At 68.0% G+C, this 57,671-nt stretch carries 44 protein-coding genes (1 of these 44 running past the window's edge); 21 read left to right on the forward strand and 23 right to left on the reverse strand.

The genetic code is table 11. The features are described 5' to 3' along the window. Nucleotides 1-222: 222 nt before the first annotated feature. The 3 genes from ACIRRA_RS00005 to ACIRRA_RS00015 all read left to right on the forward strand — a co-directional run bounded on the left by ACIRRA_RS00005 (nucleotide 223) and on the right by ACIRRA_RS00015 (nucleotide 2,428). Nucleotides 223-1,662 (forward strand): UbiD family decarboxylase, encoded by a 1,440-nt coding sequence (locus ACIRRA_RS00005; RefSeq protein ID WP_402760898.1) that lies wholly within the window; start codon nucleotides 223-225, stop codon nucleotides 1,660-1,662. Nucleotides 1,663-1,763: 101 nt separating this feature from the next. Next, entirely contained in the window at nucleotides 1,764-2,219 is a 456-nt protein-coding gene (locus tag ACIRRA_RS00010; protein WP_402760901.1) for a hypothetical protein, read from the forward strand. After that, nucleotides 2,216-2,428, forward strand: a complete 213-nt coding sequence (locus ACIRRA_RS00015; RefSeq protein ID WP_402760904.1) for a flavoprotein — start codon at nucleotides 2,216-2,218, stop codon at nucleotides 2,426-2,428. The genes ACIRRA_RS00010 and ACIRRA_RS00015 overlap by 4 nt, the downstream gene beginning before the upstream one ends. On the opposite strand, the gene eccCa (ACIRRA_RS00020) is transcribed toward ACIRRA_RS00015, so the two are convergent. After that, nucleotides 2,412-6,467, reverse strand: coding sequence for a type VII secretion protein EccCa (gene eccCa, locus ACIRRA_RS00020; RefSeq protein WP_402760906.1), 4,056 nt, complete (start codon nucleotides 6,465-6,467; stop codon nucleotides 2,412-2,414). The genes ACIRRA_RS00015 and eccCa (ACIRRA_RS00020) overlap by 17 nt on opposite strands. Before the next feature lie 80 nt (nucleotides 6,468-6,547). On the opposite strand from eccCa (ACIRRA_RS00020), the gene eccD (ACIRRA_RS00025) reads away from it, so the two are divergent. Next, nucleotides 6,548-8,008 carry a type VII secretion integral membrane protein EccD gene (gene eccD, locus ACIRRA_RS00025; RefSeq protein ID WP_402760909.1) on the forward strand — a complete coding sequence of 487 codons (1,461 nt, stop codon included), beginning with the start codon at nucleotides 6,548-6,550 and terminating at the stop codon, nucleotides 8,006-8,008. Nucleotides 8,009-8,020: 12 nt separating this feature from the next. Next, nucleotides 8,021-9,490 carry a type VII secretion-associated serine protease mycosin gene (gene mycP / locus ACIRRA_RS00030; protein ID WP_402760912.1) on the forward strand — a complete coding sequence of 490 codons (1,470 nt, stop codon included), beginning with the start codon at nucleotides 8,021-8,023 and terminating at the stop codon, nucleotides 9,488-9,490. A gap of 90 nt (nucleotides 9,491-9,580) precedes the next feature. On the opposite strand, the gene eccB is transcribed toward mycP (ACIRRA_RS00030), so the two are convergent. Further along, nucleotides 9,581-11,068 (reverse strand): type VII secretion protein EccB, encoded by a 1,488-nt coding sequence (gene eccB, locus ACIRRA_RS00035; RefSeq protein WP_402760915.1) that lies wholly within the window; start codon nucleotides 11,066-11,068, stop codon nucleotides 9,581-9,583. A 130-nt stretch (nucleotides 11,069-11,198) separates the two neighbouring features. Between eccB and eccE (ACIRRA_RS00040) the strand changes: the two genes are divergently transcribed. Next, entirely contained in the window at nucleotides 11,199-12,842 is a 1,644-nt protein-coding gene (gene eccE / locus ACIRRA_RS00040; protein WP_402760918.1) for a type VII secretion protein EccE, read from the forward strand. On the opposite strand, the gene ACIRRA_RS00045 is transcribed toward eccE (ACIRRA_RS00040), so the two are convergent. The 3 genes from ACIRRA_RS00045 to ACIRRA_RS00055 all read right to left on the reverse strand — a co-directional run bounded on the left by ACIRRA_RS00045 (nucleotide 12,839) and on the right by ACIRRA_RS00055 (nucleotide 15,664). Continuing rightward, complete coding sequence (locus ACIRRA_RS00045) at nucleotides 12,839-13,402, reverse strand: NADPH-dependent FMN reductase (protein WP_402760921.1); 564 nt, start codon at nucleotides 13,400-13,402, stop codon at nucleotides 12,839-12,841. The genes eccE (ACIRRA_RS00040) and ACIRRA_RS00045 overlap by 4 nt on opposite strands. A gap of 24 nt (nucleotides 13,403-13,426) precedes the next feature. Then, the gene (locus ACIRRA_RS00050; protein WP_402762212.1) at nucleotides 13,427-14,596 is read right to left on the reverse strand and encodes an NAD-dependent epimerase/dehydratase family protein; all 1,170 of its coding nucleotides are present in this window, start codon (nucleotides 14,594-14,596) and stop codon (nucleotides 13,427-13,429) included. 252 nt (nucleotides 14,597-14,848) lie between these two features. Beyond that, nucleotides 14,849-15,664 (reverse strand): S-methyl-5'-thioadenosine phosphorylase, encoded by an 816-nt coding sequence (locus ACIRRA_RS00055; protein ID WP_402760924.1) that lies wholly within the window; start codon nucleotides 15,662-15,664, stop codon nucleotides 14,849-14,851. 182 nt (nucleotides 15,665-15,846) lie between these two features. On the opposite strand from ACIRRA_RS00055, the gene ACIRRA_RS00060 reads away from it, so the two are divergent. Then, nucleotides 15,847-16,116 carry a metal-sensitive transcriptional regulator gene (locus tag ACIRRA_RS00060; protein ID WP_051028944.1) on the forward strand — a complete coding sequence of 90 codons (270 nt, stop codon included), beginning with the start codon at nucleotides 15,847-15,849 and terminating at the stop codon, nucleotides 16,114-16,116. Nucleotides 16,117-16,119: 3 nt separating this feature from the next. Here ACIRRA_RS00060 and ACIRRA_RS00065 read toward each other — a convergent pair whose 3' ends face one another. From ACIRRA_RS00065 to infA, 14 genes are all read right to left on the reverse strand, one after another. After that, nucleotides 16,120-17,115 (reverse strand): nitrilase-related carbon-nitrogen hydrolase, encoded by a 996-nt coding sequence (locus ACIRRA_RS00065; RefSeq protein ID WP_402760926.1) that lies wholly within the window; start codon nucleotides 17,113-17,115, stop codon nucleotides 16,120-16,122. A 79-nt stretch (nucleotides 17,116-17,194) separates the two neighbouring features. Continuing rightward, nucleotides 17,195-18,157, reverse strand: a complete 963-nt coding sequence (locus ACIRRA_RS00070) for a helix-turn-helix domain-containing protein (RefSeq protein ID WP_402760929.1) — start codon at nucleotides 18,155-18,157, stop codon at nucleotides 17,195-17,197. Nucleotides 18,158-18,268: 111 nt separating this feature from the next. Continuing rightward, complete coding sequence (locus ACIRRA_RS00075) at nucleotides 18,269-19,123, reverse strand: nitrilase-related carbon-nitrogen hydrolase (RefSeq protein ID WP_402760931.1); 855 nt, start codon at nucleotides 19,121-19,123, stop codon at nucleotides 18,269-18,271. Nucleotides 19,124-19,206: 83 nt separating this feature from the next. Beyond that, entirely contained in the window at nucleotides 19,207-20,187 is a 981-nt protein-coding gene (locus ACIRRA_RS00080) for an AraC family transcriptional regulator (protein WP_402760934.1), read from the reverse strand. A 249-nt stretch (nucleotides 20,188-20,436) separates the two neighbouring features. After that, entirely contained in the window at nucleotides 20,437-21,402 is a 966-nt protein-coding gene (locus ACIRRA_RS00085) for a helix-turn-helix domain-containing protein (protein WP_402760937.1), read from the reverse strand. Between the two features lie 220 nt (nucleotides 21,403-21,622). Beyond that, a complete protein-coding gene (locus ACIRRA_RS00090) occupies nucleotides 21,623-22,468 on the reverse strand; it encodes a hypothetical protein (RefSeq protein ID WP_402760940.1) in 846 nt (281 codons plus the stop codon). A gap of 295 nt (nucleotides 22,469-22,763) precedes the next feature. Continuing rightward, a complete protein-coding gene (gene truA, locus ACIRRA_RS00095; protein WP_402760943.1) occupies nucleotides 22,764-23,678 on the reverse strand; it encodes a tRNA pseudouridine(38-40) synthase TruA in 915 nt (304 codons plus the stop codon). A 19-nt stretch (nucleotides 23,679-23,697) separates the two neighbouring features. Continuing rightward, nucleotides 23,698-24,213 (reverse strand): 50S ribosomal protein L17, encoded by a 516-nt coding sequence (gene rplQ / locus ACIRRA_RS00100; protein WP_402760946.1) that lies wholly within the window; start codon nucleotides 24,211-24,213, stop codon nucleotides 23,698-23,700. Between the two features lie 53 nt (nucleotides 24,214-24,266). Next, a complete protein-coding gene (locus ACIRRA_RS00105; protein ID WP_040855475.1) occupies nucleotides 24,267-25,325 on the reverse strand; it encodes a DNA-directed RNA polymerase subunit alpha in 1,059 nt (352 codons plus the stop codon). Nucleotides 25,326-25,450: 125 nt separating this feature from the next. Next, on the reverse strand, nucleotides 25,451-26,056 hold the full coding sequence (gene rpsD / locus ACIRRA_RS00110; protein ID WP_402760949.1) for a 30S ribosomal protein S4: 606 nt from the start codon (nucleotides 26,054-26,056) through the stop codon (nucleotides 25,451-25,453). 22 nt (nucleotides 26,057-26,078) lie between these two features. Then, nucleotides 26,079-26,492, reverse strand: a complete 414-nt coding sequence (gene rpsK / locus ACIRRA_RS00115; protein WP_040855472.1) for a 30S ribosomal protein S11 — start codon at nucleotides 26,490-26,492, stop codon at nucleotides 26,079-26,081. A 9-nt stretch (nucleotides 26,493-26,501) separates the two neighbouring features. Beyond that, entirely contained in the window at nucleotides 26,502-26,873 is a 372-nt protein-coding gene (gene rpsM, locus ACIRRA_RS00120) for a 30S ribosomal protein S13 (RefSeq protein ID WP_040855471.1), read from the reverse strand. Nucleotides 26,874-27,108: 235 nt separating this feature from the next. Next, nucleotides 27,109-27,222 (reverse strand): 50S ribosomal protein L36, encoded by a 114-nt coding sequence (gene rpmJ / locus ACIRRA_RS00125; protein WP_033085975.1) that lies wholly within the window; start codon nucleotides 27,220-27,222, stop codon nucleotides 27,109-27,111. A 118-nt stretch (nucleotides 27,223-27,340) separates the two neighbouring features. After that, nucleotides 27,341-27,562 carry a translation initiation factor IF-1 gene (gene infA / locus ACIRRA_RS00130; RefSeq protein ID WP_040804562.1) on the reverse strand — a complete coding sequence of 74 codons (222 nt, stop codon included), beginning with the start codon at nucleotides 27,560-27,562 and terminating at the stop codon, nucleotides 27,341-27,343. A 2,499-nt stretch (nucleotides 27,563-30,061) separates the two neighbouring features. Here infA and ACIRRA_RS00135 point away from each other — a divergent pair. From ACIRRA_RS00135 to ACIRRA_RS00160, 6 genes are all read left to right on the forward strand, one after another. Next, nucleotides 30,062-31,420 (forward strand): MinD/ParA family protein, encoded by a 1,359-nt coding sequence (locus tag ACIRRA_RS00135; RefSeq protein ID WP_402760955.1) that lies wholly within the window; start codon nucleotides 30,062-30,064, stop codon nucleotides 31,418-31,420. 155 nt (nucleotides 31,421-31,575) lie between these two features. Further along, the gene (locus ACIRRA_RS00140; RefSeq protein WP_402760957.1) at nucleotides 31,576-32,757 is read left to right on the forward strand and encodes a hypothetical protein; all 1,182 of its coding nucleotides are present in this window, start codon (nucleotides 31,576-31,578) and stop codon (nucleotides 32,755-32,757) included. Next, nucleotides 32,754-34,637: a serine/threonine-protein kinase gene (locus tag ACIRRA_RS00145; RefSeq protein WP_402760960.1), complete on the forward strand. Its 1,884-nt coding sequence runs from the start codon at nucleotides 32,754-32,756 to the stop codon at nucleotides 34,635-34,637. The genes ACIRRA_RS00140 and ACIRRA_RS00145 overlap by 4 nt, the downstream gene beginning before the upstream one ends. Beyond that, on the forward strand, nucleotides 34,634-36,535 hold the full coding sequence (locus ACIRRA_RS00150; protein WP_402760962.1) for a protein kinase: 1,902 nt from the start codon (nucleotides 34,634-34,636) through the stop codon (nucleotides 36,533-36,535). Before ACIRRA_RS00145 ends, ACIRRA_RS00150 begins: the two co-directional genes overlap by 4 nt. A 157-nt stretch (nucleotides 36,536-36,692) precedes the next feature. Beyond that, a complete protein-coding gene (locus ACIRRA_RS00155) occupies nucleotides 36,693-37,868 on the forward strand; it encodes a hypothetical protein (protein ID WP_402760965.1) in 1,176 nt (391 codons plus the stop codon). Continuing rightward, complete coding sequence (locus tag ACIRRA_RS00160) at nucleotides 37,865-39,694, forward strand: serine/threonine protein kinase (protein WP_402760968.1); 1,830 nt, start codon at nucleotides 37,865-37,867, stop codon at nucleotides 39,692-39,694. The genes ACIRRA_RS00155 and ACIRRA_RS00160 overlap by 4 nt, the downstream gene beginning before the upstream one ends. A gap of 94 nt (nucleotides 39,695-39,788) precedes the next feature. On the opposite strand, the gene ACIRRA_RS00165 is transcribed toward ACIRRA_RS00160, so the two are convergent. After that, a complete protein-coding gene (locus ACIRRA_RS00165; protein WP_402760971.1) occupies nucleotides 39,789-40,280 on the reverse strand; it encodes a DUF4254 domain-containing protein in 492 nt (163 codons plus the stop codon). A 193-nt stretch (nucleotides 40,281-40,473) separates the two neighbouring features. Between ACIRRA_RS00165 and ACIRRA_RS00170 the strand changes: the two genes are divergently transcribed. Together ACIRRA_RS00170 and ACIRRA_RS00175 are read left to right on the forward strand one after the other, a co-directional pair. Further along, entirely contained in the window at nucleotides 40,474-41,313 is an 840-nt protein-coding gene (locus tag ACIRRA_RS00170; RefSeq protein ID WP_402760973.1) for a GntR family transcriptional regulator, read from the forward strand. After that, nucleotides 41,310-41,993, forward strand: coding sequence for a GNAT family N-acetyltransferase (locus tag ACIRRA_RS00175; protein ID WP_402760976.1), 684 nt, complete (start codon nucleotides 41,310-41,312; stop codon nucleotides 41,991-41,993). Before ACIRRA_RS00170 ends, ACIRRA_RS00175 begins: the two co-directional genes overlap by 4 nt. A 122-nt stretch (nucleotides 41,994-42,115) precedes the next feature. Here the strand turns inward: ACIRRA_RS00175 and eccCa (ACIRRA_RS00180) are convergent, their stop codons facing one another. The 3 genes from eccCa (ACIRRA_RS00180) to eccD (ACIRRA_RS00190) all read right to left on the reverse strand — a co-directional run bounded on the left by eccCa (ACIRRA_RS00180) (nucleotide 42,116) and on the right by eccD (ACIRRA_RS00190) (nucleotide 49,100). After that, nucleotides 42,116-46,138 (reverse strand): type VII secretion protein EccCa, encoded by a 4,023-nt coding sequence (eccCa, locus tag ACIRRA_RS00180; RefSeq protein WP_402760979.1) that lies wholly within the window; start codon nucleotides 46,136-46,138, stop codon nucleotides 42,116-42,118. A gap of 17 nt (nucleotides 46,139-46,155) precedes the next feature. Next, a complete protein-coding gene (mycP, locus tag ACIRRA_RS00185; RefSeq protein WP_402760982.1) occupies nucleotides 46,156-47,583 on the reverse strand; it encodes a type VII secretion-associated serine protease mycosin in 1,428 nt (475 codons plus the stop codon). 95 nt (nucleotides 47,584-47,678) lie between these two features. After that, the gene (eccD, locus tag ACIRRA_RS00190) at nucleotides 47,679-49,100 is read right to left on the reverse strand and encodes a type VII secretion integral membrane protein EccD (RefSeq protein ID WP_402760985.1); all 1,422 of its coding nucleotides are present in this window, start codon (nucleotides 49,098-49,100) and stop codon (nucleotides 47,679-47,681) included. 210 nt (nucleotides 49,101-49,310) lie between these two features. Here eccD (ACIRRA_RS00190) and eccA point away from each other — a divergent pair, with 210 nt between their 5' ends. The 6 genes from eccA to ACIRRA_RS00220 form a co-directional block, all read left to right on the forward strand. Beyond that, entirely contained in the window at nucleotides 49,311-51,146 is a 1,836-nt protein-coding gene (gene eccA / locus ACIRRA_RS00195; RefSeq protein ID WP_402760988.1) for a type VII secretion AAA-ATPase EccA, read from the forward strand. A 464-nt stretch (nucleotides 51,147-51,610) separates the two neighbouring features. Next, entirely contained in the window at nucleotides 51,611-53,290 is a 1,680-nt protein-coding gene (gene eccE / locus ACIRRA_RS00200; RefSeq protein ID WP_402762215.1) for a type VII secretion protein EccE, read from the forward strand. 24 nt (nucleotides 53,291-53,314) lie between these two features. Continuing rightward, nucleotides 53,315-54,568, forward strand: coding sequence for a hypothetical protein (locus tag ACIRRA_RS00205; RefSeq protein WP_402760991.1), 1,254 nt, complete (start codon nucleotides 53,315-53,317; stop codon nucleotides 54,566-54,568). Nucleotides 54,569-54,575: 7 nt separating this feature from the next. Beyond that, nucleotides 54,576-55,889, forward strand: coding sequence for a hypothetical protein (locus tag ACIRRA_RS00210; RefSeq protein ID WP_402760994.1), 1,314 nt, complete (start codon nucleotides 54,576-54,578; stop codon nucleotides 55,887-55,889). A 151-nt stretch (nucleotides 55,890-56,040) separates the two neighbouring features. Further along, entirely contained in the window at nucleotides 56,041-57,243 is a 1,203-nt protein-coding gene (locus ACIRRA_RS00215; RefSeq protein ID WP_402760997.1) for a hypothetical protein, read from the forward strand. Nucleotides 57,244-57,434: 191 nt separating this feature from the next. Next, nucleotides 57,435-57,671, forward strand: the 5' portion of a protein-coding gene (locus ACIRRA_RS00220; RefSeq protein WP_402761000.1) for a hypothetical protein. The gene runs 888 nt beyond the window's last position; only the first 237 of its 1,125 coding nucleotides appear in the window; it begins with the start codon at nucleotides 57,435-57,437; its stop codon lies off the right edge, out of view.

The raw sequence follows: 57,671 nt of genomic DNA on the forward strand, positions 1-57,671 counted from the left end.
GCGCGGCTTCGGCAAGGCCGCGATCGTAGTGAACGCACCGGAACGAACGTGACCGAAAAACCCAAGCAGCTGCGCGGTATCGCGGTGCGCGACAAGCTCGTCGGCATCGCGACCGAGGGTATCCACAGCTATCAGAACTATTCGTTGACAAAAAGTTGACGAAAATCGGCAGAAATTCCGTCACTGCTGGAGCACTGCAGTGACCAATCGCAGAGTTGGGACATGACCGCATTCCGTGATCTTCGGCAATACATCGAGCTTCTGACCGAGACCCTGGGCGAGGACGAGGTGCGCCGCGTCGAAGGTGCCGGCTGGGACCTGGAGATCGGTGGCATCACCGAGCTGCTGGCCGAGCGCGAAGGGCCAGCGCTGCTCTTCGACGACATCCCCGGCTACCCGACCGGATTCCGCGTCTTCACCAACTTCATGGGCACCGCGGCCCGCTGCGCCGTGGCACTGGGCCTGCCCGCCGACACTCCGAAGCTCGACATCGTGCGGACCTGGAAGGACATGAGTCGCAACCTGAAGCTCATCCCGCCGGTCGAGGTCGCCCACGGGCCGATCCTGGAGAACATCCTGGAAGGCGACGCCGCCGACCTGACGATCTTCCCAACACCGCGCTGGCATGACGGCGACGGCGGCCGCTACATCGGCACTGCCTGCATGGTCATCGCACGCGACCCCGACACCGGCTGGGTCAATGTGGGCACCTACCGAGCCTGCGTCCAGGGCAAGGACCGGCTGTCGCTGTGGATGCTCGGCAACCGGCACGCTCGAGCGATCGCCGCCAAATACTGGGACCGCGGCCAGGCATGTCCGATCGCCGTCGTCGTCGGGCAGGACCCGATCCTGTCGACGGCCGCCGCAATGGCCGCACCTGCCGGAGTATCGGAGTACGACCTGGCCGGCGGTCTGAAAGGCGAGGGCATCGCAGTGCTGCACGCGCCCGGAACCGACTTGCCCGTCCCCGCCGCCGCCGAGATCGTAATCGTGGGCGAGATGCCGCCGCTCGAAGAGGAGTCGGTCCTCGAGGGGCCCTTCGGCGAGTGGACCGGCTACTACACCCACCAAGGCCAGGAGACCGTGGTGCGAGTACGCCAGATCCTGCACCGTGACAACCCGATCATCCTCGGCGCGCCGCCCATGCTCCCGACCATCCCGTCAGGCGACCAAGCAGTACCGCTCTATTCCTCCACCGTCACCTGGGACCACCTGGAACAGGCCGGGGTCCAGAACGTCCATGGTGTGTGGGGCTATGCCCGACAGCTCATGATGGTCATCTCCATCAAGCAGACCGGCGCGGGCGATGCCATGCATGCGCTGCTCGCCGCCGCCGGGCGCAAGCGCAGCGGCGGCATGGAGCGCTACTTCGTCGTGGTCGACGAGGACATCGACATCACCGATATCAACCATGTGCTGTGGGCGGTGTTCACCCGCGTGGACCCGTCGGAATCGATCCATATCGTGCGCTCCCCCACGACCGCCATTGATCCCCGCCTGTCACCCGCCAAACTGGCAGCAGGAGACCTGTCGATGGGAATCGTGCTCATCGATGCCTGCAAGCCATTCGCCTGGAAAGACCAGTACCCGCGTGCCAATCGGGTCGACGAGACATACCGCGCCGAGCTCCGCGAACGCTGGAAGACCACCCTTCCCCTCTGATTCCCACCCGGAACACGTGGCGACCCCGAGTGATTCACTCGGGGTCGCCACCGACCGTCCCCGCACCAGCGGGAGCTCCGACCGATCAGGAGAACGACGTGATGAACGTGCCCGAAGACGTGGCCCGTCTGCTGGCAGGCGCACCGGCAGTCCACGCCGATGAGCAGGCATTCCCACTACTCACCATGGATGAAAACGGCTACCCGCACACGGCACTGCTATCCCGTGCCGAGCTCGACCCGGCCGCCGACCGAAGGGCGCTGTTCGCGGTCGTGGCGAGTCCCGGAACTCAGGCCAACCTGCGGCGGCACCCGCTCGCCGCCCTGCTGGCCGTCGACGGAACCATCTGCCATCACCTCGAGCTCTCAATGGTCAGGTCTCTGGCGGTCGGGGATCTCCTGGGCTGCGTGTTCACCGCGCGACACCACAAGCGTGACAGCCTGAACATCCCCCTCAGCCCACTCGGATTCCACACGACCAGGCACCTCACCGAGCTCGAGAATTGGCGACTCAGCGCCGACGTCCTCACCACGCTCCAGCAGGAAAGCTCGGAATGACCCGCATCATCGTCGCAATGTCCGGTGCTACCGGCGCCCCGTTGGGCGTGCGCCTGCTCGAGGCACTGCGCGACATCCCCCAGGTCGAGACCCACCTCATCCTCAGCGCCTGGGCCCGCCACCATCGCCTCATGCGGGCCGGCTCCAGCACAGCGCCGGGGCTCGCTCGCGTGAATGGGCTGTTGGATGGGATCAGCGTTCCGCCGTAGGCAGACAGGCGGTTTGGATCAGGTCCTCGCATGCGCGGGTGACGTAGGTGCCGCGACCCGGGGACATGAGGGCGGGGCGGGTATTGCCGAAGAGGGTGCCCTCGTCGCGGCTGCAGCTCATGATCAGGGAGGCGGAATTGAGTTCCTTGAGGCGGTTGAGGGTGGCCTCGTACATGGCCCGGCCGGCGCCACCGGAGCGGCGGGCCAGGATGAGGTGGAAGCCGAGGTCTCGGGCGTGGGCCAGGTGGTCGACGAGGGCGTGCAGCGGGTTGCCGCCGGCAGTGGCGACCAGGTCGTAGTCGTCGACGACGACATAGAGTTCCGGGCCGCGCCACCAGGACCGGTCCTCGAGTTGCTGCGGGGTCACCTCGGGGCCGGGCATGCGCTGGGTGACGTAGGCGGCCAGGTCGGCCATGTTCTGGGTGAACTGCGGGGCGGTGGTGCCGTAGCCGGCGAGATAGCCCTGCGGCACGGTGCCGAGCATGGTCCGGCGGTAGTCGCCCATGATGATGCGCGCCTGATCGGTGGTATTGGACTCGCAGATGGAATGCACCAGCGCGCGCAGCAGAGTGGTCTTGCCGCACTCGGAATCGCCGATGACGACGAAGTGCTGGCTCGCCGCCAGATCCAGGTACACCGGGGCCAGACCGGATTCATTGATGCCGAGCGGAAAGCGCAGGCACGACCGGGTGCTATCCACCTCGGCGGGCCAGTCCCCCGCCAGCCGCAGCAGCTCCGCGCGCAACAGCCGATCGGGCAGCATGCGCACCGCCGGTGCGGGACGCCCCGGGGTGAACTGGGCAATGACCGAAACAGCCTGCACCACGCCGGTTCCCAGCGTCGAAGGATCGGGGTCGCCGTCCACCCGCGGCAGTACGGTCAGCATGTGCAACCCGTCGGCGGTCATGCCGCGGCCCGGGCGGCCCATGGGCACCAGCGCCGCGAACTTGCGCCCCAGATCCGAGTCCATGGGGTCGCCGAGCCGCAGTTCGACGCGGGTGCCGATCTGGTCCTTGAGCGCGGGCCGTGCCTCGGCCCAGCGGTTCAGCGACATGACCACGTGCACGCCGTACGAAAGTCCCTGCACCGCAAGGTTCATGACGGTCTGATCCAGCGGTTCGAACTCCTGCCGGAACGCACCGTACCCGTCTATCACCAGGAACACGTCGCCGAACGGATCCTCGTGCACGCCCGCGGCGGTGAGACCGGTTCCCGGGCCGGTGGCGCGATCACCGACCGCCGGGTCGGCGCGCAGCCGCCGGAACTCGGTCATGGACTCCACGCCGAGCCGCCGGAAGGTGGCCTCGCGGCGGCGCACGATGCCCACCATCTCGGCCACGGTGCGCCGCACCGTGTCCGTCTCCATGCGGCTGGCGACCGCACCCACGTGCGGCAGCCCCTCCAGGCCGATCATGGTGCCGCCGCCGAAGTCCAGGAGATAGAACTGCACCTGTTCGGCGGTGTGCGTCAAGGACATCGCCATGACGAGCGCACGCAGCGCGGTCGATTTCCCCGACTGCGGACCGCCGACGACCGCCGCATTGCCGCGCGATCCGGACAGGTCCACCACCATGGGGTCGCGGCGCTGATCGTAGGGCCGATCGACAATGCCGATCGGGGCACGCAGGGCCGCAACGGGATTCCAGTCCCCGGTGAGGATCGAGCGCGGCAGCAGCTGATCGAGCGTAGATGCCGCACCGAGCGGCGGCAGCCAGATCTCGTGGGCCGGCCGACCGTGCCCGCGCACCCGCGACACCAGCATCTGCAGGTTGGAGATCTGATCCGCGTCGGCGGGGGCCGCCACCAATTCCGGCAGGTCGGGCAGCGGAATCCGGTCGGCGGCACGGAACTCCACGTGGCCGGCGATGAACGGGCGTGCGCTCACATCGATGTCGCCCGACCGGGTGGCCTCCGCGGCATCGCGTTGCGAGCCGCCGCCGACATAGGGACCGGAGACGTAGGCGGACTGGAACCGCTGGATATCCCCCGAATCGGATTTCAGGTAGCCGCCGCCGGGATTATTGGGCAGGTTATAGGCATCAGGCACGCCCAGCACCTGCCGGGATTCATTGGCGGAGAAGGTCTTCAGGCCAATGCGATAGGACAGGTGACTTTCCAGCCCTTTGAGCCGCCCCTCCTCGAGCCGCTGTGAGGCCAGCAGCAGATGCACATGCAGCGAGCGGCCCAGTCGGCCGATCATGGTGAACAGTTCCGCGAAATCCGGATGCTGCGAGAGCAATTCGGAGAACTCGTCGAGCACCACGAACAGCGCGGGCAGGGGATCCAGATGCGCGCCCGCCGCCCGCGCCTTCTCGTACTCGGAGACATTGGCGAAATTGCCCGCCGCGCGCAGCAGTTCCTGGCGGCGGTTCATCTCGCCGGCCAGCGCGTCGCGCATGCGGTCGACCAGGTCGGCCTCCTCCTCCAGATTGGTGATGATGGCCGCGACATGCGCCACCCCCTCCAGCCCGAGGAAGGTCGCGCCGCCCTTGAAATCCACCAGCACGAAGTTCAGCTGATCCGGCGAGTGCGTAGCGATGAGCGAAAACACCAGCGTCCGAAGGAATTCCGACTTACCCGAGCCGGTTGCGCCGATGCACAGCCCGTGCGGCCCCACGCCGCCCTCGGCCGCCTCCTTGATGTCGAGCACCACCGGCAGCCCGTCGGCCCCGACGCCGAAGGGCACCCGCAGCCGCTCCCGGCCGTAGCGCGGCTTCCACGCCGTCTCGGGGGTGAAGGTACCGATATCGCCCAGGCCCAGCAGCTGTGACCAGCTCGAGATGACCTCGCCCTCCTCGCCGGAGGCCTCGGCGGTGCGCGCGACGGCGGCCCGATACGGCGCGAGCCGCCGCGCGGCCTGCTCGGCCTCCCGGGCGGTGATGCGGTCGACGACGGCGAAGCGCTCCATCGCTCCGGAGGCTCCGCGCCCGGCGCACTCCCCGTTCTCGACCACCATCTGGATGCCCCGGGAGGCAGCCAGCCGCGGCGCGTACCCGCACAGGTCGATGACCGTCACGCCCTCGAAACCGTTCTCCCGCAGGGGATCTTCCTCGGCCTCGAGTAGTCCGCCGTCCACCACCAGCACGAGTTGGGTCAGGTTCGGATTGGGCGGCTGATTGCGAGAGTATCGAATCCGGTTGTTCAGCAGGGAATTCAGATCGTCGTGTGCCTCACGGACGGAGCCGTACACCATGCGCCCGCTGCCGACGCCGTCCTGAGAGTCGGGGTGCTGGGCGTGGGGCAGCCACTTGATCCACTCCCATTCGCGGATGGTGTCCGGTCCGCAGACCACGGCGATCAGCACCTGATCGGGGCCCTGAAACATGGCCAGCTGCAACAGCATGGCGCGGGACATGTCGCGAGCCTGGGCGCGGTCGCCGGTGAGCTGGACGGCGGCGAAGCCCTTGACGGCCAGGGCGGTGGGCAGATCGGGCACGGTGGAGTGGGTGCGCACGAAGCGCCGCAGTGAGACCGCGGCAATGGGTTCGAGCTCCTCGACGGGCCCAGTTTCCGGGGCGACCAGTCTCGTAGCAAGTCTTTGGCTACCAAGCCCGATGCGGGCGTGGCAGAAGTCCCTGTCCCCCGGTCGGCGCTCCCACATCCGCGTGGTCCCCGCGAGCATCCAGATCAGCCCGGGCTCCGGATGACTCCATTCCACGGCCGCCCGCTGCTGCCCGGCCGTCTCCTCCACATCCCGGCGAACCTGGTCCAGATAGCGCAGATAGTCCTTGCGATCCTCGTCGGCCTCGGCCGCCCGCTGCCCCTTGCCGCCCTGCCCCGCATACATCCCGACCAGAGAGAACACCATCATCATCGGGAACATCAGGCTCATCGGATTGGCGGCGAGACCATTCCCGGAGGTGATCATCAGCGCGACCATCCCGAGCATGCCCACGGCCATCACCACCGGCATGAGCTTGGTGAAGAGAGTGGTCGGAACCGTCCGCGGAATCTCCGGCGGCGGCTGCAGGCTCACCTCACCGCCGGGTGAGCGGGGCATCTCCCGGCGCGGCCGGCGCTGGAACCGTATGGTGCTCATCGCGGAAAATCCCCCACGGATTCGGGTCGACTTGCGGCTTCAGTGCACGAACGGCAACCATCATGCCGTACAGTGCGGGCGTGGCGCAGTCGCGGACCGATCACCTCGAGGAACTGCGCGGCACGGTCCGCGCGCCGGATCTGGCGCGAGTCACGATTCTGGCCAAGCACACTCAGGTCGACATGGCCATTCCCGTCGATGTGCCGGTGGCACTGGTCATCTCGAGCGTGGTCGACATGGTCGATCAGCACAATCGCGTCAACGACTTCGACCACGACGGGGAACAGTTCGAGCCGCACGAGTGGGTGCTGGCCCGTGTCGGGCAGCCGCCCTTCTCCAATTCCCTGAGCCTGGCCGAGCAGGGCGTGCGCGATGGGGAGCTGCTCATGCTGGAGAGCGCCGAGCACATAGCGCCCACACCGCTTTTCGACGACATCATGTACAACGTCGCCATCGCCGACGCCGACCACTTCCGCGGCTGGACGCCGCGTACGGCCCGGCTGACCGGATCGGCGCTGGCGGTGGCCATCATGTTGACCGGCTGCCTCGGCCTACTGGCCGCGCCCACCGCCATTCCCGGTTGGGTGAGCGCGACCGTGGCCGCCGTCGTCACCCTGCTGCTGGTCACCGCGAGCATGGTGCTCAGCCGCATGTACCGCGACCGCGCGAGCGCGCTGGTGCTGGGCGGTTGCGCACTGCCCACCGCCTTCAGCGCCGGAATGCTGTTCGTGCCGAACCACTTCGGCTGGGCCAACGCGTTACTGGGCACGGCCCTGGCCGGGGCCACCGCGATGCTGGTCCGGCGGGTGAGCGGAGTCGGGCTGAGCCTGTTCATCGGCGTGACCGCGCTGGCGGTCTTCGCCATCCCCGCGATACTGGTGGGCCTGCTGACGGATCTGCCCGTGCACGCCATCGGCGGCGGCACGGCGGCGCTGGGCCTGGCCGGATTGTCCCTGGCCCCACGGCTTTCCATGCTGCTGGCCGCGCTGCCGTTGCCGCCGGTCCCCGTACCAGGCACCCCCATCGACCCCACCGAGGACGACCCCGGCGACCATCGGGCCCTGCCCACCATGGAGGTGCTGCGCGCGAAATCCGCACGGGCGCGCGACTATCTGGCCGGATTGGTTGCGGCGACCACCGCGGTGGTCGTGGCCGGGGCGGTCGCCGCCGTGGATCCGACCGCTGCCACCCCATACTGGCCTGGCCTCGCCCTTGCGCTGGTGTGCGCCGTGGTGCTGATGTTCCGCAGCCGCACCTATGCGGGTGCGGAACAAGCCGTGGTCCTGATCGCCGGCGCCACCTCCGTGGTGCTGCTGGTGCTCATCGGTGCGGCTCTCACCCGGCGACAGCCACTCACGATTTTCGGTGTGGCCCTGGCGCTTTTCGCCGCGGCACTGGTCCTGGGCATCATCGTGCCCCGCCAGCAGGCCACCCCACCCGTGCGGCGGGCGGTGGAACTGCTGGAATACGCATTCGTGGCAGCCGTGGTGCCGCTGGCCTTCTGGGTGACCGACCTCTACGCCCTCGTACGCGGACTGTGATCGTCACCGGCCATGCTGGATAGCGCGCTGAGCGCCAACGGTTTCCACGACCGCGCCGCCGCTCCCAGCGTGCGTGGCTTGCGGGTCGCGGCGGCCTCGGTGGTCCTGGCGCTCGGTGCGGCAGTCGGAGTGGGGGCCGGGCCAGGTGTCGCGTTCGCGGACCGGCCGCCGCCCATCGATGCGGGCCTGCTGCCTCCCGGTGGTCCGGCCGTGCCGCCGACGGAGACCGAACACCCCGCGAACTCGCCGTGCGTCAGCACCCAGGTGGGCGGTGGCGGGCCGACCATTCCACCCACCCAGCGCACCCTGGATCTCCCCGATGCGTGGCAATTCTCGCGTGGCGCAGGGCAATTGGTGGCCGTTATCGACACCGGGGTGTCTCACCACCCGCGGCTGCCCGGCCTGATTCCCGGCGGCGACTATGTGGCCGCGGGTGGCGACGGCACCGAGGACTGCGACGCCCACGGCACCATTGTGGCGGGCCTGATCGCCGCTTCCGAGGTCGGCGGCCAGGGCTTCGCCGGGGTCGCGCCGGAGGCGCGGATCATGACCATCCGCCAGACCAGTGCGCTGTATCAGGCCAAGGGTGCGGGCCGGGAGAAGGGCCCCGACGATATGCCCGACGGCTACGGCAAGATTGCCGCTCTGGCGTCGGCGGTGCGCCGGGCCGCCGACGCAGGCGCGCGGGTCATCAATATCTCCCTGGTCGCCTGCCTCACCACCGAGCCCGCCAGCGCGGAGATGGGCGCGCTGGGCGCGGCGGTGCAGTATGCGGCCGTCGAGAAGGACGTGGTCATCGTGGCCTCGGCGGGCAATACCGATACCTGCAAGGCGAGCAATCCGGGCCCGGATCCCCTGCATCCCACCGACGATCCGTGGGAGCACGTCGCGTCGTATGTGGTGCCGGCCTGGTGGGACGCGTATGTGCTGTCGGTCGGTTCGGTCGACGCCTACGGCCGGCCGTCGAAGTTCACCGTCCCCGGGCCGTGGGTGGGGGTGGCCGCGCCGGGCGAGAACATCGTCTCGGTCGATCCCCGCAACACCGGGCTCACCACGGCCAAGGTGACCAATCAGGGGCAGATCGTCCCCTACAGCGGAACGAGTTTCGCCGCGCCGCAGGTCTCGGGCGTGGCCGCGCTGGTGCGGGCCCGCTATCCGGATATGCGCGCCGCCGGGGTCATCGAGCGCATCGAGGCCACCGCGCACGCGCCGGGTGAGGGCTGGAATCCGGCCATCGGTTACGGCACAGTCGATCCCGTGGCCGCGCTCACCGCCGAGGTGCGAGACAGCCTGCCGCCCAAGCGGCCCGCAGGACCGCGGGATCAGCAGCTCGCCCTGCCTGCGCCGCCGCCCGCACCCGATCACACACCACGCAATGTCGCCCTGATCGGCACCGGCGTCGTCGCGCTGCTGCTGGCGCTCGGCTTTCTGGCCTCGTTCCCGCTGCGCCGCAGGTTCGGCGTGCGGGACACCGACGCCTAATGGGCGCTGTCGGCGTAGCCGTCCTCAGCCCCGCGCATGACCGGAGCGAATGCGGAGGTACGCCTAACTCGGTGGGACCGATGCCTGAACTCAGTTCCCGTTCGGCGCTTTGGTTTTCACCGGCTCCCTGGCGGGATTCGGATCAGGCGCGACCCCGTCGTGGGCAACCATCGCGGCTTCCCGGCCGAGAGTCGGTCCGGGAGCGAGCAATCCGAGAATCGGCCACGGCGCCGGTTCCGGCCGCACCTGCTCCGGATCCATGCCCAGTGCCTTGGCGGAATCCAGATCCTCGATCCCGAACCGCACTCCGTAGTCGGAGACGAAGAACAGGCTGTCGTGGCGCTGGCTGTCCGGCTCGATACCGGTGGACTGCACGTACGCTCCCGCGCCCGGCTTCATATAGAAGCTGTCCACATTCGGGCCGCTGCCATCGGCCTGCGCCAGCGGAACCAGCCTGGCGCGGTCGGGAATCGGTACCGCGTGCCCGGTGAGCACGGCCAGCTCGGCGTGCTTGCTGCCGTCGGACGTATCGGCGGAACCGACCGGCTTCCAGGACAGGCAGTCGACGGGCTGATCCTTGCCGTCCACCAGGACCGGCGCCCGGCCCGGATATTTCGACACCTGCAGGGCCGAGGAGACCGGCGCGCCGGTGCGATCGGCCTGCGCGATGAAGTCGTCGGCGTCGCTGGCGCGGTAGGCATTCCGGATGATGTCGGCGGTCAGCGCCGAGACCGGCTGCAGGCCGTCGGGCAGCACCACGTAGTACTTGCTGTCGGTCCGAACCCGCACGACATCGCCGATCCGGTGGTCGCCGAGCGGGTAGTCCGGTGCGGCGCCGGCATTCTCGATGCGCGGCGGAACCAGCGGCGGCACTTCGGGAATCGCGTTCAACAGGCCGTCACTGATCGGGCGTGGGGTCTGGCCGCGCAGATCGAGGGCATCGACCACGGCCCGATCGTTCAGATCGATCCGGGCTCGCTGATCGTCGTAGATCAGGTAGGTGTGGACCCGGCCCTGCACCAGCAGCGCCTTACCGGACGTCAGGTGAGATGTCTTGTCCGCCTTGCCCGTATCGCCGGCCAGCACCGAGGTGGTGAGAGAGCGGCTGCCGTCATTGGACAGCGCGTCACACACCGTCCAGGTGCGGCCGTCACCGCCGGTGAAGTTCAAGGAGGTCGGCGCGCCCGGAATGCCGATCAGCTGCCCGCGCGGTTTCTCGGCCAGCTGGGACTCCTGCACGATCGCGGGCTTGGCCGCATCGCCGGCGGCCAGGCGCGCCGAGGCCAGGTTCAGCGCCGGATGCACCACATTGTCGAGCACCACGTAGACCGCGCCGGAGTCCTTGCCGATGAGGATCTTGTTGGACCCGATCCCGTCCTGCGGCCGCAGCAGAGCCAACACTCCGCAACCCGCCAGCGCGATACACGCGAGGATGAGTCCGGCCGCGTATGCCCGCGACTGTGAACGCATGGGATCGTGCAGCATTCGCACGTCCCGGCGAACCAGGGCGTGCTCCATGCGACGGACCAGGAAGCGATAGCCGCTCACCTGCCATCGGGTCGTGGGTTTCGAAGGCATCCAAGTCCCCGGCAAGTCGTTGCGTTCGCCGAACACAGTACAGTTACAAGGACATTCATACGCACTCGGCCGCTGCGCGAGCGCACCGGGGCAGCGCGCGGGGCCGATATCGGGGAGCCGGGGACCGACGATGACGCTCGAATCCGGGGAGACGGCGACGCGGCCATTGCTCGGCCGTATCTCCCTCGCGAACCTGATCTGGGCTCAGGTTGCCGGACTGGTCGTTCTGGTCCTCGGTGTGCGGTGCGGGCTGGCGTGCTGGGCCGCGCTCACTCTCGGCATAGTGGTCGGTCTGGTTCTTCTGCTACCACTGGGCAAACGTACCGTTTCCGACTGGATCGCCACCCGCGGCCGCTTCCGCACCCGGCGCGGCCACCCGCCCGCCGACCTCATCGATTTCCGCGCCCCCGACGGGCGCTCGCTCGGGCTCTACCGGGACGGCGGTCGCGTGGTGGCGGTCGTCGAGGTGCTCGCGCCCAAGGGTGGACTGACCCGGCTCGGGCGCTCCACCGTGCAGTCCACCCATCTGCTGCCACTGCCGGAGCTCGCGAAAAGCCTGAACCGGCACGACATTCTGCTGTCCGGCATCGATATCGTCTCGCACGGCTTCCGCAGTCGCTCCGGCACACCAGCGGGCGCGATCTACGACACTCTGCTCGGCCCGCTGCCCGCCACCGCGCACCGGACGGTATGGCTGGCCATCGCCTTCGACCCGATCACCTGCCCCGAAGCCGCGGCCCGGCGCGGCGGCGGGCTGACCGGCGCGTGCCGGGTGGTCACCATCGCCACCCAGCGCATCGTGCGCACCCTCGAGGACGCCGACTGCTCGGCCCGGCTGCTCACCGCGCCCGAGATCCGGCAGGCCGCCCTGCAGGTCACCGCGGGCGTCGACCCGGGCGAACTGACCCAGCGCTGGCGCTACGCCGAACTCGGCAACGGCGTGAACATCGGTGCGGCCGTGGATCCCCGGCAGCTGGCCTCCGATCTGCTCGCCCAGCTGTGGGTGCCCGCCTCACGCGGCACCACGGTGGCCGTGCGGCTGCGCCCGGGCCGCAACGCCGACACCGTGCGCATCGGCGCGGCCTGGCGGCTCACCGCCCGGGAACTGCCCGACGAACCGGTGCAGCAGCACATGATCTCCATGAACGGCCGCCACCGGGAAGGGCTGCTCGCGCATCTCCCCTTCGCCGTGCCGGGACTGGACGGCACGGTGCCCACCGAGATCCGCGACATCGCCGGGATCGAGGCCCTGCGGCTGCCCTCCGCCGGATGCGGCCAGCTGCTCGGCTCCGACGACGACGGCAATGGCGTCGCCATCCGCCTTGTCGGGCAGGGCATTTCGAGCGTCCACCTGGCCGGGGAGCTCTATCTCGCCCAGCAGATCGTCTTCCGCGCGCTGGCCGTCGGCGAACGCATCCTCATCCGCACCGACCGCCCCGCGGCCTGGCAGCGGCTGGTCACCACCATCGGGAATCCGGACCGCCTCAGCGTCGCCGTCGAAACCCACCAGTCCGACGCCGATTTCACCGCGACCCTGGTGGACGGCGTCCTGGCCCCGGCACCCCACGCCGGCGTCACCACCATCTACCTCACCGGAGACCCGCTCGGCTGGCCCGGCACCAGACCCGACCTGTCCATCCGCCAGCCCGCCGCCGCCGGCCACCGGATCATCCTGCGCACCGGCACCACCGAGGTGCCCCTGACCCTGGTCTCCATCCCCCGCGAGTCCACCTACATCGGACGGCCCCGCGCCGCCGTCGCGCTCGCGCGCTAGCTGCCCGGATACGGATCGGCGGCGCGGGCGGTGCGCAACGCCGCCGCCCACCAGGCGAGCTGACGCAGCATGCGATCGGCGGCGTCGATGGCCGCGCCGTCCCGGGTCTCGCCGCCGGCATCGAACTTGCGTTTGGCCTCATGGAAACTCACGGTCTCGCGGATGGAGACCATATGGATCTCGGCGACCACCTGCCGCAGCTGCTCGACCGCGCGCAGCCCGCCCGACAGACCGCCGTAGCTGACGAAACCGACGGGCTTGCCGCGCCATTCGCGCTTGACGCTGTCGAAGGCGGTCTTCAGCGAGGCCGGGTAGCCGTGGTTGTACTCGGAGGTGACGGCCACGAACGCGTCCGCGGCCGCGACCCGCTGCCGGAACGCCCGCACCTCGTCGGACTCCGTGAGGTCCAGCGGCAGCGGAGTGCCGAGGAGGTCGATGACGCCCACCTCGAAATCCGCGTCGGCGCGGGCGCGGCGCAGGAACCAGTCCGCGACGACCGGCGCGAACCGCTGGGGACGCACACTGGCAATGATGACCTCGAGCCGCAGCGGGGTATCCATGCCGGGAGCCTATCGGCTGGGCGGTCAGCGCCGCCCGATCCCGCGCGCCGCATAGTCCGACAGACCCTTGGCGGGCTGGGTACGCGCGGTGAATTCCAGTGCCTGCCGGGCTCTTTCCGGATGCGCCACGACATGGCGGATGTCGGTGACGCGGCATTGACCCGTCACCACCGGATTCGGCCCGTCCATCGCCCTGGCCAAGACAGAGGCCACCTCCCACAGCGTGAGCGGCCGCCCCGAGGCGATATTCAACGGCACGAAACCGGGCAGCCGGCGTTCCACGGCCGCAACGGTGGCCACCGCCGCGTCCCGCACATGCACGAAATCTCGCACCTGACCGCCGTCTTCGAACACCTGCGGCGGGCGCCCCGCCACCAGCTCGGCCCGAAAACGCGCCACCACACCGGATTCCGCCGACCGCACGCTGCGGCCATCCGCCACCGGCTCGCCGTAGAGCTGGTTATACCGCAGCACCGCGGCATCCCCGCCGGTATTGGCGGCCCATGCCAGTGCGTAGCGCTCCTGCGCGACTTTGCTTGCCGCATAGGCGCTCCGGGGCCGCAATGGCGCGTCCTCCCCTATCGGCTCCCAGGTGAGCACCTCCCCGGACCGCGGCGCGCGATGATCGAACAATCCCCGATCCAGGTCACCGCGCCGCCGCAGCCCCGGATAGAACGGCCCGCTGCGCACGCCCCGATACCGGCCCTCGCCGTACACGGCCACCGAGGACCCGAGCACCAGCCGCGGCACCCCCGCCCGCTCCATGGCGGCCAGCAGGACGGCTGTGCCCACGTCATTGTGCGCGGCGTAGAGCCCGGCCCAGCGCATGCCCTCCGCGCCCGCCCGCTCGCCGCCGCGCTGCCTGTCCACCGGGACGCAGCGCAGATGCGGAACATCCTGCGGGGCAGCGAGATTCGAGGAGTCGGTGGGCACCGGCTCGATCGCGCCCCGCAGCCGCGGCAGCGGTACGGCCGCCGCCAGGTGACAGACCACATCGATATCGGCGAGCAGGTGTTCCAGCGCGTCCTGGTCACGGACATCGATGCGGGAAACATCCTCGGGGCCAGCGGCATTCGCACCGTGCACGGTCTCGAGCAAGGCATCGATCGCGACGACCTCGTGACCGGCCGCCAGCAGAGCGCGGTGCACATGGGAGCCCAAGTAACCCGCCGCGCCGGTCAGCAACACGCGCACGGGGTCGGGACCGCGCGAATTCATGGTTCCAGCCTATTCGACCGGCTCCCCCACCTCCCCGCGCCTTCGGCGGACGGCTGAGAGCCGTCCGCCGTTGGCAACCCGTGCCGTCGGTTGGGTGCGAAACCGATTCTGGACGTCCCCGGCGAGTTACCCTGATCGGCGCGAAATCAGTTGTTGCGTCTGATTCGAAGAGACCTGAATGAGAATATGGTCGCGACGTTGTCGAGCTGCCCTGAGCGTCGGGGAAGCTCAGGGCAGCTCGAAGGGCAGCTGCACGCCGGTGCCCGTCAGCACGCGGCACTTGTCGCAGGTGTCCTCACCCTCGACGGCGGCGACGGCACGGCGCACCAGCGCCTTGAACGGCACCAGGTTGCGCTCGAACTCGGCGAAGACGGCCGCGGCGCTGACGCCCTCACCGGTCTCCAGGCCCGCGTCCAGGTCGGTCACGAGAGCGATTGCGGAGTAGCACATTTCGAGCTCGCGGGCGAGCACGGCCTCCGGGTGCCCGGTCATATTGACCAGCGCCCAGCCCTGTCCGGCGTACCAGCGGCTCTCGGCACGGGTGGAGAAGCGCGGGCCCTCCACCACGACCATGGTGCCGTGATCGTGCGCGGGCAGCTCGTCGCCCAGGGCACCGATCGCCGCCGAACGCAGCTCCTCGCAGTACGGGTCCGCGAAGGCCACGTGCACGCCGCCGGTGTCGTAGAAGGTCTGGGCGCGACCGGAGGTGCGGTCCACCAGCTGGTCCGGCACGGACACGGTGCCCGGGCCCCAGTCGGCACGCAGGCTGCCGACCGCGCACGGGCCGAAGATGCGGCGTACGCCCAGCGAACGCAGGGCCCAGATATTGGCGCGGTAGGGCACGGTGTGCGGCGAGAACTCGTGTTTGCGGCCGTGCCGCGGCACGAACGCCACCGATCGCCCCTCCACCTGACCGATGGTGATGGGCGCACTGGGCGCACCGTAGGGGGTCTCGACCTCGACCGTGGTCGCGTCATCGCCGAAGAAGTCGTAGAACCCGCTGCCTCCGATGATGGCGAGCGTTGCCCGTGGATCCTCACTCATGCCCACGATTCTCGCGCATGCGCGCGCGAGTGGTGGGACCAGGGCAAACCATGTACCCTAGGGGGGTATTAAGCCCGGGAGTGAGGACAGCGCAGGTGACCAACGACAAGACCGCGACCACAGACCCGGCTGCGCCCGCCGAAGCCGCCGAGTCCTGCCACGACCACGCCACCCACGGCTACATCACCGCCAAGGACGACTACCTCAAGCGTCTGCGCCGCATCGAAGGCCAGGCCCGTGGCCTGCAGCGCATGGTCGAGGAGGAGAAGTACTGCATCGACATCCTCACCCAGGTCTCGGCCATGACCAAGGCCCTGCAGGCCGTTGCCATGGGCCTGCTCGAGGATCACATCAGTCACTGCGTGGTCGACGCGGCCGTCGCTGGCGGCCCCGAGGCCGAGGCCAAGATCAAGGAAGCCACCGACGCCATCGCCCGCCTCGTGCGGAGCTAGCCCTCAGCAGGCGGCGATGCCGCCGGGATACGTGCCCAGGGACATGGGCAGCGCCCAGCGGTCCGGGTCGGACTGCCAGCCGGAGGCGACCCGACGGAACCCGCGGCGGGCGGGGACGGGGTCGCCGTCACTGCGGTCACGCGTGGCCCGGGCGGAGTCGTACTGCTGGGCGTCGGCGCTGTCGGCGTCCAGGTCCAGATCGGCGTAGAGGATGCCCCCCTCGCCCTCCTCGAGCGGGGTCACCACTTCGCTGCCGTCCGCGGCGTAGATGCGGGCGCGGCCGGTGGGGCCGCTGATCCGAGGGGCGCCGCCCATACCGTCGAACGCCGGCTCCCCCACCACCGCGGTGGGCGCGAGCACGAAGGCGCCGACCTCCAGCGCGCACATCCGGCTGACCGTGGTGCTCGAATCCGGCCCTGCCGCATCGGCGTACGGACTGCCCGGCCAGGCCGCCACGTGGATCTGCTCCTCGTCGGCGCGCAGCGCGCGGGTGAGCAGCGGCCGCTGGTTCTCCTGCCCGGACAGCGCGCCGTACTTGCCGATCGGAGTGTGGTGCACTGCAGGCAGATTCGGGGTTCCGGAGGCGAATATCTTGCGTTCCACGCTGTTCAACCCGGCCTTGCGGCGTACGGATAGCAACGCGCCGGAATCGTCGATCACGGCCTGCGACATATAGATTCGCCGATCCTGCCGTTCACCGAATCCGAGGACAACGTGAATGCCGTACGCGGCGGCGGCACCGGTGATCGCGCGCATTTCCACGCCATCCCGAGTCATCGAATTCTCGCGGCACCGAGTGGAGTATTCTACATTCCACTGATTGGTATCGATCCAGCGCCACCAGGGATATCCGGGGAGAAACGCCTCCGGGAATGCGATCAGCCGAGCGCCCTGCGTCGCCGCTGCTCGGATCAGTTCGACGACCTGTTCCACGCCGTCGGACAGCCGCAGCCAGCTGGGTTCGGCCTGGACGGCGGCGACTCGCACCGTAATCCTCATCGCTGTTCCCTCATGGAACGTGATGCTTGCCAAGAGTTTCCGGCAAAACAATGGCGACAAGTGCCGAATCACCGACTGATCATGCCAGGGTACGAAAAGCCCCCGGAGTCGTACCCATTTCCAAGCGGAAGCTGCGGTAGAAACTACGCTCGGTGAGGAATCCCGATGCTTTCGCAACGGCCGAAAGCGGCAACTGTGGCGCATTTCGTAGTAGCTCGCAGGCACGTTCGATTCGCATGCGGCGCAGCACCGTTCCCGGTCCACCCCCGAACTCGCCGAACACCCGGTAGAGAGTACGCCGCGACATACGGCAGCCCTCGGCGATTCGATCGACTCCGAGATCCGGATCCGCACAGTTGCTGCGCATGAAGGCCAGCACCCGCTGCCGGTTGAGGGCGTCCGCGGACTGGTCGTGTGGGGTGCGCCCGGACGCCGCGATCACCGCCGCCGCCAGCAGATCCATGCCCGGTTCGGCCAGCAGTGCCGCCCCGGCCGGATCGGTGCGCTGCAATCCCGCGACGCCCCGGAAGAATTGCGCCACGATTCCCGGCGCGGTTCCACTGGAAAACACAGTGGCCGTGGGGACTTCGGGATCGGAGACGCCGTAGTGATCGCGCAGCCGACTCAGCGGGACCTGCACCACGACCTGTTCCCACTCCTGCTGCAAGTTCCACTGGTAGGGACGAGTGGTGTCGTAGAACACGATCGAACCGGGACGGACATCCGCCACCCGGCCGTCCTGTTGCAGGCGTCCGTGACCCGAAAGCGGAATACTCGCGATCAGATACTCGTCATTCGCCTGCGCTATCAGCCGATCGGTGCGACGGATGAACTGAGTAGAGGATCCGACGACGGTCAGGTCGAGGTCGCCATATCGAGCACGCTCGATATGACCAACAAAACGATCGGTCGGTTTTGGTGAAACCGCCAATGGCACATAGGCATCGCTCACGTGCGCTTCCCAGCGCTCGAATGCCTCCGCCGCCGACTGCTCCGGTCCGGACCGCACCTCGATCCGATCGACCGCTTCTGACCGTTCCACTCCCCATCCCTCGATGACAATGGTCGGCCCATGTACGGCCGAATACTCGGGAGAGTGTGTCAGATCGGGGGAAATCGAGCCAATACATCGGAGCGGTACGCAGTGATACCACTAGGCCGCGGACTCGAAACTCAGGTCCAGTTCCAGATCGGCGTACAGCAAACCCTGTTCGTGCCCGGCCAGCGGCGACGCCAGTTCCTCGCCGCCCGGCGCGAAGATGCGCGCATGCCCGCCCGGCCCGCGCACCAGCTGCTTGGCCGGCTCCGAACCCCGGCGGCTCTCACCGCCCGCCACATCCATCACCGCACACGCCGCGACCACGTTCAGGTGCCCGACCACCGCGTACCAGAGCGTGGCCGCATTGTTCACGCGCACACCCCAATCCACGTCCCGCGCCACGATGAAGCCCGGCCAGGACACCACATGGATCTGTGCGCCGGTGCGCTCCAGCTCCCGCCGCGCAGGCAGACGCAACTGCTCGGAGCCGCCCTGCACCGCGATGCGGCCGATGCCGGTGCGGAAGACCTGCGACTCGCCGGGCTCGCCACTGCGGAAGATCTTGTGCTCCAGGGGCGTCAGCTCGGGCTTGCGACGGACTCCGAGCAGTACCCCGCGATCATCGATGAGGCACTGCGACATATAGAGCGCGTCGGCACTGCGTTCGCTGAAGCCGAGCAGCACGTGAATGCGATGCCGCCGCGCGGCGTCGGCGATGCGCCGGAACTCGGTGCGGCCCACCGTCATCGAATTCGTACGATACCGCGCGAAGAACCCCTGGCCCCAGCTCACCGATTCCAGCCACAACCACCACGGATACCCGGGCAGGAAGGTCTCCGGGAAGGCCACCAGCTGCGCGCCGTCAGCGGCGGCGTCCTCGATCAACTCGATGGTCTGCCGGACACCGGCACGCAGATCCAGCCATCGTGGCTCGGCCTGGACGGCTGCGACTCGTACCTTCGTCGGCACGTCGGCTCCTTCGGCGGGGATCGGATGATGTGCAATCACCCTTCGCCGAACGCGAGCCGGTCACAGCGACATACCGTGCCGCACTACCGACCGCGCGTGCCTGCGTCCAGTTGTGACCTAAATTGACCAGGCGTCACCCCGGTTTCCTGGCGAAATGCCCGGTAGAAATGGCGATCGGTGGCGAATCCGGAAGCTGCGGCAATCGCCGAGAGCGGCCGGGTCGGGTCGGCCCGCAACAGCCGCCGGGCATGTTCGACCCGCATGCGGCGCACCAGTGCGGCGGGGCCGCCGATGTCCTCGCACACCCGATAGAGCGTGCGGCGCGATACCAGGCAGGCGTGCGCCACCTCATCGACGGTCAGATCCGGATCGGTATAGCGCTGGCGCAGCACCGACAGCACCTGCTGACGCGTGTAGAGCGAATCGGCCGGCGCCGGCGAGTTCTGCCCGTTGGCCAGCAGCACCGCCGAGGAGAGCATGGCCGTGATCTGCGATTCGAGGGCATGTGCGGCACGTTCGGTTTCCTTGACCGGAAGGGCCGCCATGCCGCGGAAGAAGTCGACCACCACGCCCATCGCGCCGGTGGCGGGCAGCGCCTTGGCGATCGGTAGCTCGTCGCGCACCAGCCCGGCATGATCGAGCACCGCGGACATGGGCGCGCGCACGATCGTGGAAACCGCGTTCTCGGTGGTGCGGCTCTCGATCGGGCGGGCGCTGTCGTAGAAGGCGATGGTCCCGGCCCCGCCCTCGGTGATCCGGCCGTTCTGCTCGGTCCAGTTCGCGCCCTCCACAACAATGTTCACCAGCAGGAAGTCCGCGGCGGCCTGGTCGAGCTGGCGCTTGGTGCGCACCACTCGCTGTGCGCTCGAGGTCATCATGGTGAGACTGGAGTGATCGAACTGGGTGAAGCGCAGCTTGCCGTGCCACTGACCCTTGCCGAGCGGCTCACAGATCGACGGCAGTACCGCGTCGGCCACGATGGCCTCCCACTGCTCGAATGCCTGCCGCGCGGAAACCTCTGAGGTCGTACGGACTTCGGCGCTGGCAGTGGACGCAATACCCACACTGTGCATCATTCCACTACCGGCCGCCGGGAAACTGCTAATGAAGCCGACCGATCCGACAAAACGGACCAGTCGCCCGGATTGTCCTGGTAAACAAGCCGATCCGGATAGGCCGCCTGCCCGGTCGCCGGCGGCTCGAAGGCGGCGACCGGGCGGCGCCTCACCAGTATTCCAATCCGCCGCGCCGATGTGACTGCCCCGGCGTGCCAGATCACTGTCAATTGACGTCAGCCCCGATACACCTCCTGATCAGGGGTGACTCGACCGGAATTCGCCAGGGGTCATCCCCATTTCGCGTTTGAAGGCGCGATAGAACTGCCGCTCGGACATGAAGCCCGATGCCCGGGCCACGGACAGCAGCGGCCGAGTCGGATCGGTGCGGATCAGGGCCAGGGCACGCTCGACCCGCATGCGCCGGAGCATGGCCGCCACACCGTCCTCGCCGTGCTCGAACAACCGGTACAGGGTGCGGCGCGATACCGCGCAGGCGCCGGCCACCTGATCGATGGTGAGTTCCGGGTCGGCGTAATGGCGTTGGATGAACACCAGCGCCCGCTGTTTGGCCAGCGTCTGCGCGGGTTCGTCGTGCGGCAGGTCGCCCGCCGCCAGCTGCACCACCGATGCGAGCAGTCCCGTACCGTGTTTGGCCAGCACCGCCGCCTGGTCCGGTGCGGTGTGCTGCAATTGCGCCAGGCCGCAGAAGAAGCGGCCCACGATGCCGGCCGCCCCCTCGGGCGGGAAGCGCACTGCGGTCGGCAGCCGGTCCGCCGGCACCCCCGACGCCCCCACCACCTCCGCCAGCGGCACCTGCACCGCCACCACGCCCCAGGACTGCTCGAAATGCGCGCTGAAGGGCCGGGAACTGACGTGCAGGGTGAGCCCGCCGTCGGCCAGTTCCCCCACTCGCCCGTCCTGCTCCAGCCAGCCGTGCCCGTGTGTGGTCACGCTGGCGAACAGGATGGGCTCCTCGGGCTCGTGGATGAGCCGTGGTATCCGGCTGAGGTGCTGCTCGCTGGCCGTCACCATGGACACATCGATGCCGTCGAATCGCGATTGCACGATGCGCGCCCGGAACTCCCCCGACCGCACCGGTGTCACCACCAGCGGAACGTAGGCCGCTGCGACAACGGCCTCCCACTCCTCGAAAGTCTCCTGCTGCGAAACCTCCGGTGTGGACCGAACCTCCATCACCGCGGGCTCGACGCCGCCCCTCATCGCCCGATTCTCGCACCCCACGCCCGCCCCGATCCGCGAATTCCCTTAACAACATCCAACTTTCATCACATCGCCCGAATTTCCCCATTCCCCGCAACTCGCACCACGAATCTTCATCCCGGACTTGCACTTTCACGCACACCCCATCCGCAATCACATGTCGTCATTTCCACCCGGCATCGAATTCGCCGACCCGCCTGCCTGTGCGGGCCGAACCACATCAAACGTTCGATTCGATCGTCCGCAGCTGTGCGCGCAGCACCGTCGCCGTGAGCGCATACGGCGGCAGATCGGCCTCCGGGTCGCCGTCCGGGTCGTCGAACGCGTCGAGATCCGCCATCAGCGCCGCGCGCTCCCGACACGCCCGCCGATCCAGCGCCGCCTCCACCTGACGGCGAAACTCCCACGGCGACAACCGCTCCGTGACGCCGGGCAGGTCGGCGCCGGCCAACTGCCGCGCCACAGCCGTCCGATCGCCCGGGAGCAGGTCGATGACCTGCGCGGCCTCCCCACCGTCATGGAACATCCAGACCAGGAAGGTATGGATGCGGTCCGCACGTTCGAAACTGCCGACCAGCACCGAAGCGCCCCTGGCAGTCGAGCGGGTGCACGCGACCGCCCGCAGCGGTGCGGCCGAACGGGCCGACCAGCCCGGCACGTTCACCCCCTGCGCCTCGAGCCGATCCGCCGCGGCCCGTGCCGCACGCGACAACTCGGCGGTCGAGAGCCGGGCCAGGACGCGCAGCGTACCCAAGGCCTCCGAGGTCGCCCGCTCCTCGAGCACGAGCACCGCCCACGCGCCGAACAGCTTGGCGAACCCCAAATCCTCTTCGCCTCCGGCGAGCAGATCGGCGACCAGGAATTCGACCTGTAAGGGATCGGTGTCATCCCCCAACTCGGCAGCGTCCGCCAGCACCTGGTCGATCGGCTCCCGCAGATCGAAGCCCTGTCCGTCGAACCCGGCGAACTCATCCTCGTCCGGCACGAGCACCCGATCCGGCCGTCGCCCGCCGCCACGCCCGCCCTTGTGCTTTCGACCCCCGCGGCCACGCTTCGGTTTCCCCATACCGAGGACTATCCGCCCGCGCCCCGGCCGCCACACCGCGAAACGAAACTTCGCACCCCGAACCGAAAAGAAGGTCGCCCTTCACGTTTCGCGCCAACTCACGCCGCGGCCGAACGCGCCGCCGGCCGATGGTTGGACGATGCAGCCCACGCATGCGGTCCGGCCCAGGTGCGCGGGTGCTTCCGAAGGCCCGAAACGGCCGAGACCGCACGCGAGTTGGCGGGAACACGGTGTCGGCGCAGTCATGTGTCAGCGCTCGGCCGGCCGGTTGCGTGTACCACCGGTTCAGGACGAGTCAGTCGCCGCAGCAACCTTCGGGGTCGGGAACGGTGCGGACCTCGCGGGTCTGGGCATTGCGGGCGGCCAGGTCGGCGGCGTCCGGGTAGTCGACCGCGATCAGCGACAGGCCGTGGGCCGGGGCCACGGTGACAGAGCTCGAGCGCTCGCGCTCGTTCAGCAAACCGGCGATCCAGGCGGGAGTGCGACGGCCTTCCCCCACGGCAAGGACCCCGCCGACCAGGCTCCGGACCATGGACCAGCAGAACGCGTCGGCGCTGACATAGGCGGTCAGCAGATCGCCGTCCTGGACCCAGTCGAAGCGCTGCAGTTCGCGGATGGTCGTCGCGCCCTCACGGCGGCGGCAGAAGGCGGCGAAATCGTGCAGGCCCAACAGTTTTCGCGACGCCTCACGCATGGCGTCGACATCGGGGCCCGGACGGCAGGGGACGACACTGCGCGCCCGAAGCGGTTCCGCGCCGAAAGGAGCCGTGGTCAGACGGTAGGCGTAGTGGCGGCGGATGGCGGAGAAGCGGGCGTCGAACTCGGGCGGCGCGAGGCGGGCCGCCTTGACGCGCACATCCTTCGGCAGGAAGCGCGCCAGCCGGTGCACCAGCTTGGGGCCGTCCACCTCGGTGTGCGTATCGAAGTGCGCGACTTGACCTTCCGCGTGCACGCCCGCGTCGGTGCGCCCGGCCACCGTGAGCTGGATGGGCTCGCGCTGCACCTTGCTCAGCGCGTCCTCGAGCACACCCTGCACGGTGCGCAGGCCGGGCTGGCGCGCCCAGCCGGTGAAATCGGTGCCGTCGTAACTGATGTCCAGCCGTACCCGAATCGAAACCGGTTCGGGCGTCGGATCCTCCACGGTCACAGCGATCTCCTGGTTAACATGGAGAAAGCCCGCCGACCCGGAGGGGACGGCGGGCTCACTCATGAATCCGAAAGGTGCGGAACTACTCCGCGGCCTTGTCCTCGGCGGCAGCCTCTTCGGCCGGAGCCTCGGCGGCAGGAGCCTCGACGACAGCCTCTTCGGCCTTGGCCTCGGCCGGAGCCTCGGCAGCCTTCTGCGAAGCGGCGACACGACGGGCGCGGTCGGCCTCGTTGGTCACGGTCTTCTCGCGGACCAGCTCGATGATCGCCATCGGAGCATTGTCACCCTTGCGGGGGATGGTCTTGATGATGCGGGTGTAGCCACCCTCACGGCCCTCGAACGAGGGACCGATCTCCGCGAACAGGGCGTGCACGACGTCCTTGGAGCGGATCACCTTCATGACCTCGCGACGGTCGGCCAGCGTGCCGCCCTTCGCCTTGGTGACAAGCTTCTCGGCGTAGGGGCGCAGCGCCTTGGCCTTGGCCTCGGTGGTCGTGATGCGACCGTGCTCGAAGAGCGCCGTCGCCAGGTTGGCGAAGATCGCCTTCTGGTGCGACGCCGTCCCGCCGAAGCGGGCACCCTTCTTGGGCTTGGGCATTGTTTGAATCTCCTGTGTTGAAGGCCGATTCGGGGCGCTACACCCCGAATGACCTAAAGCTGTTCGGTCTCGGCGTAGTCCTGCTCGCCGTTGTCGGTGTCGCTGAACGAACCGCTGTCGCTCCAGGTGCCGCTGGCCGCGTCGTAGCCGACGACGGAGGACGGATCGAAGGAAGCCGGAGAATCCTTGAGGGACAGGCCGAGCGAGTGCAGCTTGACCTTGACCTCGTCGATGGACTTCTGACCGAAGTTGCGGATGTCCAGCAGGTCCGACTCGGTGCGGGCGACCAGCTCGCCGACGGTGTGCACGCCTTCACGCTTGAGGCAGTTGTACGACCGCACGGTGAGATCCAGGTCCTCGATCGGCAGACCGAACGAAGCGATGTGGTCCGCTTCGGCCGGCGAGGGGCCGATCTCGATGCCCTCGGCCTCGACGTTCAGCTCGCGCGCGAGACCGAACAGCTCGACCAGGGTCTTGCCCGCAGACGCCAGCGCATCCCGCGCGGAGATCGAGTTCTTGGTCTCGACATCCAGGATGAGCCGGTCGAAGTCGGTGCGCTGCTCGACACGGGTGGCCTCGACCTTGTAGGTCACCTTCAGAACCGGCGAGTAGATCGAGTCCACCGGAATCCGGCCGATTTCCGCACCCGACGCCTTGTTCTGCACGGCGGGGACGTAGCCGCGACCGCGCTCGACCACGAGCTCGATCTCCAGCTTGCCCTTGTCGTTCAGGGTGGCGATATGCATGTCCGGGTTGTGCACGGTCACGCCCGCCGGGGGGACGATGTCACCGGCGGTGACGGTGCCCGGGCCCTGCTTGCGCACGTACATGGTGACCGGCTCGTCCTCTTCGGACGACACGACCAGGCCCTTGAGGTTCAGGATGATGTCGGTGACATCCTCCTTCACGCCCGGGACGGTGGTGAACTCGTGCAGCACGCCGTCGATGCGAATGCTGGTGACAGCGGCACCAGGAATCGACGACAGCAGCGTGCGGCGCAGCGAGTTGCCGAGGGTGTAACCGAAGCCCGGCTCCAGCGGTTCGATGGTGAACCGCGACCGGTTCTCGGACACGACCTCTTCGGTCAGCGTCGGTCGCTGTGAAATCAGCATTTCTTCCTCCTTCGAGCGCCCACCATTTGACGCTCACGATTGGGAACTGTTGCGGCCCTGGCGGATTCGTTTCGATGAAACCCGCCCACCGGGGCCGCAACCAGCGGCACGCGTACGCGCACCTATTACTTCGAGTAGAACTCGACGATCAGCTGTTCCTGCAGCGGAACATCGATCTGCGCACGCTCGGGGAGCTGGTGCACCAGGATCCGCAGACGGCCGGGAACGACCTGCAGCCAGCCCGGGATCGGACGGTCGCCGATGGTCTCACGCGCGACCTGGAAAGGCAGCGTGGCCAGCGACTTCGGCTTGACATCGATGATGTCGTACTGCGAGACCTGGAAGCTGGGCACGTCCACCTTCACACCGTTGACGGTGAAGTGGCCGTGCGAGACCAGCTGACGGGCGCCACGACGGGTCCGGGCCAGGCCGGCGCGGTACACGACGTTGTCCAGCCGCGACTCGAGCAGACGCAGCAGGTTGTCGCCGGTCTTGCCCTTCTGGCGGTTGGCCTCTTCGTAGTAGCGGCGGAACTGCTTCTCCATGACGCCGTACGAGAAGCGAGCCTTCTGCTTCTCCTGCAGCTGCATGAGGTACTCGGACTCCTTGATCCGCGCGCGGCCGTGCTGGCCGGGCGGGTAAGGACGACGCTCGAACGCCTGGTCGCCTCCGACGAGGTCGACACGCAGACGACGCGACTTGCGGGTGATAGGGCCGGTATAACGAGCCATTGTTTTCTACTCTTCCTTCCCGCTAGACGCGACGCCGCTTGGGCGGACGGCAGCCGTTGTGCGGCTGCGGGGTGACATCGGAGATCGTGCCGACCTCGAGGCCGGCGGCCTGGAGGGAGCGGATCGCGGTCTCGCGGCCCGAACCCGGGCCCTTCACGAAGACGTCGACCTTCTTGACGCCGTTCTCCTGCGCCTTGCGGGCAGCGTTCTCGGCGGCCAGCTGCGCGGCGAACGGAGTCGACTTACGCGAGCCCTTGAAACCGACGTGGCCGGAGGACGCCCAGGAGATGACGTTGCCTTCGGGGTCGGTGATGGACACGATCGTGTTGTTGAACGTGCTCTTGATGTGCGCGTGGCCGTGCGGGATGTTCTTCTTATCCCGGCGACGCGACTTCTGAGTCTTCTTCGGGCCCGAGGCCCGGCTCTTCGGAGGCATGCGCTATCCCTACTTCTTCTTGCCGGCGACGGTCTTCTTCGGACCCTTGCGCGTGCGGGCGTTGGTCTTGGTCCGCTGGCCGCGCACGGGCAGGCCACGGCGGTGGCGGATGCCCTGGTAGCAGCCGATCTCGATCTTGCGACGGATGTCGGCCTGCACCTCGCGGCGCAGGTCACCCTCGACCTTGAAGTCCTGCGACTCGATGTAGTCGCGGAGCTTGGTCAGGTCGTCATCGCTGAGGTCCTTGGAACGCAGGTCCGGGCTGACGCCGGTAACGTCCAGGATCTCCTTGGCGCGGGTACGGCCGATGCCGAAGATGTAGGTCAGCGCGATCTCCATGCGCTTTTCGCGCGGGAGGTCGACGCCCATCAGACGTGCCATGGTTGGCGATTCCTTACTTTTGCGGAGGTCTGCTCCCTGTCCGTCCCCTCGTAAGTGGGGCCCCGGCCTCCGTACCGGGGGTGGGCCGCCATCCGTCCCCTACGGGACTCGGCGACGGCGACTGGTGCTGGGAGTTCTTCTTTGTTGCCAATCCGAACCGCGTTCGGTGCTTGGCGGTGAGCGACCGGGGGCGTGAAGAAACCACTGTCCCGGCGATCACGGCACGAGGCCGCAATCAGCCCTGACGCTGCTTGTGGCGCAGGTTCTCGCAGATCACCATGACCCGACCGTGACGGCGGATCACCTTGCACTTCTCGCAGATCGGCTTGACGGACGGCTGAACCTTCACGTCAGATCCAATCTGGGTCGGTGTTCACTGGCCGTGAACACAGTTTTTCCCCGGCCGGTTTGACCGGGGAAAACCCGGGACTCACGCCCCGGAAGTCTCTGGCACCCGTGGGGGTGACTCACTTGTAGCGGTAGACGATGCGGCCGCGGGTCAGGTCGTAGGGCGACAGCTCCACGACGACGCGGTCCTCGGGCAGGATGCGAATGTAGTGCTGCCGCATCTTGCCGCTGATGTGGGCCAGCACCTTGTGACCGTTCTCCAGCTCGATCCGGAACATCGCGTTGGGCAACGGCTCGATAACCCGGCCCTCGACCTCGATGGCCCCTTCCTTCTTCGCCATATCCTCCGCGATCCCGGTTAGGCTGAACCTGGTTGGTTCAAGCTCATTACGGCAGGTCGGCCCCGAAGTTGGTGGTGCATTGCGGCCAACCCGGTGACATACTCACTGGAGGCGGCACTAGGACATGCCACAACCACTATGTAAGTCACCAGCGACCTAGCTTACCCGTTTCCCCAGACCCGGCCAAATACGGGTGCCGTGATGTGCCCCGCTGTGCACGACCGATGCCACCGGTTCCGCACAGCGCGCCACCGGGCGGACGAGATACGCCGGGCGCGCACCCGTCGGAGATCGCTAAGCTACGCCCGGTCCTGCACGATCGATCGAGCACCGGGGGTAGATGTGAGTCGCGAGAACGACGGACTCCCAATGCTTCCTCCCTGGCTCTCCGAGAGCGACGTCGCCGCAACCGGTTACGAGGCTCCCGTCGAGAACCTCCCCCAGGACGACGTCATCCCCGAACAGAAGGGCGGCCGCGGTCTCTTCGGCCGGCGCAAACCTCGCAAGGACGCGCCGTCCGGGCCCGCCGCCCAGCCGCCCGCCGCGAATCCCGCCCCCACCTCCGGTGGCGCCGAGCCGAATCCGTGGGCCTCGCAGCCGGCCGCCCCGATGCCGACCCGCGACCCCGGCACCCACTTCAACCTCCCGCACCGCGGCGACCAGTCGGGCAGCGCGAACCAGCAGTCCAACGGCCACAACCCGCAACCGCCACAGCCCGATGGCCACGGCCCGGCGCAGTCGCCGAATGGCCGAACCCCGACCCAGCTCCCGCAGAACAGCCAGCGCCCTGCACCCGGGCCGCACAACGGACAAGGCTCGACGCCGCCGCCCAACGGTCAGGGCTTCGGCGGTTCACCGCACCCTGGCCAGGCGCCCAACCTTCCGCAGGGGCCTCGCTTCGACGTCCCTCCGGCCAATGTCGGGCAGCCCGTACACCCGACCGCGCCGGAACCGCCTCGCCCGGCCCCACATTCGGGCCCGCTCGGACCGACACCTGGTCCGCAATTCTCGCCTCCGCCGATGCCCCCGGTTGATCCGACGCAGCGCATATCCGGGGCCGAACCGGCTCGGCTGGGCACACATTCGGGTCCGCTGGGGCCGGTGCAGGGTCCGCAATTCTCGATGCCGCCGACGCCCCCCGCCGAGCCCGCGAATCCGGCCGATCTGTCCGCTCCGGCACAACCGCAGTACGCCAGACCCGACTTCACCGCGCCCCCACTGCCGTCTTCGCCGAACTCGCCACAGGGCCCGAGTTCAGCTGAGTGGCACTCGCGGGGCGCGTCCCTCGCCGGCCCGGCCGCGGGTACTCCCGGCCCGGCCGACCTCGCGCGTCCCCCAGCGGATCCGACCACCCGGATGCCGCTCCCGCCCTCCCCGGGCGAAGCCGACTCGGCCGCAAACGATCCGGCGCTCCGCGCCGCGCGCCCGCCACTGCCCCCGGCCCCCGGCGAAGCCGATACCGCAGCCGATCCGGCCGACGCCACAACCAAGATGTCGCACCCGCCCCTGCCCCCGGCTCCGGGCGACCTGGACGCGACCGGCTCCGGCATCATCGCCCCGGCAGCCCCGACCACGCGCACACCGATCCCCCCGGCGCCCGAAACCGGCCCCGGCGCAGGTCAACCGGACTCCCGTCAGCCCGATGACACCGGCCACGCGGACCCCGACCAGGCCACCGCAGCGGGTCGGCAAGATACGAACGATGCCTCCGGCGAGCGCCCCGCCGCCGACCCCACCACACGTATTCCCAGCCCGCCCGGCGGCAATGATGCTGCGCCCGTACCGAACACGACGGCCGCCGCACACGAACTGCTGGAGACCCAGCCGGCCGGTCCGACCGGCACGCCCACCGACGGCGAACGAACCGACCCGAACACCGCTTTCGACCAGTCGATGCCCCCGGGACGTCACCGCGCCGCAGAAGACCCACTCCCGCAGCCCTCGGACCCCCGCCCCGGCGACCCGGTACCCCCTGCACCGCAAGGGAATTCCACATCGCCCATCCCCGGCCAACCCGACAGCCGCCCGCCCCTCCCCCCGATGCCCGGCACCCGACCGCAGAGCACCGGACCGATCCCACAGGTTCCAGCAACCGGTCCGCAGGGATCAGGTCCACTGGCACAGGGCACCGGATCCGGTTCGCTGCCTCAGATTCCGGGGCCAGGCGCGCAGATGTCCGGTAATGGCGGCCAGTGGATGCCGCCCGCGCCGCCGGTTCCGGGACCGTTCCCGGGCACACAGGGGATGCCGCCGGCAGCTGATTCCGGGCTTCCACCGATGCAGCCGACTCCGGGGTTCCCGGCGGGTCCTGTCCCGCCACAGCCGAATCCGTGGGGGCAGGCACCGGGGCCGAATTTCAACCATCCTGACAGTTCGTCCGGCAACCCCGATGGGGATGCGAACCCCTGGGCGAACGCTCCGATGTCCGAGGCAGCAGCCGCGGGTCTGAATGGGCCGCAGGCGAATGGTCCGGGTCGACCCGGTCCGGGGATGCCGCCGATGCAGCAGACCCCGGGATTCCCAGCGGGTGCTGTTCCGCCGCAGTTGAATCCCTGGGCGCAGGGGCCGGATGGGCCGATGCCGGGTGGCGGGGATGCCATCAACTCGGATGCGAATCCGTGGGCGAATGCGCCCATGTCCGAGGCGGCAGCCGCCGGGTTGACCGAGCCGCACGCCGGTGGTCCGGGACAGCAGGGGTTCGGTGGCCCGGGGAGCCTCGGTGCGCCAGGCCAGCCGGAAGCAGCGGGTCCCGGGCACTACGGCATGGCCCCGGGACAGGCCGGTGCTCCAGGCCAGCACGGCGTCTCGGCTCCCGGGCAGGCCGAAGCTCCGGGCCAGTACGGTGTGCCGGCTTCCGGGCAGCCGGGGGTCGGTGGGCCGGGGGCGGGCGCCTGGGGTGCGGCAGGACCGCGCGGGTTTGCCGGTGGTGCCGTGCCTTCGCTGGATGATGTGCCGATGCGGCGGGCCAAGAAGGCTCCGGAGTCGGGGTGGCGGCGGGCCGTGCACCACATGTCCGGTGGCGCCATCAATCCCGGGATGTCGGCGGAGGAGCGCCGGCTGCAGGAGTTGGTCGCGCGGATCCGGCAGCCCGTGCGCGGGGATTATCGGATCGCGGTGCTGTCGCTGAAGGGCGGTGTCGGGAAGACGACGACCACCATGGGGTTGGGCTCGATCTTCTCATCGATTCGCGGGGACCGGGTGATCGCGGTCGACGCGAACCCGGACTTCGGGACGTTGTCACAGCGGGTGCCGTTGCAGACTCGGTCGACGGTGCGGGACCTGTTGCTGGACGAGTACATTCAGCGGTATTCGGATGTGCGCCGCCACACCTCGCAGGGCAGCAGCCGCCTGGAGGTACTGGCCAGTGAGCGGGATCCGGCGGCGTCGGAGGCGTTCAGCGAGGAGGAGTATCGCGCGGTCGCACGCATCCTGCAGCGCTTCTACAACATCATCCTCACCGACTGCGGTACCGGCCTGATGCATTCGGCCATGGCGGGTGTGCTGGATCTGGCGCACTCCCTGGTGCTGATCTCGTCCTCGGCCATCGACGGCGCGCGCAGTGCCGCCGCCACCCTGGACTGGCTGTCGCTGCACGGCCACGATCATCTGGTCCGGAATGCGGTGGTGGTGATCAACCTGCCGCGCCCGGGCGCCCCGAATGTCGGCATCAATCAGCTGCGCGACTATTTCCTGTCGCGTTGCCGCGCAGTGCACATCATCCCCTACGACGCGCATCTGGGTGAGGGCGCGGAGATCGATCTGCACCGTCTCAGCAAGCCCACCAAACGCGCGTACGTCGAGCTGGCGGCCACCGTCGCCGACGATTTCGGGGCCGACCACCGGCGTTACCGAGGCTGACGCGAATCCGTTCGGCGACTGCATATTCGGCCCCTCAATTGGGCATGACACAGTACCGAACCGGTGCTAATTTGTGACTCGATCGCGCCGGTCCGCTCGGCGCGGTGCGGGTTCGGGCGGTTGGACGGCCCGCACTAACGTGGGTGGGGGAACGCATGCGTTTGGGGTTCCGGCGATTCGGTGTGGCCGGGATGGGGGTCTTCTTGCTGATGCTGTCCGCGGCGTGCGGCGGGATCAGCAGTTCCGCACCGGATTACGGTCCATATCCCGTCGGCCCCGGGGACGATGACTTCGATCGGCAGCCGAATATCGTGCGCGGCGTCTTCGCGGAGTCGTTGCGGCTGGGTGATCACATCATCTTCGCGACCGATATCGATCCGGACCTGACGGCAGTGCGGGACAATGGTGTGACCACGACCGATCGGGGCCTGGGCGACACGACGATATCCACGGAGCAGCGGGTGACAGCGGTCCGCTATGGCGTGGTCGGTGGGTTCAGCGCCGCGGCGGCGAACCGTCCCGATACCGGTGATGGTCAGCCGCGCAAGTACCTGTCCGTCTCACTCACGGCTTTCCATGACGAGCAGGCTGCCGCCGCGGCGGCGGCCGCCATGGAGCGCGTCGATCTCGAAGCGAACACCGATAACCTTCCCGTCGCCCTCGCCGCGTTCCCGGCTGCGATGAGCCACTGGCGGCCGGGCGTCCCGTCCCTGGGCAGCGTGATGGCCTGGAAGACGCTGGTGATCCACGTGTACGCCGAATTGCCCGATCCGGATCTCGGCCGATTGGCCGACACGGTGACCACGGTGTACCGCAAGCAGCTCACCGAACTCGACTCGTTCGACGCGAGCGCGGTGCCCGATACGGCGACGGTCCCGCTGGATCCGGATCGATTGCTGGCCCGGCTGGTCCGGACCGGTGAGCCGCTGGCCGACCAGGAGAATTTCGCGGCGTTCGGGGTCCGCGCGTATTCCTCCCTGTCGGCCACTCCCGCAACCGAGTTCATGTTGTACACCGGTCACGGCGTGACGGCCCTCGCGGTCTCCTACAACAAATTCCTGTATAGACTGCGCGATGCCGCCGCAGCCACGGAGTACGGCCGCTATCTGGCAGATAGCCGCGATGAATCGGAGTACACCTCGATGAGCGCCATCCGCGGCGTTCCCGCAGCCGCCTGCTCGCAGGCCACTCGTCCGGATCTGAAATCCCTGCAGGCTCGCAGATACCGCTGTGTCGTGGTCCGCGACAGCTATGTGGCCGTCGTGTACAGCGCTGTGGATACCGATGTCCGTCAGCTGGCGGCCGCTCAGTACTCGGCGATGGCGAATCCGCGATGAAGGCGCTGCTGCCGGAGGACCCGCGCTGGATCGGCCCGCACCGGATGATCGCCGTGATCGGCAGGGGAGGGATGGGCCGTGTGCTGCTGGGCCGCACACCGACCGGAAGATTGGTGGCGATCAAGCAGATTCACCCGGGCCGCGCCGATGATTTCGAGTTCCGGGTCCGGTTCCATCAGGAGGTGGCGTCGACCCGACGGCTGACCGGCGCGTACACCGCGGCCGTGGTGGACAGCGAGGTGGATGCCGAGAACCCCTGGCTGGCAACCGAATACATCGCGGCACCGGATCTGCAGTCGGTGGTCGAGAAGTGCGGCCCGCTGCCGCTGGCGGGGCTGCGGTTGCTGGCGACCGGCCTCGCGTCCGCGCTCATCGAGGTTCACCGAGCGGCCCTGGTGCACCGAGACCTCAAGCCCGGCAACGTCTTGCTGACTCCGGAGGGTCCACGGCTCATCGATTTCGGCATCGCCCGAGCACAGGACGCCGATACCGGTCCCACCATGTCGGGCGCGGCGCTCGGTTCACCCGCCTATATGGCCCCGGAGCAGGCCGAGGGCAAACCGGTCACCGCGGCGGCCGATATCTTCGCGGTCGGCGCGCTGCTGACGATGGCCGCCACCGGATCCAGTCCTTTCCCCGGTGACTCCACTCCCCAGATCGTTTATGGCGTCGTGCACGGCACCCCGGACCTCCGGGCGGTGCCTCACTCCCTGCGCGACCTGGTCGAATCCTGCCTGGCGAAGGATCCGGTGCACCGCCCTTCGGCGCGGCAACTGCTGGATCAGGCGGAGCGGATTCCGGCCGATTCGGTGTGGCCGCACCGGGTTCAGGACTTCATCGCAGCGCATCGGGCCGATGCCGAATGGTGGGCGTCGACCGGAGAGCGGGAAGCCCGGTATCGGGATGAACTGGCGCGCATAGCGATGCGGCGACGGGCGACGCTGCGCTGGGCGACGGCGGCCGTCGTCACCGTGCTGGTTTTCGCCGGGGCCGTGATGGGTGTACATCGCTGGGCGGCCACGGGTGGGCATGCACAGCCGATGACCGATCCGTCGTTGGCGTTGACCGCGGCCGAGCTGCGAATGCTGGACCCCTGCAAGGTGATCGACCGGGCGATCGCGGGCAAGCTCGGCACCCGCATCGGTGATCCGGAGTGGCTGCTCAGCGGCGGCTGCGGCATCACGGTCGTGGACGCCGCCAAGCAAAGGGTTTCTTACGGCCTGGATGTCGATGGGAACTTCCTGGGAGTGGAGGGTATGACCCCGACCGGGCGAGCAGCGGGCTGGACTCCCATCTTCATCGGCAAACCGGTGGACAGCCTTTGCGACAGCGAGCTGGTTACGCAGACCGGCGGCCAGGTGACGCTGAAGGTGTATGCCGAGATGCTGGACTCCATGACGGAGAGCGCAGCGGCGTGCGCGGCGGCCGAGGAGGCAATGATCGCCGTGGTCGGGCAGCTCACCGTCAATGTGCCGCTGCGCAACCTGCCGTCGAGTTCGGTGTTGCGCGTCGATCCGTGCGGCGTCCTGGATTCCGCGCTGGCGCGGGGAATCACCGGTGCCCTCGGAAGTCGCCGGACTACGCCGCATGCCTGCTCGTTGACCGGTCACAACGGCTCGATCACTACCGGGTTGATCGAATCCATGCGTCCGGACCAGGTATACGGGACCAAGCCCACGGCGCAGGTGGGCAAGTACACGGCGATCATCACGTCGCAAAGCGACCAGGAATGCGATCTCACGTACATGGTGCACCCCACCACCGACAACCAGGCAGAGCAGGTCCAGCTGTCGGTGACCGATTTCGCGAAACCGTCGGATCCCTGTACCAAGACCGAGCAACTGCTGGCCGACATCATTGCGCGGCTGCCGAAGTCATGACGATCCGTCCACTTGCGCCGGGCGATCCGCGGACCATCGGCCGCTATCGCGTACTGGGTCTGCTCGGATCCGGTGGGATGGGCCGTGTCCTGCTCGGGATCGGACCGGACGGCCGATTGGTGGCCATCAAGCAGGTGCACACGCACCTGCTGGGCGACTACGAGTATCGGGCCCGGTTCCGCCGCGAGGTGACCACAGGCATGCGGGTGTCCGGGGCCTTCACCGCCGCCGTGGTCGATTTCGATGTCGATACCCAGAATCCTTGGCTGGCTTCTGTTTTCATAGTAGGTATTCCGCTCGACAAGGCGGTGTCCGAGATCGGACCGCTACCGGTGCCCGCGCTCGCGACCCTGGCCACCGATCTGTCGGCGGCGCTCCAGGACATCCATCGCGCCGGGCTCGTGCATCGGGATCTCAAGCCCGCCAATGTCATGCTCACCGCCGAGGGCGCGCGGGTGATCGACTTCGGCATCGCGCACATGGCCGGCAATCCGAGCGGGCTGACCGAAACCGGTACGGCGCTGGGTTCTCCTGCCTACATGTCGCCGGAACAAGCCTCGGGCGAGCCGATCACGGCCGCCAGTGATGTCTTCTCCCTCGGTTCGCTATTGGTGATGGCCGCGACCGGATCGAGTCCTTTCGCCGCATCCTCGCTGGCATACACCCTGTTCCAAATCGTGCACACCGAACCAGATCTCGGGAAGGTTCCGCCCGAGGCCAGAGAATTGATCGCGGCCTGCCTGCACAAGGATCCGCGCTCCCGCCCGACGGCCGCGCAGCTGCTGCAGCGCCTGGGTGGTCTGCCGGGCGGGACGGCGCCCTGGCCGGCCAAGCTGCATGTCGGCCTGCGCCGTCAGGCCCAGGACCTGGCGCTGCTCACTTCCGATCCCGAGAGCACCCTCGTCGTCGGCGGGCGCACGGCAACGACACTCGCGCCCGGCACACGACCGCGGGGAAAGGCGACCGCCCTGCGAACGCGGCTCCGCCGCATCGCCTTTGCCACCATCCTGGTACTGATGGCCGTCGTGACGGGCATCAGCTGGGCGCGTCATCCGTCGACCACGACCCCGCGTCCAGTGGCGATCGAGCCGATGCTGTCCAGGCTCCGGAATGCCGACGCCTGTGCGTGGCTGAAGCAAGCGCTCACCGGAGCCGTTCCCGCCGATTCCGGCTGGCCCGCCGATGTGTCGATGTGGCAGTGGAGTCCCAGTTTCGATTGGGGCTGCCAGGCTCGGTCCGCCGATCGAAGCCTGACCGTCAGACCGGGGGGCTCGGCGGCGTTCGGACCGATCGGCGAAACCGTCGACGGTCTTCCCGTGCTCGGTCACGAGGACGCCAATAGTCCGGCCTGCGCGCGCGGCGTCGGCCTGGATGGCACCGGCCGAGGCTGGGGCATCATCGTCGAGTCGAAAGGGATGCAGGCGTGCGGCCTCGCTCAGCGAGCCCTCGAACGCCTGGTGGCGACGCGCGCCGCCCCGCCCCGGCGCACCGAAACGGCGACGCTGGCCGGGCTGGACGCATGCACCCTGGTGCCCCGGGAACTCGTCGACACATTGGTGGGCCCGATCCCCGACCAGCCGAAGCCCATCGATGCCCACGGTTGCCGATGGGACGGCGTGGCCACCGTCTACGTAATGCTCCACCTGCTCGGAAGCACGGACCAACCCATCCCCACCGACGATCCGATCGATGTGGGCGACGGCTTACGAGCCTTCCGTCGCGATATCGGGGCGTCGACGGGAAGCTGTCAGCTCCTGTACCCCTACCATGACGTCGGTGACTTCCGCGAAGCGGTCGAAGTCTATGTGCAGGGTGTCGAAGTACAACGCGAAAAGCACTGCGCCACAGCCACCTCCACCATGCATTCATTGATCGGCAAATTGCCGCCGCTCAATTGACGGCGATTTGCGGCGGCAGGGAGTTCGGTCCCCTCGCCCGCACATGACACGGCACCGAAGCGGTGCTAATTTGTGGCTCGATCGCGCCGGTGAGTTCGCGCGATGCGGGTTCGAACGGTTCGGCGGCCCGCTGCTGACCAGTGATGAGGGTTAACGCATGCGTCTGAGGTTCCGGCGATGGTCCGTGGCCGGAATGGGTGTCGCAGTGCTGGTTCTGTCGACGGCGTGTGGGAGTGATGGGGGCGCACCGGATTATGGACCGTATTCGACTGCGCCCGGCGACAATGACTTCGATCGGCAGCCGAGCCGGATCCGCGGGATCTTCGCCGAGTCGGTGCGACTGGCGGATCACATCGTCTTCGCGACCGATATCGATCCCGACCTGACGACCGTGCGCGGCGGCGGGATCTCGGCCGACGATCGCGGCTTCCACGAGACCGCGCTCTCGCCGCAGCAGCGGGCGGCGGCGCGCCCCTTCGGGGTCGCCGGTTCCTTCGGCATCGCGGCCGCGAACCGGCCCGCCGGTGACGGTCCGCCGCAGAAGTATCTGGCGGTGTCGCTCACGGCATTTCGCGACGAGCGGTCGGCGACGGCGGCCGCGGCGGAGATGGCCCGGGTCGATTTCGAGGCGAGTCCCGACAACGCGCCGGTCGGGGTGGACGCCTTCCCGGCCGCGCTGAGTCATTGGCGGCCGGGTGTGCCGTCGCTGGGCAGTCTCATGGCGTGGAAGAACGTGGTGATCCGGGTGTACGCCGAGCTGCCGGATCCCGACCTGGGTCGGCTGGTCGACAGGGTCACCACCACCTATCGCAAGCAGGTGGCAGGGCTGGCCGGCTTCGACACCTCCCCCGTGCCGGATCCGGCCACGGTGCCGCTCGATCCGGACGGCCTGTTGACCCGGCTGGTGCGCACCGGTGATCCGCTGGCCGACCCGAAGACGTTCGCCGCCTTCGGGGTCCGCGCCTTCTCGGCGCTCTCACCGGAGCCACCGCACACTTTCGGCAAATATTCCGGCAGCGGCGTGACGGCGCTGGCGGTGTCCCACAACAAATACCTGTATCGGATGCGGGATTCGAAGGCCGCCGCACAGTATGGCCGAGACCTCGCCGCCGACCCCGAGAACTCGGAGTACACCTGGATGCGTAATGTCCGCGGCCTGACCGCCGCAACCTGTTCGCAGGCGACCCGCCCGGACCCGAAATCCGTGCAGGCCCGCCGATATCGCTGTGTGGTGGTGCGCGACGGGTATGTGGGCGTGGTCTACAGCAATACCGAGACCGATGTCCGGCAGCTGGCGGCGGCGCAGTACGCGATCATGGGGGATCCGCGATGAAGGCACTGCTGCCCGACGATCCGCGCTGGATCGGCCCGCACCATATGATCGCCGTCATCGGCACCGGTGATATGGGCCGGGTGCTGCTGGGCCGTACGCCCACCGGAAAGCTGGTGGCGGTCAAGCGGATTCACCGCTCGCAGGCCGTGGATATGGAGTTCCGGGCGCGCTTCCAGCGGGAGCTGGAGACCACCAGGCAGCTGACCGGAACCTATACGGCGGCCGTGGTGGACAGTGACTCGAATGCCGAGCGACCCTGGCTTGCCACGGAATACCTGCCGGCGCCGGATCTCGCGACGGTCGTGGCGGCCTGCGGTCCGCTGCCGCTGCCGGGGCTGCGCCTGCTGACGATCGGTCTGGCCACCGCCCTGATCGAGGTGCACCGAGCGGTGCTGGTGCACCGGAATCTCAAACCCGGCAATGTGCTGCTGATGCCCGAGGGCCCGCGCATCATCGATTTCGGTATCACCCGGGCACGCGATGCCGAGAGCGCTTCGGACGCCGCCGCCGACGCGCCGCCCTATATGGCCCCCGAGCAGGCCGAGGGCGAGCCGGTGACCTCCGCCGTCGACATCTACGCCGTCGGCATGCTGCTGGTCCTGGCCGCCACCGGATCCATGTCCGCCACACCGGATCTGCAGGCGGTCCCGCATGCGCTGCGCAAACTGGTGGAGTCCTGCCTGGCGCCCGATCACGCGCATCGCCCGTCGGCGCGTCAGCTGCTGGAGCAGGCGGAGCGCATTCCGGCGGAATCGGCGTGGCCGCAACCGGTTCTGGACTTCCTCGAGACGCATCGGGCCGATGCCGAATGGTGGGCGTCCAGCGGTGAGCAGGAGACCCGCTATCGGGATCAGCTGGCGCGCTTGGCCGGTCGGCGGCGGCGCACGATCGGCTGGGCGGCGGCGGCCGTCACCGGCCTGGTGGTGGTGAGCGGCACGCTGGCGGGGCTGAGCCGGTCCTCGCAGACCGACGGCCGCGCCCAGCCGCACACGGATCCATCACTGGACTTGACGGCCATGGAATTGCGGCTGCTGGACTTCTGCGCGGTCATCGACAAGGCGGTGCCCGGCAAGCTCGGCACCCGCACCGGTGATCCGGAAGCCTCGCCCGAGGGCGGCTGTGGCACCACCGTGGTCGATTCGGCGCAGCGCAAGGTCCATTACAACCTGGACATTCCCGACCACGCCATCGGTGTGGACCAGTTGACGCCGACGGGCCGGACCGCCGGCTGGGGCCCGATCCTCAGCGCCGGAGCCGCGGACAACAAATGCGACACCGTGCTGGTGACCCAGTCCGGCGGGAATGTGCCGCTGCGGATGTCAGCCGAGGAACTGGACCCCGCGGCCCAGCCGGGAACCGCCTGCACCGCGGCGGAGGACGCGCTGACAGCGGTTGCGCAGCAGCTCACCTCGTACGTGCCGCAGCGGACGGTCCCGTCGAATTCGATATTGCGGGTGGACCCGTGTTCGGTGGTGCAGGACAGCACGATTCGCGAGACCGTCGGCGATATCGCCGACCATCAGCGCGCCCCGCACGCCTGTGCGACCATCGGCCGCGACGGCTGGGTCCGCGTCGACCTGGTCGACCAGAGCCGCCCCGATCAGGGCGAGTGGACCTACGAATCCCTGCAGGCCGGAGAATTCACCGCGTATGTCACCGGCGCGCGCTCCAGCAACGACTGCTATCTCAGCTACCTGGTGCGGCCCACGGATAAAGACAATGCCGAGCAACTGAAGCTCACGGTGTCCGATCTGTCGAATTCACCGGATGCGTGCGGTAAGGCCGTGAAACTGCTCGACGAGGCCATCCGGCGACTGCCGAAGTAACCATCTCCGCGCGCTGCGATTGCAAATGATCCTTCGCGCAGAACATGGCGGTCCGGGCCGCCCTGAGGCCCGGACCGCGCAGTTGTTTCGCTATTTACCAGGCGGGCAGCCGACGCCGACCGGCGAGCACATCACGAACGAGATCGTCGTAAGCGTCCGACAATTCGGCTAAATGGTGCCAAGCGGCGTGTAGCATTTCATCATTCGCGTCAAGGGTCATCAACGCGTGATGAGCCCGAACCGAAGCCTCTGCGAGGCGGTCGATGACCGAACCGACCGTTTCGGTGTGCAGGGTCGCACCCAGCCGATGCTGGGGAACCGAGCGCACGATCCAGTCGTCGATGGCCATGACCAATTCGATTCGGCGGCGCTTTGTTTCGATGATCGAGGTGGGATCGGTTTCCGGACCGATACCGCCGCGTCCGACCAGCCGCCGCTCGTGCAGCACCGCGAGATCGTGGGCGAACCACAGCAGGGGTCCGCCGATCACCCGGTGACCGCGACAAGCGCGCAGTAGTAGGTCGGAGGTCGGCAATAGGCCGGGCGCCAAGGGCTGCGCCTCCATATCCGCATACGAAGCGGACACGTCGGGCAATGCCACAACGACCGTGTTTGATGTCTCCGAACCTGCCACGTTGCCTCGCGTTCTTCGACGTATAACAACACCGCATTCAGGACGTTCATTACAATAAACCTCAGAATGCTGGTGTCAAGCCTTACACGGCAGTAGTACTAGCGGAGTAGACTTCTGAGCCTTGAAGCAACAACCGAGGAGTGAGATGGCGGACGGTCCGAGATATCAACGGATCGCAGACCTCCTCCGCGAGGAGATCCGCGCCGGCAAGTGGGAACCGGGCGATCGACTGCCGAGTCACCACGAGCTGGCCGACCAGATGCAGGTCTCGATTACCACGGCTCGCAACGCAATTCAACTCCTCGTTGCCGAAAACCTGGTTTACACAGCCACTTCCCGAGGCACCATCGTGCGCAGTCAGGAAGTGCTGGAATCCGTTGTCACCAACCATATTCGGCCGGACCGGCCGAAGGCGGCGCACGACATCTTCTCCGAGATCGCGCGCGCCGCGGGCCGGGAGCCGTCCAAACAGTTCAGTGCCAGAATGGAACCGGCCAGTTCAGAGGTGGCGCACTGGCTGGGTGTCGCGCGCGACGAATGGGTCGTGTCGCGCACCATCATGCAGTATCTCGACAACGAGCCGTGGTCGTGGGAGGTGAGCTTCTATCCGCGAGATCTGGCCGAGGCCACCGGAATCGACGCACCGCACGATATCCCGGAGGGCACCACGCGGCGGCTCGCCGAACGCGGATTCGCCGAGACCGCCCATCGCGACACGGTCGTCGCACGCCCCGCCACGGCCGAGGAGGCGGCGCTGCTGGGCGTGGGCCCGGGCACGCTGCTGCTCGACCATCTCCGCATCGGAGCCAACCACGAGCGCATTACCCGAGTGACCCGCCATCGTTCCACAGCGGCCCGCAACCGATTGGCATACGAATTGGGCGACGATGAGGGAACGGACATTATTCGTAAAACTCTGGGCGCTCCCTTTCCATCCGGAAATTCCCATTCCTTCGGTAATTCCCTGCTACCCGGTTCGCCATGAAACCGCACCTCCGCCGAGCCCGCATCGCCGATCTGGGGACCATCACCCGGTTCCGGCTGCAACGTACGAGCTGGCTGGCGGCGCGCGGCAGTGACCAGTGGACCCGGGCCGGGCGAGGACTCCCCATCGAGACCTTCGTCCGGTTCGTGGCCCACGCGGTCCGCCAGGGCGAGACCTGGGTCGCCGAGGTGGGCGGCGAAGCGGCCGGCACCATCACTGTCAACGATCGCGCCGACGAAAACCTCTGGTCTCCCGGCGAACTCGCCGACGCCGTGATCATCCACTACATGATCGTCGACCTCCGCTTCGCCGGAACACGCGTCGGCGAAGCCCTCCTGGCCCACGCCGCCCACCTGGCCCGCGAACAACACCGCACCTGGGTCCGCCTCGACGCCTGGACCACCAACACCGACCTCCACGCCTACTACCGCCGCGCCGGCTTCCACCTCGCCCGCATAGCCGGCCCCGAAGCCACCGGCCCCTCCCGAGCCCTCTTCGAACGCCCCACAGCAGCCTGGCCCCAACCCCTCCCGACGCGCCCAACCCTCACCCTGGCAGCAGGCGAAACCACACGCTTCACCCTGAACCCGGACCCCACCACCACGTGGTCCCTCACCCACAATCCACTCCTGCGCACCCTCCCCGGCGTGATCGCCGAGCCGGGCCCGGCCACCACGTGATCCCTGTCGCTACTGCATCTCAGCGGCGCAGTTTCGGATCGTCACTGGTATAGACGCTTTCGGCGAGGTCGCGCCTCCACCGGGCCGATGGTCATGCGGCGGTCTCGTTCTCCCGCACCGGGTTACAGCGCGGGGAGGTCGGCGATTTGGATCATTTCGTCGCCGCGGGAGCGGGACCAGAGGATGCCGCGGCCGGGTGGCAGGCGCATGGGGCGGATGTCTCCGATGAGTTTGCCTTCGTCCCGGGAGCCGCTCATGAGCAGGGCGGGGACCGACAGGTTCTTCATCGCTCCGAGGACCTGGTCGTAGAGGGCTCGCGAGATGCCGCCCATATTGCGGGAGATGATGACGTGCAGGCCGATGTCGCGGGCCTGCGGAAGGAGCTCCACCAAGGCTCCCAAGGGGTTTCCGCCCGCGACGACCATGTCGTAGTCGTCGACGACGACGTAGATCTCCGGGCCGGTCCACCAGTCGCGATCGCGCAGCTGCTGGGGCGTGATGTCGGAGCCGGGGATGCGCTTGGAGAGGTAGTTGACGACCTCCTTGATCATGCCGCCGCAGGTTTGGGAGGACGTCGAATACCCGGCCAGCTGGTCGCCTTCCAGCACACCCAGCAGGGTGCGGCGGTAGTCGATGAGGATGACGCGGGCCGTGTCGGCGTTGGAGCTCTCGGCCAGGCCGCGAATGATGTTGCGCAGTACCGTGGTCTTGCCCGATTCGACTTCGGAGAAGACCATGAAGTGCGGGTCCGAGCTGAAATCCAGGACGATCGGCTGCAGTTCGGATTCGCCGATGCCGATGACCACCTTGGTGGGGCTCTGCTGAATACCGTGGCGGTGGGCCAGTTCCAGCGCCTGTTCGCGGGGCACGCTACCGGGCAGCGTGCGGACGGCGGGTGCGCGGCGTTCGCCCCAGATGGCCTGCATCTCGGTGCGCGCGGCGGCCACGCCCTCGGCCAGGTTCTGGACGTTGGTGTCGGAGTCCAGGCGCGGCATGGCGATGAGCATGTGCAGCTGGTCCGGGGTGAGACCGCGGCCGGGCCGGTTGAGCGGGACGTTGACCGCGACCCGGCGGCCCATCTCGGAGTCGGAGGGGTCACCCAGGCGCAGCTCGATGCGAGTACCGATCATGTCCTTCACGGAGGCGCGGATCTCGCCCCAGCGGTTCGCGCCCAGGATCACGTGGATGCCGTACGAAAGACCCTGGGCGGCAAGCTGTCCGACCAGTGGCTCCAGGCTGTCGAATTCCTCACGGACGACCTGCCAGTTGTCGATCACCAGGAACACGTCGCCGAACCGGTCGGCCAGCACCGGGTCGTCGGCCCGGTCCGAGGCCAGCGCGGCGTGCTTGCGCCGCCGGAATTCGGCCATGGATTCGATGCCCTGGGCGGCAAAGCGCTCTTCGCGTTCGCGCAGCAGGGTAACGAGTTCGGCAACCGTCCGCCGCACCTTGTCGGAGTCGAGCTTGCCCGCGACCGAGCCCACGTGCGGCAGGCCGACCAGACCCGCCATGGAGCCACCACCGAAGTCGAGGCAGTAGAACTGCGCCTGTTCGGGCGTGTGCGTGGCCGCCGCGGACATGATGATGGTGCGCAGCGTGGTGGACTTGCCGGACTGCGGGCCGCCGACTACGGCGACATTGCCCTGCGCCCCAGCGAGATTGATGGTGAGCACGTCGCGGCGCTGCTCATAGGGCTTGTCGATGATGCCGATCGGCATCCACAGCTGCCCGTGCCGGTTGACCGGCGAACGCCAGTCCGGATCCGGCAGCAGCATGTCCACGGTCGGCGACTCGTCCAGCGGCGGCAGCCAGACCTCGTGGGCCGGGCGGCCGTGACCGGTCAGGCGTTTCACGACCGTTTGGAGCAGGCTGTCGGGCAGGCCCTCGTCACCCGTCGGCGGCGGGGGCGGCAGCAGGTCGAGCGGATCGAGCGGGTTCTGCGGTTCGGGCTGCTCGAGGATTTCGACCATCGAGGCGGTGAATTCACGCGGCGGCGCTTCGACGACGGTGGTGCCGTCCGCGGCCTGCCGGGCTGCCCGGGGCGCGACATAGGGACCCGATACATAAGTCGCGTTGAACCGCAACGGATCCGAGGCGTCGCTCTTGAGGTAGCCGGAACCCGGGATACCGGGCAGGTGATAGGCGTCGGTGATACCCAGCACCGCGCGGGATTCGTTGGCCGAGAACGTACGCAGACCGATTCGATAGGACAGATGCGAGTCGAGGCCGCGCATCTTGTTCTCCTCCAACCGCTGCGAGGCGAGCAGCAGGTGGACGTGGAGCGAGCGGCCCAGTCGGCCGATCATGACGAACAGATCCGCGAAATCAGGCTTCTGCGAGAGCAATTCGGAGAACTCGTCGATGACCACGAACAGCGCGGGCAGCGGGTCGAGCGGCACGCCGGCCGCGCGGGCCTTCTCGTACTCGTTGACATTGGCGAAGTTGCCCGCGGAGCGCAGTAGTTCCTGCCGCCGGTTCATCTCACCGGCCAGCGCGTCACGCATACGGTCGACGAGCGAGAGCTCTTCTTCGAGGTTGGTGATGACCGCCGCCACGTGCGGCAGCGGGTCCATGCCGAGGAAGGTCGCGCCGCCCTTGAAGTCGACCAGGATCAGGTTGAGCTGATCCGGCGAGTGCGTGGTGACCATCGAAAGAATCAGTGTGCGAAGGAATTCCGACTTACCGGAGCCGGTCGCGCCGATGCAGAGGCCGTGCGGACCCATACCGTTCTCGGCGGATTCCTTGATGTCGATCTCGACGGGCGTCCCGTCGGGGGTGATGCCGATGGGCACACGTAGTCGTTCGCGCCCGGCGCGTGGCCGCCACACCTTGGCCGGGTCGATCTGGGACGCGTCCGGAATCTTGAGCAGGTTCATCAGACCCGGGTCGGCGGCGGAGGTGTTGTCGCCGAGGCTGACGATCTGCGCCGCGGTGGCGATGCGGAAGCGAGCCAGGCTGCGGGAGAACGCCTCCGCCTCGGCGAGGGTCACGCTGTCGGCATTGGCGAACTTCTCGGTGCCCGCCGCGCTCTTGGCGAACACCTCTCCCCCGGCCGCGACGAGTTGCAGCCCGCGCCGCGCGGCCAGGCTGTTCTCGGCGGCGCTCAGGTCGATGACGGTGACCGCGTCCAGACCCGACTCGCTGATCAAACGCTCACCGCCGCTGACATATCCGTCGTCGATGATCACGACCAGGTGCATGCGCCCCTGCGTCGGTTGCGGATTGCGCATGAACCGCCCGCGCTCGAGCAGATCGTCGGCCAGCGCCGTCTCCAGCTCACCGAGCGAGCCGTAGATCATGCGGGCCGCGCCCATGCCATCGCGCTGGCTCGAATGCTGCACGTGCGGTATCCATTTCGCCCACGACCAGGCCTCGCAGTCGGGTTCGGCCGTGACGATGGCGACGCCGACGTGGTCGGGTCCGTGAAACGCGGTGAGCTCCATGAGCATCGACCACACCAGCCCGCGCACATCCTCGGCCGGTCCCTCGACATTGATGGCGGGGAAGGCACGCAGCGACACCGCGGTCGGCAGGTGATGCACCACGGAATGCGTTCGCACGAAACGACGCAATGCCACCGTGGAGACCGGTTCCAGATCCTCCAGCGGACCGGTTTCCGGCCGCGCCAGCTTGGCCGCGAGCCGGTGGGTGCCGATGCCGACGCGCACGTGCCCGAAGTCGGGATCGTTGGGCCGCCGCTCCCACATGCGCCGGGTGCCCACGATGGACGGCAGGTCCGCCGGTTCCGGATGACTCCAGATCAGCGTCTCCAACTGCTTCTGCCCGGTGCGCCGGACCTCGCGGCGGGTCTGGTCGAGGTACCGGAAGTAGTCCTTGCGTTCCTCGTTCAGTTCCGAGGAGCTCTTGCTGCTGCCGCGCTGACCCATGAGCATGCCGGCCATCGACATGATCATCATCATCGGCATCATCATCATGTACGGGTTGGACAGCATCGACCGGCCCATCAGGCTCATCATGGCCAGCATGCCGATCATGGCGACCACCATGACGACCGGCATGAGCTTGCTCATGAGCGGCGCGGGTACCGGACGCGGGATCTCCGGCGGCGCGGTCAGCGCCATCTCACCGCCCGGGGCGCGGGGTGGGGCGATGCGGGGCCGGCGCACGAAACCATCGGTAGCCATGGGTATTTCTCCGGTCGTTAGGAATCGAGGTCGGGCAGCTCGTCGTCGCGGCGGCGTCGCCGGAACGGAATCGATATGGCGAGACCGATTCCCAGCGCGGACAGACAGACGATGGTTCCGACGGTGGCGACCAGCCGCGGCAGATGCGGTGGGCCGGCGGGCTTTTCGGGGGTGGGGAAGGCTTCGGGCCGGTCCGAGCCGACATGGTTGGGCAGCACGGGGGTGTCCGACGTGAGCACGTCATCCGAGAAATGCGTGGTGAGCGCGGCAACCGGATCGATCATGCCCGCGCCGACGCGGTCGTCGCGCCCGGTGCCCGGCTGATGCGCGGTGAGGATGATCTGGTTCATGATCTTCCGAGCGCGCGTTCCGGGGTCGTTGTCCCACTCAGGGTGTTTGGCCCGCACCAGGGCCGCCAGACCCGCCACGTAGGGCGCGGCGAAACTGGTGCCCTGGATGCCGACCCATTTGTGATTCTTGTCGTCATAGCCGGAGGTGTTCACCATCCCGCCGGTCTTGCTGTCGAATCCGAGGACATCCTGGCCGATCGCGGCGACGCCGACCCACGGGCCGTGCAGGGACCGCTCGGACGGATTGCCGTCGGGACCGATCCAACCGACCGACAGCACATACGGGCTGAACCACGCCGGACTCGCGATGGTGTTCAACGTCTTCCAACTGGCGGCCGGATTGGACTGCTCGGGGTTCTGGGTGCCGCAGCCATTGCCCGTATCCACATTGCCCGCGGCCGCGATCACCGGGACGCCCTGTTGGTAGGCGTAGCGCACGGCAGCGCCGAGCGTGTCGTCACCGGTCGAGGAATTCGCGGCCGTGCACGCGGCCGCGGAGATATTGATGATGGTGGCGTTCAGTTTGACCGCGCGCACCACGGCCGCGGCGAGGGTCGAACTCGGGCCGTACCCCTGCTGACTCATACTGCCCGGCGGTTTGTCACCACCGCTCTGGTCCTTGGCCTGATAGCGCTCGCTGAGCTGGCGGATGGCCAGAATCTGCGCGTCCGGCGCGACCCCCACCAACGCGTCATCGGTGCTGGGCTTGGCGGCGATGATGCCCGCCACGACGGTGCCGTGCCCGTCGCAGTCCTCGGTGCCGTCGCTACCAGAGACATAATCGCCGCCGGGCTGCACGTCGATTCGGGGATTCGGGCCGATACGGGGAGCCAGGCTCACGCCGGTGTCGATGACCGCGATCTTCTGGCCCGCTCCCCTGTTCTCCGCAGTCGGATTGGCCTGCCAGGCCGCGGGCAGGTCGAGCACCTTCTGCGACACCGGTTCATCGCGCGGTACGCCGCCCGGTTTGAGGCCGAACTCGCTGCCGCACTCCACCTTCAACTCGGTGGGCGAGGGCGGCGCGGGCTTGTCGGCCAGCCCCATGGTGTCCCCGGGAACGGCGTCTCCGGGGGACGGCGGGCCGACGGTCGCCATCGGCCGGGCCTGCGCCGATGCCTGCGGTCCCAGCAGCGCACCGCCGAGAACCGCGGCCGCACAGAGTGTTCGCGCCCAGTTTCCAGGACGCCGTCTCATATGTTCCGAGCCGTCGAGTAGACGTCCATCATCCACAGCACCAGCGGAACGATCGACACGATCAGGCCGTATTCGAACAGCTCGTTGAATCGCCGCGTGACCGGTGTGACCTCGACATGCGGGCCGATGACACCGAATCCGACGGCTCCCACCGCGAATGCCAGCAGCATGCCGGCGGAGATGAGCAGCATGCCGTTGTCGGACAGGGCCAGCAGCACCGCCAGGCCGACGAAAGTGATGCAGCTACTGGCGATCAGCGTGGCCGCCTGGGTGAGGTCGGCGAACGAGCGTCCGCGCAGGCAGAGGATGATCGAGATGACGATGGCCAGCGCGATGCCCTGCCAGCGGGCGGAGCCCAGCGGATCGGCCGAGCCGATCGCACCGGTGACTGCGCCGATGGCACTGCCGATCACGATGCCGGTCTGGAACTGATTGGCCGTGCGGGCGCGCTGCCCGAGTCCGTGCGCGGACGGCAGCACGGTCGCGCCGATGGCGCCGATGCCCTCGATGGTGGGCCGGGGTTCGTGGTCGGCCGGATCGATGGCGGCACCGGCCGTCGGCACCGGCGGCACGGGTAGTCGCGCCAGCATGGCCGCCAGTCTCGGCACCATCGACAGCACGATGATCGACGTGACCAGCACGCCGGCAGCGACTTTCGGCACTCCGGCATCCCAGATCATGCGCACGGCCGCGCCGACTCCGGCAAGGATCACCACGGTGACAACGGCGGACACCACCGCCGCCCCGGCCCCGATGATGCGGTAGCCGACCACGGCCAGCAGCAGGGTCGCGGCCGCGCCGAGCATGAGGTGCGGGCTGCCCACCGAGCCGGGCACGACCAAGGCCGCGCCGCCGAAGGTGAGCAGCAGCATGCACAGCGTGAGGACGGTCGCGGTCAGCTCGTCGGCGTACTTGCGCATGGCGATGGCGGCGGCGACCAGCGCGGCGACCGCACCGCCCAGTAGCAGCGGCGGCGCGACGAACTTGTCTCCGGCGGAGCGCGAGATCAGCCCCAGCACAACCGCGAACGCGACCGCGGCCACACCCGCCACCAGTCCCGTCCACCGTGCGGCGGTCACGGACCAGCTGCGGAACTCCTCGGCCGTGAGCCTCGATACCGCGTCGATGACGTCGTCGAACAGCGCGGGCGCTTCCTTGGCGGAAACCGCCCGCAGCACCAGCAATTCGCCGTCGTAGATCTCGGCGTCATTGAGCGTCTGGCTGGGCGCGATCAGGTCGCGTCCCAACTTGGCCAGTGTCCAATGCTGCGACTGGAGGGCTGTTCCCCCCTCCTCGCCGCCGATCGGATCCGGATTGCGGGATTCGATGAGGCGCACCAGATCACCGATGAAGGCGGCGATCGGCACGTTGGCCGGCAGACCGACGTCGAGCTGGGTATTCCCCCCGATGACGGACACACGGCACAATTCGGGTTCAGCCGCCCGCGGGCCGCCGATCGACTGTGCTGTCACTAGCTGAACTGCTCCCCTGTAGCTCTCAACAGTTGCCCGCCCAGGGCGGTTAACCATAATGTATCCGACTGTCCGCAGCCGTGCGATTCGCGCGATGTGGGTGGGGATTGTGAACGAAAGACCAACCAGGCTCGACGAATTCGGGGTTCGACTAGGATGATCGACACTCGCCAGGCCCAACGCGCCTTCGATGCGGGAGTGCTGTCACTGGGGTTGAGCATCGAGGGCCAGGAGTCGAACCGGGACCTCGACTACGCCAAACTCGCCTTCCAGCGCGCGACCGAATGGGACCACACCATGGCCGACGCCTGGCTGGGCCGGGCCGCCGCCGGTGAGGTCACCACGGATGTTCTGAGCAATCTGTACAAGTGCAGCACCGTCTCGCTGGGGCGGGAACAGCGCCGGTTGGGGCTGGCGCCGCGGCAGCTTGCCGGACGTTTCCTGCCGGGCCTCTACATCGATTACCCGCTGGCCGGTTTCACCGAGATCCAGCTGGCGTGGGCCGCACATCTGATCGCCGCGAAGCAGTACGACGAGGCCGAGCAGGTGCTCGACGAGCTCGAAAAGCACCGGCGGGCCCGGGCTTCGGAGCCGGATTTCGAAATCGACGGCCGCATCGCCAAGTACGTGCGCGGCATCCTGCACTACAACACCCAGCGCTGGCCGGACGTGATGACCGTGCTGGCCGGTTCCGAGGGTTGGGAAGACCCGTATCTGGCGGCGGGCGCGCATGTGATGGTCGGCACAGCCTGTGCGCAGCTGGGTCTGTTCGGTGAGGCGATTCGCCGGATGGAGGCCGCCGAGGCGGGCCCGATTCCCGCGGCCCGAACCGCGGCCATGTTCTGCCGCGGTCTGTGCCTGCGCGAGAACGGCGCCGCCGACGAGGCGCAGGCGCTGTTCGAGAAGGTGTATTCGCAGGCACCGGATTTCGACGCCAACACCGCGGCCATGCGTGACCGCACCTACCGGATCACCCTCACCACCAAGGAGGTGATCGAGGCTCGCACCGACAGGTGGGATCCGGCCTCGGCGCCCTCGCTGGAGGAGAAGCAGGCCGCCGAGCACGAGGACCGGGCCAAGGAGATCCTGGCGCAGGCGCGCGCCGAGCTGGACAAGCAAATCGGCCTGGTCGCGGTGAAGACGCAGGTGGCCAAGCTGCAGTCGAGCGCGCAGCTGGCGAAGATCCGTGCGGAGAAGGGACTTTCGAGTTCGGCGCGCGGTCAGCATCTCGCGTTCACCGGCCCGCCCGGAACCGGTAAGACCACCATCGCGCGCGTGGTCGCCAAGATCTATTGCGGTCTGGGCATTCTCAAAACCGACAAGGTCGTCGAGACCAAGCGCTCCGACTTCGTCGGACAGCACCTGGGTTCCACCGCCATCAAGACCGACGCGCTGATCGACACCGCCATGGACGGCGTGCTGTTCATCGACGAGGCGTACACCCTGATTCAGACCGGACTTTCGGGCGGTGACGCGTTCGGCCGCGAGGCCGTGGACACGCTGCTGGCCCGCATGGAGAACGACCGCGACCGCCTGGTGGTGATCATCGCCGGATACGACGGCGAGATCGACCGCTTCCTGGCCGCCAACGACGGTCTGGCCTCCCGCTTCGCCAAGCGGCTCCAATTCCCGTCCTACACCGCCGAGGAGCTCGGCGCGATCGGCGAAGTGGTTGCCTCCAAGCGGGATTCGGACCTGACCGAGGACGCGTTGACCGCGCTGGTCGACACCTGCCGGCGGCTCTACGAGATGGAGAGCACCGACCAGAGCGGGCAGCCCCGCCGCGGTGTGGACGTGGCCGGCAACGGCCGCTTCATCCGCAACCTGATCGAGGCCGCCGAGGAGGAACGCGAGTTCCGGCTGGCCAATGACGATTCCATCGATCTGAGCGCCGTCGACGAGTCGGTGCTCATGCGGATCGAAGGTCCCGACATGAAGGCCGCGCTGAGCACCCTGCTCTCCTCGCTGAACCTGTCGTCGGCCGCCGACTGAGGGGCAACTGAACTGTGAACGACTTTCCGCGGGGAGCGGGCGGCTATCAGCCGGGCGGAAATGGCGGGAACCCAGTCGGGGACGGGGGCTACCCCGGAGACGGGCGGCACGGCCGTCCGCCGAGCGGTTATCCGCAGGGTGGTCCGGGCGGCTACGGCCAGGGCGGACCACCAGAATATGGACAGGGCGAGCCGGGCTTGGGGCCCGGTGGACCCGGCAACTTCGCGCCGACCGGTGGGGCGAGCGGCCATTCACGCAGTGGGGACGGCGATTTCGGCCGTGGCGAGTTCTCGCACGGCTCGAACATAGCCGCGCCGCCGCGACCGGCGCGTCCCCCGGCGGCGCAGTTCGCACCAGAGCCAAGGGAGCCTCGAGGAGAGAGCGCGCAGCCCTCAGCGGACCGGCCCGCGACGAATGCCGTTGCAGCCGAGCTGCGGTCGGATGATCTGTGGCTGCTGCGGAATCTGCCGCTGCGGCTGGTGATTCCGGCCGCGTTGATCGGGGTCGCCGTGTCGCTGGTAGTGGTCGCGGTGCACGCGCCCTGGTGGGCGGCGCTGGTGGCCGGGCTGGTGCCCGCGCTCATCGGGCTGGTCCCGGTGGCCGGGACGCCGATCGGGCTGCGGCTGGGGCGATGGGTCGCGTATCGCTGGAAGCAGGCGCGGCGCGCGAGTCTCGACGAGAACGCCCTGGTCGACGTCCCGCTGCCGGATGGCGGCAGCTGCGGATTGCGCTGGGACGGCAAACTGTTGACCACCATGCTGCGCATCGATCCGCCGCCGGACACGCTGACCTTGCTGCGGCGCGGTTCACTGAGTACCGATCAGCTGTTGCCGCTCAACGAGATCGCGGCCTGCCTGCGGCAGTACGATGTCGAGCTGCATTCGGTCGATGTCATCAGCACCGGCACCCGCACCGCCAGCACCGAGGCGGTGATCTCCGGCTACGCGGCCAGCATCGCACCGCTGGGCCGCCTGTACGACGAAATCCTGGGCCCACTGCCCGCCATCGCCCACCGCACCATGTGGCTGGTGCTGCGCCTGAATCCGCTCGACAACGCCAAGGCCGTAGACAATCGCGGCGGCGGCCCGGAGGGCGCGCTGCGCTCAGCCCTGGTCGCCACCCGCCGGGTCGCGAATCGCCTTGCCGGGCACGGTATTACGGCGTCGGTGCTGACAACATCGGAAATGACGACCGCGGTGCGTGAGCTCACCCGCGGTATTCCCGTCGGCGAATTCACCGAGCACCCGGACAACCTGGAGCACAACGGGGTTCACCTGACGAGCTACCAGATCGATCCGCAGCTGTTCAATTCCGATGGCCTGGCCAAGATCTGGGCGGTCCGCAGCCTCGCCACCACGGTGACCGTGCGCCTGCAACCCGTCCCCGAGCCCGGCGCGAAGCCCGGCCAGCCCGCGGGCATCGTCGAGGTGGACGCCCGCGTCCGCTACGACACCCCCTACGAACACGGCGAACCCCCGGTCGCGGGCCTGAAAGAGCTTCCCCGCCGCCAAATGTGGGCCCTCATGGACATCCTGTCCTACGGCGCCCAGGAGATTCGCCCCAGCGGCTACCGCGGCCCCGTGGACGTGCTCACCGACATCACCATGCCGACGGCGGGCTGCGGCCAGCTGATCGGCGCAGACGCCACCGGCAGCGGCATCGCCGTCCCCCTCATCGGCGACGGCTCCCGCCGCATCGACATCATCGCCAGTCTGCAACTGGCCCAGCAGGTCATTCTGCGCGCCATCGCCCTCGGCGCGGGCGCGGTGGTCCACACCGCCCGCCCCGGAGCCTGGCAGGCCATGGTCGCCAATGTCGCGGCCCCGCATGCTCTCTCGCTGGCCTCCTCGGTCACGCACAGCTCCCGAGGCACGGCGATCACCGGCCGCCTGCCCAGCCCGGCTGCCACCGTCATCGTCTTCGACGGCGTCCCGGCCACCGCTCCCCCGGGCTCGGCCACCGTGGTCACGGTCCACGAATCCATCTCCGCCGACTACGAACCCGACGCGGATGTGACGATCGTCCAGCACCCGGACGCGCCGCACACCATCTCCGTACACACGCCCGCCACCATGACGACCGCGCAAATGGTCACCACGCCGGCGGAACAGCATTACCTGAGCGGGGCTTTGGCCCGGCGCTGATCTACCTTGGGGGGATACAACAGCATGCGTTACGGCACAGGCCGACTCCGGTCGGCCCGCATACGACTGCGCGCGGTGGCCGCCGCCGCGCTGGCGGTCTCGGCGCTGGCGAGCGCCGGGTGCGCGTCGAATTCCAATGCGACGGCCGCGCAGACCGTCGATCTGAGCAAGCTCGACACCGGCAGTTACACGACCAAGCCGACGCCGATCACCGCCACGGACGCGGTCGAGGCCGGCCGCATGACCGAGGCGCTGCGGCTCGGGAACGCCATGCCGCTGCCCATGGAGATCGATCCCGCGCTGACCCACAACGATGGTGGTGTAAACCCCTTCACCCATATCTCGGACGTCCTTCGGGCCGAGATGAAGGGCGGCCATTCGGCGTTCGGTTGGCTCAATGAGGCGGCCTTCACCAATGATCCAGCCGGATTCGTGGCGGGTTTCGCGACGGCCGCACGCACGGACGCGGACGAATCCCTCGGGTACCGGCTCACCGATGTCGTCATGGTCTTCGACAGCGACGGCGACGCCGCCGCTGCCGCGGCAGCCGAGGGGGCCGACGGTTTCCTGGACTTCGGCTTCGGGACGGGTGAACCCGCGCAGTCGTCCGCGCACCCCGCCGCACACCTCTCGTGGCTGCCCGGCGACCAGTGCCTCGCGTCGTTCTACCCGACCGGGAAGTACCTCATCCTCACGCTGGTCAACAACACCGAGAACTTCTACGCGAAGATCTCGGATCTCCCCGATCTGATCGCGAAGTCCGACAAGACGATCGACGTCACCGCCGACAAGCTGAAATCGTTCCAGCCCACCGCCCTGGCCCAGGTCGACTCGTTGCCGGTCGATCCGCAGGGCCTGCTGCGCCTCACCCTGCCGCGCCCGGCCGGGGACCAGACGGCGCACGCGTTCGACGGCGTGCTCGACGGGCACGGAGCCCTGCACACCGAATCCGATGTGGTGCTTGCCCGCTCGTTGTACGACAAGGCCGGGGTGGACGCGGTCGCCTACGGCGCGGGAGCTCTGTACCGGACCCGGGACGCGAACGCGGCGAAGGACTTTGTGAAGTCCAACGTGGACAAGTTCCTCCACCGGATCGATTCGCCACCCGGGCTGCCGAGCGCGTTCTGCGTGAAGTACCACGGCCCCGATGTCCATGCGTTCCCGTTCACCTGCTCGGTCGTCTATGGACGATTTGTGGCGACGGTGTGGTCTCAGCAGCAGCAGGACGTCTTCCAGCGCATCTCCGCGCAGTACGCCATGCTCGCCAATGGGAAGTAGGGGAATCATGAAGCGTCTCGGTGCTCGCCGCGGTTGCGGCAGAACAGTTCTCGGAGCGGTGTCCTTCGTCGTCGCGGCCGCCGTGACCGCGCCCGCCCTGGCCGGATGCGCCGGCGAGGTGTCCGGTACCGCGGCCGCCGCGGAGGTCGACGTCCGGCAACTCCCGGTCGGCAACTACCCGACCGACCCGCTCGACGTTCGGATGACCTATAGCCACAGCAGCGGCGAGGGATATGCGATGGCCATCGCGCGCCTCGCCGACAACATGGTCATCGGAGCGGACATCGACCCGTCGTTCAACCACAATCTGCTGTCCAAGTCGCTCACCTCGGCATCCAGTACCTATGCCATACTGGCCGACCCGGTTCGAACGATGCTGGACGCCAGTGACATGGTCTATGGCTACTCCACCGCCTCCAGCACCAAACCGCTGGGCAAGTCCAGCGGTTTCAGCCTCTCCGGGAACTTCCAGCCCTTCGGCGGCGCGGAGGTCGATCCCACCGCCAGTTCGTTCAACCTGACCGTGATCCAGTTCCCCGACCAGCAGAGCGCCCAGACGGCCGGACGGGACATGGAGGCCGCCGACTTCAACGTGGCCCCCGACCAGAACGTCCACGTCACCCTCACCGGGAACCCCGCCGCCATCGCCCATTGGCGGCCCGGCGTCCCATCGCTGGCGGCCGTCTTGACCGACGGCCCGTACGTGGTCGACCTTTTCGTCCAACAACCCACCGCCGACCTCGACGGCTTGCGCGGCCTCGCCGACAAGATCCTCGCCGCCCAACTGCCCGTGCTCGACCGCGCGCCCGCGCTGTCGGCCAAGGACATCTACCGCCTGGATTACGACCCCGACGACATGCTCCGCCGCACCCTGCACCCCAGCTCGTTGATCAACCCCAACCCGGACGCCGAGATCACCCACACCGCCCGCGGCTACCTGCACTACGTCGACGACCAGACAACCTGGAAACCCTTGCTGGACAACAACGGCGTCGACCGCATCTCGGAGGCCGACAAGGGCAGCCTCCTCTTCCGCGCCCGCGACCCCAAGTCCGCCGCCGCCCTCTGGACCGCCATCACCGCCCTCACCCCCACCCCCGCCGAGGCCCCCGCCAAGGTCCCCGACGTCGCCTGCGCCGACAACCACGACGACGCCAACAACTCCAACAAGGACTACAACGCCTGGAACGTCGCCGACAGATACATCTGCACCGTGCGCTACGACCGCTACGTCGCCCGCGTCGCGAGCAACCAGCTGATCGACGCGCAGCAGAAGGCGGCGGCACAGTACGCCCTGCTCGCGAACAGTCAGTACTTGTGAGATGCCACCCAGCCGATTGACATGGTGCGCCTCACATCCATACCTGCCAGTACACTCTGCACACCAGAAGCAAGGTGACACTGGCTATTCGGCTTCGGCGGGGGGAATGCTCGACATGCGTCATGGCTATGGCCGACTACGGTCGGCCCGCATGGGGGTTCGCGCGGCTGCGGCCGCGGCGCTGGCGGTTTCGGTGTTGGTCAGTGCCGGGTGCGGGTCGGAATCCCTTGCGGCAAAGGAAGTAACAGTCGATCTCAGCAAGCTCGACACCGGCAACTACCCGACCAAACCACAGGACCCGACCACCTCGGATCCCGCGACGCGGGCTCGTATCCTCGAGGCGGTGCGGCTCGGCAATATCCTGCCTCTCGCTTCCGAGATCGACCCGGCCCTTTCACACAACGGATCCGGCACGAACGTCTTCACCGGTCCGAACTCGTTCGACGGCTACCTCAATACCGATCATTTCGCCGATGACACGCCCGGATTCATTACCGGGTTCGCCACCAGCGGACGTCCTGCGGAGGATGTCTTCGTCGGTTACACGCTGACGAATGCCGTCCTGATCTTCGACAGCGACAACTCCGCCACTTCCGCAGCGAATGCACTCGCACGTACCGGCATGGTGCTGGAGGTGCCGAACACTACGTCCAATCCGGTGCAGTCGAGCCAACATCCGACCGCCCAGATGATCTGGGCTCCGGCGGAACAACGGTTGGCATCCTGGTATCCCACCGGGAAGTTCGTCATTTTCACCATGGTCAACCAGATCGAGAACCTCGTCGTCGAGAACGATCTCCACGTTGCACCCGAGCCAGCACCGATATCGGTGGCCGACAAGGCGATCGACGTTATCACCGACCGGTTGAAGAATTTCCAGCCGACACCGCTAGACAAACTCGCCGGACTTCCGCTCGATCCCGACCGCATGCTCCGGCTGACCCTGCCACGCCCTGCGGGTGATCAGACCGCTGCGGCGTTCACCGGAACTCTCGATCAGCACGGCACGCTCCACATCGTAGGCGACACAACCGTGTATAAGCCGCTGTTCGAAAAGACCGGGATGGATCTCGCCGGTTACGGTGCGGGAATCCTGGTTCGAACCAAGGACGAGGCTTCGGCTCAAACCTTTCTCGACGTCACATCCACTTCCCGATTCAAGCATCGGATAGAGCCGCCGACCGGACTCCCGACTGCAAAATGCGTGAAGTATCACGGCCCCGACGACCGCGCGGCACCATTCACGTGCTACGTGACGTACGGGCGGTATGTCGCAACGGTGTGGTCTCAGCAACAACAGGATGTGTACCAACGGATTTCCGCGCAGTACGCCATCCTGGCGAACAACAAATAGGGGGCTTGTTGAAGAGGCTTGTCGCTCACCGCTTCGCTGGTAGAGCAGTCGTCGGAACGATCGCCGTCCTTCTAGGCGTGGCATCAGTCTCGGGATGCGGGAGCAAGACATCCGGGAGCCCGATCGCAGGCGAGGTCGATGTACGACAACTCGCTGTCGGCAACTATCCGACCGACCCACTCGATGTCCGCATGTCCTACCAGCACAGTGGTGCCAGCGGGAAGAAGATCGCCCTGGCACGGCTCGCTGATAATGTCGTCATCGGCGCCGACGTCGACGCGAAGTTCAGCCACAACGTTCTAGCGCTGTCATTGGACTCGACCAATGCGACCCTGAATTCGGTGCTGGCCGGTGCGGTGCAGCCCGTATTGGAAAGTAACGGCTTCATTTTCGGCTTCTCGGCAGCCGCGAGCACCCGCTCGCTGTCC

It is taken from the genome of Nocardia sp. NPDC101769, assembly GCF_044766925.1.
In the GTDB taxonomy this organism is placed as follows: Bacteria; Actinomycetota; Actinomycetes; order Mycobacteriales; family Mycobacteriaceae; genus Nocardia.

What these genes read in the sequence shown, in the direction of transcription:
- ACIRRA_RS00005 (WP_402760898.1), top strand. Translation starts at nt 223, where the DNA reads ATGACCGCATTCCGTGATCTTCGGCAATACATCGAGCTTCTGACCGAG.
- truA (WP_402760943.1), bottom strand. Translation starts at nt 23,678, where the DNA reads ATGAGTGAGCCCGCCGTCCCCTCCGGGTCGGCGGGCTTTCTCCATGTT.
- rpsM (WP_040855471.1), bottom strand. Translation starts at nt 26,873, where the DNA reads ATGGCACGTCTGATGGGCGTCGACCTCCCGCGCGAAAAGCGCATGGAG.
- ACIRRA_RS00055 (WP_402760924.1), bottom strand. Translation starts at nt 15,664, where the DNA reads ATGAGTGAGGATCCACGGGCAACGCTCGCCATCATCGGAGGCAGCGGG.
- ACIRRA_RS00145 (WP_402760960.1), top strand. Translation starts at nt 32,754, where the DNA reads ATGAAGGCGCTGCTGCCGGAGGACCCGCGCTGGATCGGCCCGCACCGG.
- ACIRRA_RS00155 (WP_402760965.1), top strand. Translation starts at nt 36,693, where the DNA reads ATGCGTCTGAGGTTCCGGCGATGGTCCGTGGCCGGAATGGGTGTCGCA.
- ACIRRA_RS00135 (WP_402760955.1), top strand. Translation starts at nt 30,062, where the DNA reads ATGCAGCAGACCCCGGGATTCCCAGCGGGTGCTGTTCCGCCGCAGTTG.
- ACIRRA_RS00010 (WP_402760901.1), top strand. Translation starts at nt 1,764, where the DNA reads ATGAACGTGCCCGAAGACGTGGCCCGTCTGCTGGCAGGCGCACCGGCA.
- eccCa (WP_402760979.1), bottom strand. Translation starts at nt 46,138, where the DNA reads ATGGCTACCGATGGTTTCGTGCGCCGGCCCCGCATCGCCCCACCCCGC.
- ACIRRA_RS00045 (WP_402760921.1), bottom strand. Translation starts at nt 13,402, where the DNA reads ATGGATACCCCGCTGCGGCTCGAGGTCATCATTGCCAGTGTGCGTCCC.
- eccB (WP_402760915.1), bottom strand. Translation starts at nt 11,068, where the DNA reads ATGCCTTCGAAACCCACGACCCGATGGCAGGTGAGCGGCTATCGCTTC.
- mycP (WP_402760982.1), bottom strand. Translation starts at nt 47,583, where the DNA reads ATGGCGACCGTCGGCCCGCCGTCCCCCGGAGACGCCGTTCCCGGGGAC.
- ACIRRA_RS00210 (WP_402760994.1), top strand. Translation starts at nt 54,576, where the DNA reads ATGAAGCGTCTCGGTGCTCGCCGCGGTTGCGGCAGAACAGTTCTCGGA.
- infA (WP_040804562.1), bottom strand. Translation starts at nt 27,562, where the DNA reads ATGGCGAAGAAGGAAGGGGCCATCGAGGTCGAGGGCCGGGTTATCGAG.
- ACIRRA_RS00015 (WP_402760904.1), top strand. Translation starts at nt 2,216, where the DNA reads ATGACCCGCATCATCGTCGCAATGTCCGGTGCTACCGGCGCCCCGTTG.
- ACIRRA_RS00150 (WP_402760962.1), top strand. Translation starts at nt 34,634, where the DNA reads ATGACGATCCGTCCACTTGCGCCGGGCGATCCGCGGACCATCGGCCGC.
- rpsD (WP_402760949.1), bottom strand. Translation starts at nt 26,056, where the DNA reads ATGGCTCGTTATACCGGCCCTATCACCCGCAAGTCGCGTCGTCTGCGT.
- ACIRRA_RS00140 (WP_402760957.1), top strand. Translation starts at nt 31,576, where the DNA reads ATGCGTTTGGGGTTCCGGCGATTCGGTGTGGCCGGGATGGGGGTCTTC.
- eccCa (WP_402760906.1), bottom strand. Translation starts at nt 6,467, where the DNA reads ATGAGCACCATACGGTTCCAGCGCCGGCCGCGCCGGGAGATGCCCCGC.
- ACIRRA_RS00065 (WP_402760926.1), bottom strand. Translation starts at nt 17,115, where the DNA reads ATGAGGATTACGGTGCGAGTCGCCGCCGTCCAGGCCGAACCCAGCTGG.
- eccE (WP_402760918.1), top strand. Translation starts at nt 11,199, where the DNA reads ATGACGCTCGAATCCGGGGAGACGGCGACGCGGCCATTGCTCGGCCGT.
- ACIRRA_RS00215 (WP_402760997.1), top strand. Translation starts at nt 56,041, where the DNA reads ATGGGGGTTCGCGCGGCTGCGGCCGCGGCGCTGGCGGTTTCGGTGTTG.
- rpsK (WP_040855472.1), bottom strand. Translation starts at nt 26,492, where the DNA reads ATGCCTCCGAAGAGCCGGGCCTCGGGCCCGAAGAAGACTCAGAAGTCG.
- ACIRRA_RS00160 (WP_402760968.1), top strand. Translation starts at nt 37,865, where the DNA reads ATGAAGGCACTGCTGCCCGACGATCCGCGCTGGATCGGCCCGCACCAT.
- mycP (WP_402760912.1), top strand. Translation starts at nt 8,021, where the DNA reads ATGCTGGATAGCGCGCTGAGCGCCAACGGTTTCCACGACCGCGCCGCC.
- ACIRRA_RS00205 (WP_402760991.1), top strand. Translation starts at nt 53,315, where the DNA reads ATGCGTTACGGCACAGGCCGACTCCGGTCGGCCCGCATACGACTGCGC.
- ACIRRA_RS00170 (WP_402760973.1), top strand. Translation starts at nt 40,474, where the DNA reads ATGGCGGACGGTCCGAGATATCAACGGATCGCAGACCTCCTCCGCGAG.
- rplQ (WP_402760946.1), bottom strand. Translation starts at nt 24,213, where the DNA reads ATGCCCAAGCCCAAGAAGGGTGCCCGCTTCGGCGGGACGGCGTCGCAC.
- eccA (WP_402760988.1), top strand. Translation starts at nt 49,311, where the DNA reads ATGATCGACACTCGCCAGGCCCAACGCGCCTTCGATGCGGGAGTGCTG.
- ACIRRA_RS00090 (WP_402760940.1), bottom strand. Translation starts at nt 22,468, where the DNA reads ATGGGGAAACCGAAGCGTGGCCGCGGGGGTCGAAAGCACAAGGGCGGG.
- ACIRRA_RS00085 (WP_402760937.1), bottom strand. Translation starts at nt 21,402, where the DNA reads ATGAGGGGCGGCGTCGAGCCCGCGGTGATGGAGGTTCGGTCCACACCG.
- ACIRRA_RS00105 (WP_040855475.1), bottom strand. Translation starts at nt 25,325, where the DNA reads ATGCTGATTTCACAGCGACCGACGCTGACCGAAGAGGTCGTGTCCGAG.
- ACIRRA_RS00175 (WP_402760976.1), top strand. Translation starts at nt 41,310, where the DNA reads ATGAAACCGCACCTCCGCCGAGCCCGCATCGCCGATCTGGGGACCATC.